Raw genomic sequence first — 46469 nt, forward strand, 5'->3', positions numbered from 1 at the left:
CCGCCGCCGTTGTTGGTGCCTCCGCCGCCGCCGTTGCCGCCGCCGTTGTTGGTGCCGCCGTTGCCGCCGCCGTTGTCGGTACCTCCGCCGTTGCCGCCGCCGTTGTTGGTGCCGCCGTTGCCGCCGCCGTTGCCGGTACCTCCGCCGTTGCCGCCGCCTGTGCCGTTGACATTGAGTTCGAGCGGTATCAGGGCGCCTCCATCCGAGTGGGCGAGCACCGCCTGGTCGGAAGCCGCGATGGCAGGCGCTGTAAGGCTGATAAGGCCGAGCCCTACCACCCCCATTGTTGCTAAGGTGCGTTTCATTTCTTCTCCCCATATGTGTGTGAAACGGACCATGGCGAGGAGAGGCCAGCGATGACGCCGTATGCCCCAGCAGCACGGTCAGCTTGCGTGAGATTTCAGGCTAGGGGGGCCTTCCGCGGCAGTCGCCAGTAGGAGGTACTCGTCTTTTTCCGGTGCGGCGGGCCCACGTTACTTGCCGGTACCCTAACCGCGCTCCAACACACCTGCTTCCCCTCCGGCACCTTGTCCACCCCCACAGGGCGGGCCTACCGTTTTAACTGACCCAAGGAGGGTGCATCATGGAAATCTTCATGTGGTGGCTGGACCTGGACCTCGATAGCAAGGAATGGCTGCGCGGGAACCTGCGCGCCGGGGAACTGCCGCTCCCGGTCCTCCAGGGCATCGCCGAAGCCGGCGGCCCACATCCCGGCAACCCGGCCGCCGTCCTCACCGACGCCGACTGGGACTTCATCGAGACGCAGTCTGAGTTCGTCGACTGACCCCAGGCCGCTTTCCGGGGGAAACCGCAGCAGTGGAAACCATTGCGGCCGGACCCCTGCGGTGGTTGCATGGAGCGCATGGCAACGGCGGCAAAACATCTCCTCGCAATCGGCACCAAGAAAGGCCTGTGGCTGGCCACGAGCCAGGACCGGCAGGAATGGTCCTTCACGGGCCCGCATTTCTTCATGGCGGAGATTCCCAGCATCGGTATCGACACCAGGGAAGGCCGCACCCGGATCCTGGTGGGTGTCCGCAGCCCGCACTGGGGGCCCACGGTGGCCCACTCGGATGACCTGGGGGAGACCTGGACGGAGCCGGAGCAGGGCGCCATCACGTTCCCGGAGGACACGGGTGCGGCCTTGGAACGTGTGTGGCAGATCTACCCGGATGCGGAGTCCCGTCCCGGGGTGGTGTGGGCGGGAGCCGAACCGATATCCGTGTGGAAGTCCACGGACGGAGGGGAGCACTTCGAGCTCAACCGCGGATTGTGGGACCACCCGCACCGCAGTGAATGGGGAGCGGGCTACGGCGGCGCGGCGGCGCATTCGATCGTGGTGGACCCCGCCGGGGAGACCGTGCACGTGGCCATGAGTACCGGTGGCGTCTACCGCTCGCTCGACGGCGGCACCTCCTGGGAAGCGCGCAACAAAGGCATCTCGGCCTACTTCATGCCGGACCCCAACCCGGAGTTTGGCCAGTGCGTGCACAAGATAGCTGCCGATTCCGCGGTGGCAGGGCGCCTGTACGCCCAGAACCACCACGGCGTCTACCGGACGGACGACAACGCAGAGAACTGGAAGTCCATCGCGGAGGGCCTGCCTGCCGACTTTGGGTTTGTGATGTTGACCCACCCCCGCAGGGAGGGCACGGCGTGGGTTGTCCCGCTGAAGGCCGACGGCGAACGGATCCCGCCCGACGGAAAGCTTGCCGTCCACCGCACGGACGACGCCGGCAACAGCTGGAAGCGGCTCAGTACCGGCCTTCCCGAGCGCGAATACAACAGCGTGCTCCGGGACGCGGCCTCGGTGGATACGGCGGAACCGGCCGGCGTCTACTTCGGCACGCGGGGCGGGACGGTGTATGCGAGTGCGGACGAAGGTGAGACGTTCACGGAGGTGGCTTCCCACCTGCCCGATGTCCTGTGCGTCAGGGCGGCCATGGTGGCCGGTGCCTGAGATTTCGATTCTGCTACCCAGCGTCCTGCAGCCCCTGGCCGGCGGGCAGTCCGTACTGACTGCGCCCGCCGACGGACCTGTTACGGTGGCAAGCCTGCTCGATGCCGTCGCCGCGGAGTATGCGGTGCTGGGCCGGCGGCTCCGGGATGAGACGGGTGCGCTGCGGAGGTTCGTCAACGTATATGTCGACGGCGACGAGGTGCGGCGGCTGCAGGGCCTGGACACCTGGGTGTCTCCGGGCCAGGAGGTTTTGGTGATCCAGTCCGTGGCCGGCGGCTAGCGGAGGGGCCAGATGCGGGGCGGCGGGCAGTCCTTACTGACTACGCCCGTGGTTCCCGCGTCCGGTTTCCAGCTTCTATGCAACGCGCCAGACGGTGCACTCGTCCGCATTGATCGCTTTCCGGACCCCCGTGATCCGGTCCAGGATCCACACCACTCCGATGCCGGGCGCCGTTTCCTGCACGCTGCCGCGGCGGATCACCACGTCGTCGTAGGACGGGCCCACGGAGAGGCGGGCTTCGATTTCGTCACCGCGGTGGAGCTGGTCCAGGGCGCGGACTCTGGTTACATGCGGGGTCGCTTTCTTCAACATCGGGGGCCTCCTGGCTGGAGCTGGTGCCGGCTCTTGCCTGCACTACCCAGTGTGGGCGGCAAATGTTGCGTACCGGTTTCCCCGCGGTTAGTTCGCGGTTAGTTCTAGGAGCCGTTGCCGTTTCAGGCGTCGCCGCCGCCGCGGTAGGCAGCCAGGAAGCTGGCGATCCTGTCCACCGCTTCCTCGATCTCCAGCACCGAAGGCAGGATCACGAAGCGGAAGTGGTCCGGCGTGGGCCAGTTGAACGCGGAGCCGTGCGAAATCAGGATTTTCTGGTCCCGGAGCAGGTCCAGGACGAACTGTTCGTCGCTGGTGATGGGGTAGACCTCAGGGTCCAGGCGCGGGAAGAGGTACATGGCGCCCGACGCCGGGACGCAGGTGACGCCGGGAATGGCGGTGAGGAGCCGGTGGGCGAGGTCCCGCTGCTCGCGGAGCCGGCCGCCCGGCTTCACCAGCGCCTCGATGCTCTGGTAGCCGCCCAGGCAGGTCTGGATGGCGTGCTGCGCGGGGACATTGGCGCACAGGCGCAGTGAGGCCAGCAGTTCCAGCGCTTCCCGGAAGCCTTCGGTGGCGGCCCGCGGACCGGTGATGGCCACCCATCCTGCGCGGTAGCCGGGCATCCGGTACGCCTTGGACAGGCCGCTGAAGGTAAGGCAGCACAGGTCTTCAGCCACGGCAGCGGTGTGGATGTGCCGGGCTTCGCCGTACAGCACCTTTTCATAGATTTCGTCAGAGAACAGGACCAGGTTGTGCTTGCGGGCCAGGTCGGCGAACTGCTCCAGGATGTGGCGGGGGTACACCGCGCCCGTGGGATTGTTCGGGTTGATGATCACGATGCCCTTGGTGCGGCTGGTGATCTTCGCCTCGACGTCCGCCATGTCCGGCCACCAGTTCTCCGCTTCGTCGCAGAGGTAGTGCACGGGCTTGCCGCCTGTCAGGGTCACCGCGGCGGTCCAGAGGGGGTAGTCCGGTGCGGGGACCAGGATCTGGTCGCCGTTTTCCATGAACGCCTGCAGGCACATGGAGATGAGTTCGCTGACGCCGTTGCCGATCACGATGTCCTCGACCCCGATGTTCATCAGTCCGCGGGTCTGGTAGTACTGCGAGATGGCGGTCCGGGCCGTGAAAATGCCCTTTGAATCGCTGTAGCCCTGCGCCCCGCGGAGGTGGTGGATCATGTCCACCACCACGGACTCCGGCGCCTCCAGCCCGAACGGTGCGGTGTCCCCGAGGTTCATCTTGAGGATGCGGTGCCCTTCGGCTTCCATGTTCTTGGCGGCCTGGAGGATGGGTCCGCGGAGTTCGTAGCGGACGTCCCGGAGTTTGCTGGAGTGCTGCATGGCGTGCATGGTTGATCTTTTCACAAACGCACGACGTCGGCGCATGGTTCGCGGGGCATTGTCCAGTTTGTCCAACACGTCAGCTTTGTCCGGCCAGGGCCAGCTTGTCCGATAAGTTTGAGGCTTGTAGTACTTGGCTCTGCGGCGGTGCAGGGTGCAGCGGAAGGGAAGGACGTACCCCGCGTGGGAGGTGTGCTGGTCGGACTGGCGGTGATCGGCGTCGTCATTGCCGTCGGATACATTGCTGCGCGCTGCGGACTGGGGGACGAACCCACCATCTCGGCATTGACCCGGACCGCCTTCTTCATCACCAACCCGGTGCTCCTCTTCACCGTAGTACTCAAGTCGGATCTGTCCGTGGTGTTCTCCGCCTATGTTCCACTGGCCATTATTACCGCCGCGGTCACGGCGCTGCTGTACGTGGCCGCCAGCCGCATCTGGTTCCGGAGGCCGATGGCGGAAACCGCCGTCGGCGCCATGGCCGGTTCGTACGTCAACGCCAACAACATCGGCATCCCCATCACGCTGTACGCCCTGGGGGACGCCACCCCCGTGGCCCCCGTCCTGCTGGTGCAGCTGCTCCTGTTCGCCCCGCTGGTCCTGACCCTGCTGGACCTCTCCCAGGCCGGCCGGTTTTCACCCCGGCTGATGCTGACCCAGCCGTTCCGCAACCCGATGATCATCGCCTCGCTGCTGGGCGTGGTCCTGGCCGCGCTTCACGTGCAGCTGCCTGGACCGGTGATGGCACCGCTGACGCTCCTGGGCGGCGCCGCCGTGCCGGTGGTGCTGCTGGCGTTCGGTATGTCGCTGCACGGAACCCGGATGCTCCGGAGCGGCGGCCACACGGCGGAAATTCTTACGGCCACGGCGTTGAAGTCCGCCGTGATGCCCGCGGTGGCGTTCGCCGTCGGACGCTTCCTCTTCAACCTGGACCACCGCATGCTCCTGGGCGTGGTGCTCATGGCGGCGCTTCCGTCCGCCCAGAACGTGTTCCTGTTCGCCAGCAAGTACGGGCGCGGGGTGGCCGTGGCGCGCGAAACGATCCTGCTCTCAACGGCCGCCGCTGCCCCGGTCCTGGTCCTGATTGTCTGGCTCCTGGCCGCCTGACAAGGCCCGGCATCCGCGCCGCCCTACCCTCCGGGGCGTCCGCCGGGCAAGAATGGGCACATGGAACTTCCCGTGATGCCGCCCGTCCCGCCCATGCTCGCCAAGGCCGTCAGCGGCATTGACGGCGTTCCGGGAAGCGGTGGCCTCAGCTACGAACCCAAGTGGGACGGCTTCCGGTCCATCATTTTCCGTGACGGTGATGACCTGGAGATCGGCAGCCGCAACGAAAAACCCATGACCCGCTACTTTCCGGAACTGGTGGCCGCGCTCAAGGAGAACCTGCCCCCGCGCTGCGTTGTGGACGGGGAGATCATCCTGATAGGCGCCTCCGGGGACCGGCTCGACTTCGATGCCCTGCAGCAGCGCATCCATCCGGCGGCCAGCCGGGTGAAGCTCCTCGCCGAGCAGACCCCGGCATCCTTCGTCGCCTTCGACCTGCTGGCCCTGGGCGACGACGACTACACCGGAAGGCCTTTTTCGGAGCGGCGGGCTGCGCTGGAGAAGGCGCTCGCAGCCAGCAAGTCTCCGGTGCACCTGACGGCCGCCACCACGGACAAGGACACCGCAGGGCAGTGGTTCGAGCAGTTCGAGGGGGCCGGGCTGGACGGCATCGTGGCCAAGCGGCTGGACGGCCGGTACGAGCCGGACAAGCGGGTGATGTTCAAGGTCAAGCACGAGCGGACCGCCGATTGCGTCGTGGCCGGCTACCGGCTGCACAAGAGCGGACCGGATGCCATCGGCTCGCTTCTGCTGGGCCTCTACAAGGACGACGGCGGCCTGGCCAGCGTAGGCGTGATTGGCGCCTTCCCCATGAAGCGGCGGCAGGAACTGTTTGAACAGCTCCAGCCGCTGGTGACGGACTTCGACAACCACCCCTGGGCCTGGGCCAAGCAGGAAGAAGGGGAGAGGACGCCGCGGAACGCCGAAGGCAGCCGGTGGAGCGCCGGCAAGGACCTCTCCTTCGTGCCGCTGCGCCCCGAACTGGTGGTGGAGGTCCGCTACGACCACATGGAAGGTGAGCGGTTCCGCCACACCGCGCAGTTCAACCGCTGGCGGCCGGACCGGGAGCCGGAATCCTGCACGTACGCGCAGCTGGAGGAGCCGGTGAACTTCGATCTCGCCTCGGTGCTGGAGACCGGCCGGGGGTAGCGGCAGGCTCTCGGTTGTCACAGACTGGCCCAGTTTTAAAGGGGGAGAGCCCGCCATTTGGGGGAATGGCGGGCTCTCCGGCCTGAATACCGGGCTGGTGTGAACGCTCCGGTGCCTACTTCACGCCCAGCAGCTTGGTGGGGGTCCGGAAGGTCTCCTTGGCGGTCAGGGCCGAAATGGCGGCAATGGCGCAGATGACGGCGGTGAAGATGCTGATCTGGACCCAGCCGCCGGCCTGGACGCCTCCCATGGCCGCCACGATGGCCGGCGCGAACCCTGCCATCAGGAACCCGAGCTGGGTTCCGATGGCCAGGCCGGAGAAGCGAACCTTGGTGCTGAACATCTCCGCGTAGAAGGAGGGCCAGACCGCGTTGGACGCCGCGTAGCCGAAGGAGAAGAAACCAATGGCTGCAACGAACATCAGCGGGATGCTGTGGGATTCGAGGCTGAGCAGGAACAGCGGAGTGAGGATCGCGCTGGCCACCGCCCCATAGACGAAGACCGGTTTGCGGCCGATCCTGTCAGCGAGCTTGCCGAACAGCGGCTGGGTGCCGAGGGCCACCAGGTTCGCACCAACGACGAGCCACAGGGTGGTGGTGCCGTCAACGCCGGCCACGGTCTTGGCGTAGCTGATGGCCAGCGTGCCGAACACGGTGGAGACGGCAGCGATGAAGGCGCAGCAGATCACGCGGAGGACGTCGCGCCAGTGGCCCTTGAGCAGGTCAGCGACCGGCAGTTTGGCGATCTGGGCGCTCTTCTGGGCTTCCTCGAACGCGGGCGGCTCGTGCAGGGTGCGGCGGATCAGGAAGGCAACAACCACGACGGCGGCGCTGAGCCAGAACGGGATGCGCCAGCCGATGCCGTACTTGATCTCATCCGGCAGGGCAAGGACGGGGATGAAGACGAGTGCTGCGAGGATCTGGCCGCCCTGGGTGCCGGTGAGGGTCCAGGAGGTGAAGAAGGAGCGGCGGTTGTCCGGTGCATGCTCCAGGGTCATCGAGGAAGCGCCGGCCTGCTCACCCGCAGCCGAGAGGCCCTGGCACAGGCGGGCCAGCACCAGCAGCGCCGGGGCCCACCAGCCCACGGTGCGGAAGTCAGGCAGGCAGCCGATGACGAACGTGGACGCACCCATGAGCAGCAGGGTGAACATCAGGACCTTGCGGCGGCCCACTCGGTCACCGAAGTGGCCCAGGATGATCGCGCCGATGGGGCGGGCCACGTACGCGAACCCGAAGGTCGCGAACGACATGATGGCAGCGTTGGCGTCGGCGTCCGGGAAGAAGACCTTCGGGAAGATCAGCGCCGCGGCGGAGCCGAAGATGAAGAAGTCGTAGTACTCGACGGCGCTGCCCAGGAAGCTGGCGAGGGCCGCCTTTTTCGGCGTCCCGGCGGGGGTGAGGGCACCCGCCTCTGCGGACGGAAGTGTCTGGCTCATGGTGTTCCTTTGGTGTGACGACATTGTCGCGGATGGATCTGGGGCGTCGCAGCCGCCGCTGCCTTGATGCGGGCGGGGCGCGGTGCGGCTGGAGTCCGGAAGAAGACCCGGCGTGAGTAGCCACATGGTGGGAGCTACTTGTGCGATACAGAAACTATGACTGTGAGGGCAGTCACCTGTCAAGAAAATAATCACGATCTAGAAATAGCTCTCACATTGTGGCAACATCGAGATATGAGTGTGAACCAAACCACAGCGGCCGCTGACGAATCCGCTGTTGCCGCGGGCGCAGAGCCAGTCAATGCCATGCCGCCCGAACCCAAAGCTGCCACCAAGCCTGCAGACCGTACCGACATGGTGGGCAAGGCCCTTGGCCTGCTTGTCCTGCTGGGCGACGAACCCCGGGGCGCCAGTGCCGCGGAAATTTCCCGCCGCGCGGAACTTCCGTTCAGCACCACCTACCGCCTGCTCGGCTCCCTGACCCGCGACGGCTTTGTCGACTACGAGCCGGACGGCCGCCGCTACCACCTTGGCCTGCGCATCTTCCAGTTGGGACAGCGCGTTTCCAACCATCATGGTTTCGCGGGGACGGCCATGCCGATCCTCCGCCGTGTCACCGAGCAGACCGGCGAGGCCACCATCCTCAGCGTCCGCGACGGCCTGCACCACTTGACCGTCAGCAAGGTGGATGGACCGCAGACCTTCCGCGTGACCAGCGATCCCGGCCACTTGGGCTCGCTCTCCACGACCGCCGTAGGCAAAGCCCTGGTGGCGTTCGCCGAGGAGGGTGAGCGGGAGCGCCTGCTTGCGGAACTTCCGCTTGAGCACCTCACCCCACGCTCCATCACGGACCGGGACGCATTCCGTGCAGAGATCGAGGACGTGCGGCGCCGCGGCTACGCCGTCATGGATGAGGAGAATGAAGCCGGTATGCGCGCCGTGGCAGTGCCGCTGCTCAACGGCCAGGGCCACGCCTTCGCCTCCCTGGCCACCGCAGTCCCCGTCTTCCGCCTCAGCCTTGAGGAGCTGGAGGCCCACGTCCCCGTCCTGGAGGAGGCTGCGGCAGAGCTTGCCGCCCGCCTCCCCCAACGGGCCTGACGGTCGAATGCGTTCGTATCTCGAACACTAGTGCGGCCAGTGAACAATTGCTGTACTGTAATCCCTATCACCGGTGTGCCTCTTCGTGGATGCCCCGGTGCCGTTATCAAAGGAGCTGCACGGATGAGTATTCGAACTGAGTCCTACCTTGTGGGACTGGTTGGAGACGGCGTTACGCCGTCGCTCACCCCGCCCATGCACGAACGGGAAGGTGACGTGCAGGGCCTGCGCTACCTGTACCGGCCCATCGACCTGCTGGAACTGGGGCTGACCGGGGAATCGGTGGGCGCCATCCTGCACAGCGCCCGGACCCTGGGCTTCAACGGCTTGAACATCACCCACCCGTGCAAGCAGCTGGTCCTTGAGCATCTGGACGAAGTCTCCCCCGATGCCCGCCGCCTGGGCGCCGTCAACACCGTGGTCATCCGCCACGGCCGCTTCATCGGCCACAACACCGACTTTTCCGGCTTCGCTGCCGCACTGGCCTCAGGCCTGCCCGGGGCAAAGCTGGACCACGTGGTCCAGCTTGGCGCCGGCGGTGCCGGCTCCGCCGTCGCCTACGCCCTGCTGACCGCCGGCGTGCGGACGCTGCACCTGGTGGATGTGGACCCGGGCCGCGCCGCGGAACGCGCCGCCGAACTGCAGGGCTTCTTTCCCAACAGCACGGTAACGGCAGGCGCGACGACGGAGCTGCCGCAGCTGATGCGCCAGGCAGACGGCCTGGTGCACTGCACGCCGGTGGGCATGGCTGCCCACCCCGGCGTGCCGCTGGACCTGGACCTGCTGGACGCGCGCCACTGGGTGGCCGACATCGTCTACCGGCCAATCGAGACCGAGTTGGTCCGCGGCGCCCGCGCCAAGGGCTGCGAGGTCCTGGACGGCGGCCGGATGGCAGTTGGCCAGGCCGCCGACGCGTTTCGGATCTTCACCGGGTTGGATGCCAACCCGGACCGCATGCGGGCCCATTTCCTGGAACTCGTGGCCGCCGAGGAGGTGGCGGCCTGATGCGCACCGGAATCGCCACCGTATGCCTGTCGGGCACCCTGAAGGAGAAGATGCAGGCCTGCGCGATCGCGGGCTTCGACGGCATCGAAATCTTTGAGCAGGACCTGGTCACCTCACCGCTCAGCCCTGGGCAGGTGCGGACCATGGCCGCCGACCTGGGCCTGGGCCTGGACCTCTACCAGCCCTTCCGCGACTTCGACAGCGTCACCCCGGACCTGCTCAAGGCCAACCTCCGCAGGGCGGAGGCCAAGTTCAAGCTCATGGCACGCCTGGGCATGGACACCATCCTGGTCTGCTCCAACGTTGCCACCGCCACCATCGACGACGACGGCCTCCGTGCCGAACAGCTGGCGCAGCTGGCCAACCTGGCCGGCGACCACGGCGTGAAAGTGGCCTACGAAGCGCTGGCCTGGGGCAAATACGTCAACGACTACGAGCATGCCTACCGGCTGGTGGAGATGGTGGACCACCCAAACCTGGGCACCTGCCTGGACTCCTTCCACATCCTCTCCCGGGACTGGGACACCTCCCACATCGAGGCCTTCAACCCGGAAAAGATCTTCTTCGTCCAGGTGGCGGACGCCCCCAAGCTCTCCATGGACGTCCTCTCCTGGAGCCGCCATTACCGCGTGTTCCCCGGCGAGGGCCAGTTCGAACTCGCCAAATTCATGGGCCACGTGGTCCGCGCCGGCTACACCGGGCCGGTCTCGCTTGAGGTCTTCAATGACGTCTTCCGGCAGTCCGACGTCGAGCGGACCGCCGTCGACGCCATGCGCTCCCTGATCTGGCTGGAAGAGCAGAGCGCCAAGTGGCTGGCTGACGCCGAAGGTGCCGCCGGCGCCGGAGCCGCCATCCGCCGTCGTTATCCCATGGAACTGGCCACCCTGCCCAAGGTGAACGAGCCTGCCGGCTTCAACTTCGCCGAGGTGAAGGCGGACGACACCGCGCAGCTGGAGAAGCTCCTGGGCCAGCTGGGCTTCGGGTTCCAGGGCCGGCACCGCACCAAGGATGTCCAGCTGTGGACGATGGGCCAGGCGCGGGTGATCATCAACGAACAGGCCGCACGCCACATGGAGCCGGCCATTGCCGCGTTGGGGTTCGACGTCGATTCCCCCGTGATTGCCTCCGCGCGGGCCCAGCAGCTCAAGGCGCCCGTGGTGGCCCGCAAAGTCCAGGCGGACGAGGAAGTCTTCCAAGGTATCTCCGCCCCGGACTCCACCGAAATCTTCCTGTGCCAGGGCAGCCCCGACGGCACCGCCGCATGGACGCAGGAGTTCGGGGAAGGGCTGGAACACCCTTCCACCGAAGCCACCGCCGTGATCGACCACGTCAACCTCGCCCAGCCGTGGCAGCACTTCGACGAAGCCGTCCTCTTCTACACCAGCGCCCTGGCCCTGGAACCACAGCCCTTCGCGGAGGTGCCCAGCCCCAGCGGCCTGGTCCGCTCGCAGGTCATGCAGACCTCCGACGCGGCGGTCCGGCTCGTCCTCAACCTGGCGCCCATCCAGCAGGCAACGAACGAGGCACGCAAGACCTACCAGGAGCACATCGCTTTCGCCGTGGAGGACTTGGTGGCCACCGCCCGGGCCGCCCGGGACCGTGGCCTGGAATTCCTGCAGATCCCGGCCAACTACTACGAGGACCTGGACGCCCGGTTCGACCTGGAACCCGGGTTCCTGGCCACCCTGCAGGAATTCAACCTGCTCTTCGACCGCGACGCCGACGGGGAGTTCCTGCACTTCTACACGGCCACCGTGGGCAGCGTGTTCTTCGAAATGGTGGAGCGCCGCGGCAACTACGACGGCTACGGCGCCCCCAACGCGCCGGTGCGGCACGCCGTGCAGTACGACTCACTGCACCGGACCCCGTAGACCAGCAAGGCATGACGCAAGACAACCAACAAATCAGAAAGGAGCCAGCCGTGCCGGAAGACATCACAGCAGAGCTGGAGTCGGAGGAACTCGTGCCCCCGGCCGAACCGAAGGCTGCCCACCAACTGGACAAGGCCGTCGAGTCGCAGGCGGATCTCAGTGCAGAGATCACCGCCATCGGCGAGGCTTACCGGCGCGCCCTCAAGGACGGCGGCCAGCCGGAGATCCAGCCGCGCCTGGACTACCCTCCGTACCGCAGCAGCATCCTGCGTCACCCCACCAAGAGCCTGCAGCACGCGGACCCCGAGACCATCGAGCTTTACTCGCCGGCCTTCGGGCACCAGGACGTGCACGCCCTGGAATCGGACCTGACCATCCAGCACAACGGCGAACCGCTGGGCGAACGGATCATCGTCTCCGGCAAGGTCCTGGACGGCGACGGCCGCCCGGTGGCGGGCCAGCTCGTGGAGATCTGGCAGGCCAACTCCTCCGGCCGCTACATCCACAAGCGTGACCAGCACCCGGCCCCGATCGACCCCAACTTCACCGGCATCGGCCGCTGCATCACCGGCCCGGACGGCTCCTACCGCTTCATCACCATCAAGCCCGGCGCCTATCCGTGGAAGAACCACCTGAACGCGTGGCGCCCCGCGCACATCCACTTCTCGCTGTTCGGCACCGAGTTCACGCAGCGCATCATCACGCAGATGTACTTCCCCGGTGACCAGCTCTTCCCGCTGGACCCGATCTACCAGACCATCGTGGACCAGGACGCCCGCGACCGGCTGGTGGCCACCTACGACCACAGCCTCACCGAGCCCGAGTGGGCGCTGGGCTACAACTGGGACATTGTCCTGACCGGGCCCAAGCGGACCTGGACCGAAAACGAGGCGCTGGGCGCAGAAGGTGATGAGGAGTGAGAACAATGGCCACCAAACTTGTTCCCACCCCCGGCCAGACCGTCGGCCCGTTCTACGGTTACGCACTCCCGTTCGAAAAGGACAACGAGCTGCTGCCGCCCGGCTTCCCCGGGTCCATCCGCCTGCAGGGCACCGTCTACGACGGCGCCGGCCACACCATCCCGGACGCCATCCTGGAAATCTGGCAGCCCGACGCCGAGGGCAAGGTTGTCCAGCGCACCGGCTCCCTGGTCCGCGACGGCTACACCTTTACCGGCTGGGGCCGCGGTGCCGTCGGCAACACCGGCGTCTACACCTTCACCACCGTCAACCCCGGGCCCACCAAGCCGGGCGCGGCGCCGTTCATCTCCGTGGCGCTCTTCGCCCGCGGCCTCACCAACCGCCTGTTCACCCGCATCTACCTGCCGGAGGACACCGAGGCACTGGCCAACGATCCGCTGCTCAGTTCGTTGGACCCGGAGCGCCGCAAGACGCTGATCGCCCGCCGCGACGCCGACGGCGGCCTCACCTTTGACATCCGCCTGCAGGGTGAGGGCGAGACGGTCTTCCTGGACTTCCAGTGACGGACGCCGCCTTGGGAGATCTGCGCGCCTTCGCGGAAGAGGCCGACGCCGGCCTGCTCAGTCCCGTCTCCGCGTCACCGCTGGTGGCGGCGCTGACGGGGGACCGGGCAGTGCTGGCCGCCATCCTCGCCGTCGAATCCGGCTGGGCTGCCGTGCTGGAACGGGCAGGTTTGGCACCTGCCGGTTCCGCCGCCGTCGTCGCATCCGCGGCCGACGCTGGGCGCTACGACCTGGCCGACATCGCGCTCCGCGCCCAGGGCGGCGGCAACCCGGTGATTCCGCTGCTGGCGGGCCTCCGGAAGAATGTGGCAGCGCTGGACACTGCCGGGGTGGGCGCTGCGAAGGCCGTCCACACCTCGCTGACCAGCCAGGACGTGCTGGACACGGCCCTGATGCTGCTGGCCCGGAACACCGTTCACGCCGTGCTGGCGGACCTGAAAGGCACCACGACGGCGCTCGCCCACCTGGCGGGGCAGCATGCGGACACGTTGTGCGTGGGCAGGAGCCTGACGCAGCATTCGCTCCCCTACACCTTTGGGCTGCGGGTTTCGCAGTGGTTCCAGGGGCTGGCCGCCGCTGGCCGGCAACTGGAGGGCCTGGAGTTTCCCGTGCAGTTCGGTGGTGCGGCGGGAACGCTTGCGGCGGGGACGGTCCTGACCGGGGGTTCGCAGGCGACGCCGTTCACCCTCGCCGATGCGCTGGCGGCCCAGTTGGGCCTGGCCCCGGCGGCCGCTCCCTGGCACACCAGCCGCCTGGCCATCACATCCCTGGGGCATGCGCTGGCATCCGTGCTGGACGCCTTCGGCAAGATCGCCGCGGACGTCCTGTTCCTGAGCCGGCCCGAGGTCGCGGAACTGGCTGAGCCAAAAGCCGCCGGTCGCGGCGTGTCCTCCGCCATGCCACAGAAGCAGAACCCCGTGCTGTCCGTCCTGGTCCGCAGCGCCGCGCTGCAGGCCCCCAACCTGGCCGCCCAGCTGCACCTGGCTGCCGCCAACTTCAACGACGAACGCCCCGACGGGGCCTGGCACCTCGAGTGGCCGGCCCTGCGCCAGCTGCTGGCCCTGGCCCTCGGGGCCGCGGGCCACATCCGCGAACTTGCCGGGGGGTTGCGGGTTTTCCCGGACGCGATGCGCCGAAACCTGGACCTGGCGGGCCCGCTGCTGCTGGCCGAGGGCGTTAACGTGGCCGTGGCACCCCTGCTGGCGGAGAAGGACGGCCGCTCCGGCAAGCAGCAGCTGCAGGACGTGGTGGACCAGACCTTGCAGGCGCCCCCTCCGGAACAGGCCGCTACCTACCGCAAGCTGCTCCGCGAAGCTGTTCCGGCCGCCGTCGTTCCTGACGGGCGGCTGGTGGAGCTCCTGGATCCTGCCAGCTACCTTGGCCAGGCGGCGGAGATATCCCGGCGCATCCTGGCCGCCTTTCCCGACTTCGTTTCCCCCACTCGCGAACCGAACCCCTCTGATCCGAACGGAGCTTCCCGTGGCTAAACCGGCCTTGAAGGCAGCGCTGCTGTCGCCCCAGCGGCCCCTGGGCGACCATCCCCTGCTGGTGGCGGGCCCGTCCCTGGGCACCTCATCCATCCTGTGGAACCGCGTCGCCACCCTGCTCGGCAAGGACTTTGACGTGGTGGCCTGGGACCTGCCCGGCCACGGCGTCTCGCCCGCCGCCACCGAACCCTTCGATGTCGCGGCCCTCGCGGACGCCGTCGTCGAACTTGTTGACTCCATCGCGCCCGGCGAGGCCTTCCATTACGCCGGCGTTTCGCTGGGCGGGGCGGTCGGCCTGCAGCTCGCCATCACGTTCGGCGAACGGCTCAGGAGCCTCTCCGTGCAGAACAGCGGTGCCAAGATCGGAACTCCCGAAGCCTGGCTGGAGCGCGCCGAAACAGTCCGCACCCAGGGCACCCCGGTGATGATCCAGGGCTCCGCCCAGCGCTGGTTCGCCCCCGGCTTCATGGACCGCGAACCCGAGTTCAGCAGCCGCCTCCTGCACTCCCTGCGTGATGCCGACCGCTTCAGCTATGCCTACTGCTGTGAGGCGCTGGCAGGCTTCGATGTGCGGAGCCAGCTTGGCAGCATCACCGTCCCCACCCAGATCATTGCAGGCGCACTGGACGGCGTGGCCACGCCGGACATGGCCGCGGAGGTGGCCGCCGGCATCACCGCCGGGGGTGGCACTGCGACGGCCGTGACCGTGGAGGGGATCTCCCACCTGGCCCCCGCGGAGGCGCCCGCCCACACCGCGGACCTGATGCGCAGCCTGATGGCCTGGGCCGAATCGCGGGAGGCCGCCAAGTGAGCGGGAACGGCAGGCACGGCGTGGTCCAGCCCGGCGCCACCAGCCAGGAAATCTACGACGGCGGCATGGCGGTCCGGCGCGAGGTGCTGGGCGACGCGCACGTGGACCGGGCCAACGCCAACAAAGATGAATTCACCGACGACTTCCAGGACATGATCACCCGCATCGCATGGGGTGGCATCTGGACCCGGCCCGGACTTTCCCGCCAGATGCGCTCCGCCGTGACCATCACGGCCATGGTGGCGCACGGGCACTGGGAAGAACTCGCCATGCACATCCGCGCTGCCGTCACCAACGGGCTCAGCCGGGACGAGATCAAGGAAATCCTGCTGCAGACCGCCATCTACTGCGGGGTACCCTCCGCCAACACCGCCTTCAAGACCGCCCAGCAGGTCTTTCGAGAAATGGACACCACCCACGAAGACCCAGCGGGCACCAACCCCACCCCCAACCCCACCCCTCCCAACTAGCTCGCAGTTAATGTCGTTTTGAGGCTCCAAAACGACATTAACTGCCAGTCAGTTGGGTCTCCAGAGAACCAAGAGGAACCATGAACCATGCTTTCGTGTACGACGCCGTACGCACCCCCTTCGGCAAGTTCGGCTCCGGCCTCGCCGCAGTCCGCCCGGATGACCTTGCCGCGCACGTGATCAAGGAGTCGGTTAAGCGGGCACCGGGACTCGATGTCGAGCGGATTGATGAGGTGGTGTTCGGCAACGCCAATGGCGCCGGTGAGGAGAACCGCAACATCGCCCGGATGGGCACCCTGCTGGCCGGGCTCCCGGTCTCCATCCCGGGCACTACGGTGAACCGGCTCTGCGGTTCCTCCCTGGATGCGGTGATCATTGCTTCGCGCCAGATCAACGCCGGCGACGCCGACCTGATGCTCGTCGGTGGCGCCGAGTCAATGTCCCGCGCCCCGTGGGTGCTGCCCAAGACGGAGAAGCCGTACCCGGCCGGGGACATGACGCTGGCGTCCACCACGCTGGGCTGGCGCCTGGTGAACAAGTCCATGCCCAAGGAGTGGACCATCTCCCTGGGCGAGGCCACCGAGCGGCTCCGCGAGAAGTACGACGTGACCCGCGAGGCGCAGGACGAGTTCGCCGCCGCCTCCCACAACCTTTCTGCCGCCGCCTGGGATGAGGGCTTTTACGACAACCTCGTCGCCCCGGTGCCGGGTACGGACCTGGTGCGGGACGAGGGCATCCGGGAGGGTTCTTCGGCGGAGAAGCTCGCCGGGCTCAAGACCGTGTTCCGGGTAGAGAACGGTACGGTCACCGCGGGCAACGCGTCACCATTGTCCGACGGCGCCTCCGCGGCGTGGGTGGGCTCCGAGGCTGCCGCGGGGCTGCTGGGGCTGGACCCGCTGGCCCGGATTGCCGGCCGCGGCGCGCACGCGAATGATCCGCAGTATTTCGGCTACGCCCCCGTGGAGGCGGCGAACAAGGCCCTCGCGAAGGCGGGCATCGGCTGGGACCAGGTGGGCGCCGTCGAACTTAACGAGGCGTTCGCCGCGCAGTCCCTGGCGTGCATCAACGCCTGGGGCATCGATCCGGCCATCGTGAACCGGCACGGCGGGGCGATTGCCATGGGGCACCCGCTCGGTGCTTCCGGGACCCGCATCCTGGGCACCCTGGCCCGGTCCCTGCAGGCCTCCGGTGAGCGCTGGGGTGTCGCTGCCATCTGCATCGGCGTGGGCCAGGGCCTGGCCGTCGTGCTCGAAAACATGACCACCGCCGGAACCAACACTGGAAAGGACCAGTAATGCTGAACTTCGTAGATTCGGTTCAGGATGCCGTGGCCGGCATCAAGGACGGCTCCACCGTGATGATCGGCGGGTTCGGCAACGCCGGCCAGCCGTTCGAACTGATCGACGCGCTGCTCGAGTGCGGCGCCACGGACCTGACCGTGGTGAACAACAACGCCGGCCAGGGCGACCAGGGCCTGGCCCTGCTGATCAAGGAGGGCCGGGTGAAGAAGATGATCTGCTCCTTCCCGCGGCAGTCCGACTCCTGGCACTTCGACGCCAAGTACAAGGCCGGGCAGATCGAACTCGAGCTCGTCCCGCAGGGGAACCTGGCCGAGCGGATCCGCGCCGCCGGGGCCGGGATCGGCGGGTTCTTCACCCCCACCGGCTACGGCACCATGCTCGCCGAAGGCAAGGAAACCCGGTTCCTGGACGGCAAATGGCAGGTCTTCGAAACCCCCATCCACGCCGACGTCGCCCTCATCAAGGCCCTCAAAGCGGACGGCAAGGGCAACCTGGTCTACCGCAAGACCGCCCGGAACTTCGGCCCTATCATGGCCGCGGCAGCGAGACACACCATTGTCCAGGTCTCCGACATCGTCCCCACCGGCGGACTGGACCCGGAGAACATCGTGACCCCGGGGATCTACGTCAACAGCATCGTCAAGGTTGCCGGCAGCGGCAATCCGGCAGAAAAGGCGGCTTGAGATGAGCCTCACCGAAACGTCCCTCCAGACCTCGGCGACGCCGCTGGGCCGCGACGACCTGGCCCGGCTGGTTGCCCGGGACATCGCACCCGGGTCCTTCGTGAACCTGGGCATCGGCCAGCCCACGCTGGTGTCCAACTACCTCACCGACGAACAGAACATCACCCTCCACACGGAGAACGGCATGCTCGGCATGGGCCCGGAAGCCAAGGGCGACCAGATCGACGAGGACCTCATCAACGCCGGCAAGATCCCCGTCACCGAACTACCGGGTGCCTCCTACTTCCACCACGCCGACTCGTTCGCCATCATGCGCGGCGGCCACCTGGACATCTGCGTCCTGGGCGCCTTCCAGGTCTCTGCCACCGGTGACCTGGCGAACTGGCACACCGGGGCACCCGGGGCGATTCCCGCCGTCGGCGGCGCCATGGACCTGGCCACCGGCGCCAAGGACGTCTTCGTCATGATGACGCTCCTCACCCGCGAGGGCGTCTCGAAGATCGTGGACGCCTGCACCTACCCGATCACCGGCGTCGGCTGCGTCACCCGCGTCTACACAGACAAGGCCGTCTTCCTCATCGGCCCGGACGGCGTCACCGTCCGCGAAACCTTCGGCTGCACCTTCGAGGAACTCCAGGACCTGGTGCCCGTCCCCCTGAAGGCCACGCCCGCCGGCGGATGAGCCTGCGCCCGTCACCGCACCTAGGATTGGTAACCATGATTGACGCCGCAGGCACAGATACCCAGGCCGCCCCGCAGGCCAGCGACCAGTACGTCCAGTCGCTGGCCCGGGGCCTGGCGGTGATCCGCGCCTTCGACGCCGAGCGCCCGGTCATGACGCTCACCGAGGTGGCCTCGCGCACCAACCTGACCCGGGCCACGGCCCGGCGGTTCCTGCACACCCTGGTGGAACTGGGCTACGTGCGCACCGACGGCAAGACGTTCGCCCTCACGGCCAAGGTCCTCCAGCTGGGCTACGCCTACCTTTCGGGGCTGTCCCTGCCGCAGCTGGCGCAGCCGCATCTGGAGGAGTTGTCCTTGAAACTGGGCGAGTCCACCTCCGCCGCCGTGCTGGACGGCACCGACATCGCCTACATTGCCCGGGTCACCACCCGCCGCATCATGACCATCGGCATCACGGTGGGAACCCGGTTCCCCGCCTATGCCACGTCCATGGGCAGGGTCCTGCTGGCGCACCTTTCGGCCCCGGACCTCAAGGCCTACCTGGCAGCCGCTGACATCAAGCCGCTCACACCCCGCGCCCTGGGCACCGTCCCGGAACTGCTGAAGGTGCTGGACACCATCCGGGCCCAGGGCTGGTGCCTGCTGGACCAGGAGCTGGAGCTGGGGCTCATGTCCGTTGCCGCGCCCGTATATGACGGCCCCAAGGTGGTGGCGGCCGTTAACGTGTCCCTGCAGGCCCAGTCCGTGGAGGCCAAGCCGGACCGGGAGGCGTACCTGGCGTCGGTGGCGCAGGAAATCGTGGCCACCTCCCGGCACATCTCCGCGGACCTTACCGCCCGCGGCTAGGGGTACCGGGCCGGAAACCCAGCCGCTCCTGTCTAGCTGATCCTGGTTTGGGCGAACAGCCGGCGGAGGGTGACGAAACAGCCCAGGGCGCTGAACAGCAGGGTCACCAGGAAGTCGCCCGCGTACCCGTCCACTATGTCCCGGTTGGTCGCGAGGTTGTAAAGGAGCAGGTCCCATGTCCCGGCGTCGGCCAGCATGGTCAGCGGAGAACCGCCGCCCAGGTACTTGGCCGCATCCACCAGCATGCCGCCCCAGAAGGACAGCAGGACGGTCCCGAGCGTTACGGCGGTCACCACCCACGCGCCGCGGCGGCTGATCATCCCTCCGGTCCCCAGGACATACAACCGGGCCGCCGCGGCAGCGGCGATGAAGGCAACAATGGACGCCATCCACCCCATGCTCCACAACACCAGCCAGGCGGCGACACCGACGGGAACAGCAGCGAGGGCGAAGATTGCACCACGGACCACATCCTCCCTGGCTGCGCTGACCGGCGCTGCCGCTTGGAACTGGTCGAATGGCGGGGGAGCCCATGCCCCGGGTGCCCGCAGCCCGAACTGGGGTTCGGCGGGAGCACCGCCTTCACGTTCCCCGGGCTGTGATGCATCGAATTCTGCGCGCTCTGGCATGGTTCCCCCAATATGTGAGATGTGTGAATGCGCTTATTGTCACACGCCAGCCAGCCAAAGGCGCGGGGCACTGAAAGGGGGCGGACGACGGNCCGCCCCGCTTTGTCCGTGGCTGCTGTGCCCCTACCGGACAGGGTTGCCGAGTTGCCGCAGGGGAGTCCTGGCGGTTTCACGCGCCCACCATGCACCCGCCACGGCGAGGATCGACGAGCCCGCAACAATCCAGGCTGCGGGGCCCCAGTTGGCCTTGTCCGCACCCACCAGGGCGGTGCCGAGCAGCGGTGTGAAGCCTGCGCAGAGGATCCCGATTTGAAGCCCAATCGCCATGCCGGAGTAGCGGACCTTCACGTTGAAGAGTTCAGCGAACCAAGCGGGGTAGATTGCGTTGGACATGGCGTAGGTGCCCGCGGTGATGAGGGTGCTGGTCAGGAAGATCATCGGTACGTTACCGGTGGCGATCACCGAGAAGTAGACAAAGATCATGATGCCGGAGCCCAGGACCCCGATGATGAAGACCGGGCGGCGGCCAAACGTGTCGGACAACCGCGCGGTCAGCGGCTGGGTAACGACGGCCAGGACATTGCCCACGATGCTGACCCAGAGCATGGTGGAGGCCGGGACGCCGACAGACACCGCGTAGGCCAGGCCGAATGACTGCATGAACGTGTTGGTGACCGTTTCGAAGGACATCAGCGCCACCTGGAAGAACTGCGCCGGGTGCGTCTGGAACATCCTGGCAAAGGGGAGCTTCACCAGTTCGCCGTGCTCCTGCTTTTCCTCGAAGACCTCCGGCTCTGCCAGCGACCGGCGGACCAGGTAGGCGACGATCAGCACGATGAGGGACAGCCAGAACGGGATCCGCCAGCCCCAGGCGATGCGGTCCGCGTCAGACATGGCAGCCACGGGCAGGAACGCCAGGGACGCCAGGACGATCCCGAAGGAAATGCCGCTCATGGCAAAGCTGGCGAAGAAGCCGCGCCGGCCTTCAGGCGCCTCTTCGGTGGAGAGGGCCGAGGCTCCGGCGGTCTCGGCTCCTGCAGAGAGGCCCTGCAGCAGGCGGAGCAGGACCAGCAGCGCCGGGGCAAAGTAGCCTGCCGTCTCGAAGTTCGGCAGGGCGCCGATGAGGAACGTGGCACTGCCCATGAGCACCAGGGTGAGCACAAGGGTGTTCTTCCGGCCGATCTTGTCACCCAGGTGGCCGAACACCACGGCGCCGAAGGGGCGGGCGACGTAGGCCACACCGAAGGTGGCGAAGGATGCCAGGAGGGCAACCGTGGGGTCGCCGGCCGGGAAGAAGATCTTGGAGAAGACCAGGGAGGCGGCTGTTGCATAGATGAAGAAGTCGTAATACTCCAGGGCGCCGCCGAGGAATGCGGCCAGCGCCGCCTTCCTGGCGCGCTTAAGCCGGCGCTGTCCCTCAGGCGTGGAGGGGGCCTGGGCTCCTGCTGCGATGTCGGTCATTTCCGGTTTTCCTTCCACGCTGAAGGCGGTGGATCCAATAATTTGTACGCATACCGAACAACTGTGCGAAATGCGCCTAGATCGAGGATACTAGCTGGTGACGCCAATCACAACGCCGCTGTCCGCGAAAGGTGGAAAACGAATGGAACCGAGCACGCAGCCTTCCCGCCTGGCCCTGATCGGGTCGGTGGCGTCGCAGGCCATGTCCCCCCGACTGTGGAATCCCGTCCTGCGTGAACTCGGCAGGGGCTGGACCTATGAGGCCTGGGATGTGGCGCCGGATGGTGACCTGGCGGCCGTCCGCGTGCGGCTTCTGGCGCCGGACGTGATGGCCGCCAACGTCACCATGCCGCACAAGCACTGGGCGGCCGAAACCGCAGACGCTGCCGCGGAGCCGGTCCGGCTGAGTGGGGCGTGCAACCTCCTGGTGCGGCAGGCCCAAAGACTGGTGGCGTACAACACCGATATCACCGCGGCCCAAGTGCTGCTCGGCGGCACGTACCAGCGCCATGCCCTGTTGCTCGGCGCCGGCGGGGCGGCGCGGGCCGCCCTGATCGCCATCAGGGGCAACGTGGGGTCCGTGTCCATCAGCGACCGGGACCGCCACGCCTCGCACGAGCTGCTGGACCTCGCCCGGAAACTGGGCATCAACGCCCGGGACGTCACATGGCAGCAGGCGCAGGACCTGGCCCCGGAAGCGTCCCTGATCGTCAATGCCACCCCCATTGGCAAGGGCACCTCCGACGGTCCCGCCTGGGGCGGCTCGGCGCTGGCACCCGACGCCGTCCTCTACGACTTCGTCTACGCCCGGCACAGCACGTCCAGTGTTTCCTGCGCCCAAAGGATGGGGATCCGATGCATCGACGGGTGGGACCACCTCCGCGAACAGGCGGTGGCCATGGTGCCCCTGCTCGGGCTGGACGCCCGGGCCCGCGCCCTGCTGCAGGAAACACTGGTCCGGCTTCGGGCCGGGCACTAGCGGGCAGCACCTTCCGGCGGACCTTTGACGGCGCAGCTGCCCGATATGATCGGACAGGCGCGAAAAGCCCGGCAACACAGTGCCGTGCACGCTCATCGGTCCGGGGAGGAACAAGAGTGGAGGAGCAGGCAGGCTACTTCGTTAAGTCGGTTGAAAAGGCCTTTGACGTCCTGCTCGCCTTCACTCCGGACCAGCCCCGGCTCACCGTCTCCCAGGTCGCCGCGCTGACGGACATGACCCGCGCTTCCGCCCGCCGCTTCCTTCTCACCCTGGCCGACCTTGGCTACCTGCGCGCCGCCGGGCCTGCCTTCGAGCTGACCGCGCGGTCCCTGGACATTGGCCGGTCCTACCTTGCCGCGCTGACATTGCCCAGAGTGGCGGCGCCGCACCTGAGGGACCTCGCAGCAGAGCTTAACGAGACCACGTCCCTCTGCATCCTCGAGGGCGGTGACGTGGTCTACGTTGCCTGCGTCCCCTCACCACGCCTGTTGAGCGTGTCCATCACCGTCGGTACCCGCTTCCCCGCATGGGCCACCTCCATGGGCCGGGTCCTCCTGGCTGGGCTGCCCGCGCCGCAGCTTGAGGAGTATTTCCACTCGGTCCGGCTGCACCGCTTCACCGACCACTCCATCGGCAGCGTCGAGGACCTGCGGACGGAAGTGGAGGCGGCCAGGACCAGGGGATGGTCCATGGTCTCGCAGGAACTGGAAGAAGGCCTGCGCGGCGTGGCGGTTCCGGTCCGGCGGGGACACGAGGTGGTGGCCGCGGCCAACGTTTCGCTGCAGACGCACCGCGCCGCCGCCCAGGATATCGAAGCGTCGGTCCTGCCGCAGCTGATGGAAACCGCACGCCGCATAGCGCTTGACTACGGCGGGCCGCTTCAGGGCGCAGCGGCATCAGGGTAACGCTTTGCCACTGAAGCCGGCAACGCCACTCCCGCAGCGGGAGCGCTGGCCCTAGACTCTAGCCAACTGCGTGCAGCAGTTCCGCTGCAGCGCTCGTCAGGAAGAGGAGTCAGCGGGTGAAGCTGGGGATTCCGCGGGAACGCCGGGAGGGCGAGCGGCGTGTGGCCGCCACTCCCGACACTGTGAAGCAGTTGGCCGGGATGGGCCTGGAGGTCCTGGTGGAAGCCGGGGCAGGGGACGGCGCCGGTCATCCGGACTCCGCCTACCACCAGGCGGGCGCCACTATCGTCCCCGACCTGGATAACGCCGCGCTGGACCTCCTGGCCCATGTCCGCCCGCTGGACCCGCAGACCGCCGCGTCCCTCAAAAGGGGAGCCGTGACGGTGGGGCTCGCGTCGCCGTCGTCCGAACTGCCCTCGGTGCAGGCGCTCGCGGACGGCGGGGTGACTTCCTTCGCGCTGGAACTGGTGCCGCGCATCTCCCGGGCGCAGTCGATGGACGCCCTCACCTCCCAGGCGCTGGTGGCCGGGTACCGGTGTGTCCTCGAGGCCGCCATCCGGCTGCCGCGCTTCTTCCCGCTGTATATGACCGCGGCAGGAACCGTCCCGCCGGCCCGCGTCCTGGTTCTGGGCGCCGGCGTGGCCGGGCTGCAGGCCATCGGCACCGCGAAGCGGCTGGGTGCCCGTGTCTTCGCCAACGACATCCGGCCCGCCTCCGCTGACGAGGTGGCATCGATGGGCGGCACCTTCATCCGGCTGGACCTTGAGACGGCCGAAGCGGCCGGCGGCTACGCACGGCAGTTGAGTACCGACGCCGGCACCCGGCAGCGGCAGCTGCTGGCACCGCATGTCGCGCAGTCGGATGTACTGATTACGACGGCGGCGGTCCCCGGGCGGCCGGCTCCCCTTTTGGTGACCCGGGAGATGGTGCAGGGCATGCGCCCGGGATCGGTCGTCGTCGACCTCGCCGCGGAGTCCGGCGGCAACGTGGAGGGCTCCGCGCCGGGCCAGGACATTCCGATCCCCACCGCCGACGGCACCGGCCACATCACCCTGGTGGGCCTGAAGGATGCCGCCTCCGCAATGGCTTCCGACGCCTCCCGCCTCTACGCCAAGAACGTGGCCAACCTGCTGGCCCTGCTGGTCCGCGACGGTGGGCTCAACCTGGATTTCGACGACGAAGTGGTGGCCGGCGCCTGCCTCACGCACGCAGGCGCGGTCCGGCACCAGCCCACGGCGGAACTGCTCACGGCGCGGACCGCGGCCGGGACGGGTGCCGCAGCGGCAGCCCGGCAGGAAGGAAGGCTCTGATGGACGGAACAGCCCTGCTGACCATCACGGTCCTGGCAGTGTTCGTTGGCTTCGAAGTGGTGTCCAAGGTTTCCAGCACCCTGCACACCCCGCTCATGTCCGGCGCCAACGCCATCCACGGGATCATCCTGGTGGGTGCCATCATCGTGGCCGGCCAGGCCGCCGACCCGTGGGTCCTGGCGGTGGCGCTGCTCGCCGTCGTCCTCGCCACCGCCAACCTGGTGGGCGGGTTCGTGGTGACCGACCGGATGCTGCACATGTTCCACGCCAAGCGGGACGTCGCCAAGACCGGGCCCGGGCCGGGGGCGGGCCGCAAATGAGCCTCCTGGATCCGGTCTGGACGTCCCTGCTCTACCTCGCCGCGGCCGTCTGCTTCATCCTGGCACTGCGCGGGCTAAGCTCCCCGCGGACCGCCCGCCGCGGAAACCTGGTCGGCGCACTCGGCGCGCTGATCGCCGTCGCCACCGTGTTCCTGTCCGCCCGGCTGGAGAACGTTGCCTGGATCCTGGTCGCCATCGCCGCCGGATCCGTAGTGGCGGCACCCGTGGCACGCCGGGTGAAAATGACCCAGATGCCGCAGCTGGTGGCCCTGTTCAACGGCGTGGGCGGTGGCGCCGCAGCCCTGGTTGCCCTGCTGGAACTGGGCCACGCGGACAACCCGTGGGTGCGCCTGGCCATCGTCTTCACGCTCTTGGTCGGTGCCGTCTCCTTCGCCGGCTCAGGCATCACCTTCGCCAAGCTGCAGGAACTCATGACCACCCGCCCGGTGGTGTTTCCCGGGCTGCCGGTGGTGATGGCCGTGGTCCTGCTCGCCGCGGTGGCCGCCGGCGTGGCCGTGGTCCTGACCGGTTCGCTGCCGCTGGCCGTCCTGCTGCTTGCACTGGGCCTGGCCGCCGGTGTCCTGCTGGTGCTGCCCGTGGGCGGCGCCGACGTGCCCATCGTCATCTCGCTGCTGAACGCCTTCACCGGCCTGGCTGTTGCGGCGTCCGGCCTGGTGCTGGGCAACGTCCTGCTGGTGGTGGCCGGCACCCTGGTGGGCGCCTCGGGCACCATCCTTACCCGGGCCATGGCGGCGGCCATGGGCCGGAGTGTCGCGGGCATCCTGTTCGGGGCGTTCCGGGGAGGTTCGACGGCGGGATCCACCGCGGTGAGCGAGCGTCCGGTGCGCTCGTCGTCGGCGGAGGACGTGGCAGTCCTGCTGGGCTATGCCCAGCGGGTGATCATCGTCCCGGGGTACGGGCTCGCCGTGGCGCAGGGCCAGCATACGGCCGCGGAACTGGCGCTGGCTTTGGAAGCCCGGGGGATTGAGGTGGATTTCGCCATCCATCCCGTGGCTGGGCGGATGCCGGGACACATGAACGTCCTCCTGGCGGAGGCCAACGTGCCGTACGAGTCGCTGAAGGAGATGGGCGAGATCAATCCGGAGTTCAAGACCGCGGATGTGGCCCTGGTGGTGGGTGCCAACGACGTAGTGAATCCGGCCGCGAAAACCTCCTCCGGCTCCCCGATTTTCGGGATGCCCATCCTGGAAGTGGCGGAGGCGCGGCAGGTGGTGTTCCTGAAGCGGTCCATGCGCCCGGGTTTCGCCGGTATCGAAAACGACCTGCTGTATGAACCGCAGACCTCGCTGTTGTTTGGCGATGCCAAGGAATCCCTGGCCCAGGTGCTGGGCGCGGTTAAGGCCCTTTAGGCGTGGAGCGCCCCCTGCGCCGGGTTACCCTTCTTTCAGAAGCTTGCTTTCCATCCGCCATCAGAGGACGCCATGACTGACATCAGCTCCACTTCACCCAAGCGCGCCGCCATCATCGTCAACCCCGCCAAACCGGTGGATATCGACGTGCGCGGCCTGGTGGCCAAGCACTGCGTGGAAAACGGCTGGGGCGAGGCCATCTGGCTGGAAACCACCAAGGAGGATCCCGGTGTCGGCCAGGCGAAGGAGGCGCTGGCCCAGGGTGCGGACATCGTGATCGCTGCCGGTGGTGACGGCACCGTGCGGTGCGTCGCCGAGGTCCTGGCCGGCGGCGACACCCCCATGGGACTGCTGCCCCTGGGAACCGGAAACCTGCTGGCACGCAACCTCGGGATGGACGTGACCGACTACGACGGCGCCATGGCCGGGGCCCTGATCGGCGCCGAGCGGAAGATCGACGTTGTCCGTGCCCGGCGCAGCGATCCGGACCAGGAGCAGCTCTTCCTGGTCATGGCCGGCATGGGATACGACGCCACCATCATGGCGGACACCAACGAGGACCTGAAGGACAAGGTGGGCTGGCTGGCCTATGTGGACGCGGGCATCCGGAACCTGCCGGGCAAACCGGTCAAGGCAACCGTGGTGATCGACGGGAAGTCCGTGGTGCATCGTGGTGTCCGCAGCGTGATGGTGGGCAACTGCGGAAAGGTCCAGGGGGGCCTGGAGATCTTCCCCGACGCCAAGGTGGATGACGGGCTGCTGGACATCGCAGTCCTGGCACCGCACCACGGCAAGCTGGGCTGGCTCTCTGTGGTGGCAGGGATGATCGGCAAGGGCCGGGGGAAAGACACCGCGGTGGAGTATTTCCAGGGCAAGTCCGTGGAGATCACCCTGGAGCACAAGGACGACTACCAGCTGGACGGCGACCACGAAGGCGAGGGCAAGCACGTGCTCATGACTATGGAGCCCGGTGCCCTGACCCTGCGGATGTAACAGCCCCAGATGTAGTTGCGCTAAGCCAGCAGCCGCCCCCACCGCGGTTCCAGCAGTGGCGCGCTTGCCAGTTTCAGCGCGTGCCACAGGGTGACCGCTACGGAATCCAGGACCGGAACACCTGTCCCTTCCTCGATCTCCGCCGTGATATTGGCCCCGTACAGGTTGGTGCACAGGTAGACCAGGGCGTCCGGGGCCGCGGCCGCGAGTTCCAGGGAGCCCGGCCGCATCTCGTCGTCCGTGACCCGGGCAAAGGACTCGTTGTCGCTCAGGCCCAGGGCCCGGTGGTCCACGGTCTTGATCCCTTCCCTCTCGTAGGAAGCGATGACCTGGCGGTTCACGTCCTCCGTATACGGCGTGAACAGGCCGATCCGTTCGGTGCCGAAGGTTCGGAAAGCTTCAAGGTAGGCAAGGGTGGACGTGGTGGCGGGGATCCCGGTGGCCCCGGTGATCCCATCGGCCAGCTCCTGGTCATGGGCCGAACCGAGCCACGAACCGGACGTCCCATTCCAGGCAATGACGTCAACATCCGCCGTCGCCAGCAGCTGTGCGGCGGCATGCATGACAGCTGGATCGAACTGCCGGTCCGAGGAGTCGTCCAGTGCGATGCGGGTGACCGGGATCCGGGTGAAGTGCACCGTGACGTCGGTGCGGCCGCCGAGGATGCGGTACGTCTGGGGTTCCAGGCAGGTGTTGGAGGACGGCACGATCATGCCGATCCGGCGGGGGCGTGAAGTGGCGGGCATGGTCGGCTCCTAGGCGATGGCGGCGGGCAGGTTGGAGGCTTCCAGTCCGGCGGTCTGGTGCTGCCGGAAGCCGTTGCGGTTGATGAAGCGGCCCACTGCGCCTGGGTCGTGGAAGCCGTCGGCATCCAGGACCACCCGCCCGTTGGAAACCACGACGGCGGGCCAGCCCGTGAGTGCCTGCCCATCGAATGGTGAGAAATCAGTTCCCATGTGCAGGGCTGTGCCGTCCACCGTCCGTTCCTCGGCCGGATCGAAGACCACGAGGTCGGCGTCAAACCCTTCCTCAATCCGGCCCTTGCCGGGGACGGCGTTGATTCGGGCGGGTTCGGCAGCAAAGGCGCTGACGAACTGCTCAACGGTGGCGCCTGCGGACGTCATTGCCGTGAAGGTGACCGGCATGCGGGTCTCCACGCCCGGCAAACCATGCGGCATGGCGCGGACGTCATCGGTGCGTTCGCGCTTCTGGGACAGGTCGTAGCAGGAGTGGTCGGAGGACATGGTGTGGATGGCTCCGGAGACCAGCCGTTCCTTGAGGGCGGCCACGGTCTCGGCACTGCGCATGGGCGGGCAGCAGGCAAACCACTCCGGGAAGGTGGAGGCGTACACGGAGTCATCCAGGGTGACGTAGTGCGGGCAGGTTTCCGAGTACGCCCGGACGCCCCGGTCGCGGGCCTGCGACACCATGTCCACGGCGCCCGGGGTGGACTGGTGGACGAAATAGACCGGCGCGCCCGTGTATTCGGCCATGGCCAGGGTCTCTTTCACGGAGATCTCCTCGGCCAGCTCGGGCCGGGTCCGGTGCAGGTGCTCGATGCCGATCCGGCCGTCCTGGGCATGCTGTTCGGTGCAGTCGGCAATGATGGGATCGTGCTCGGCGTGGATGTATGTGAGCCCGTCCAGCCGGACCATTTCCCGCATCACCTTCAGGATGGTGCCGCCGTCTGCCATGGTGGTGCCGCGGTTCGTGGTGTACATCTTCACCGAGCGGACGCCTTCCGCGGCCAGCTGCTCCAGCTGCCACGGCACCGTTTCGTCCCAGCTGATGACGGCACCGTGGAGGGCGACATCGCAGCGGGACTCCGTTGCCAGTTCCTTCTTGTGCAGGACGGCGGCGAGCGGGGATTCCTGGGCGTCGCGGGGGATGCCGAAGTCGATGATGGTGGTGGTGCCGCCCCACAGGGCCGCGGTGGACGTGGTCCGGTAGTCGTCGAGGGTGCGGAAGCGGCCGGTCACCTGCGCGACGTGGCAGTGGCCGTCCACACCGCCGGGGATGACGAGTTTGCCTGTGGCGTCGATGGTGTGGTCCGCGGCGGGGGCTGGCTGGGCGGCGTCGACAAGGGCTATGATCCGTCCGCCGGAAACCACGATGTGGGCTTCCTGGCGGCCGGTGCTGTTGACGATCGTGGCGTTGGCAATGACCAGGTCTGCTGGGTGGGACATCGGTGTCCTCCTGGGTCGGGGGAAGTCTGGCTTAGGCTGTGGGCTGCGGGGTTCCGGCATGCTCCTGGCGGGCGGCAAGGGCCGCGTCCAGGCTGGCGGACAAGCCCATGCGGTCCTTGGCCGGGGGCGGGGCAAAGGCGCCGGCGCGGTGTGTTCCGGACTGCAGTGCGGCCACGGCCTCCGCCATGCGGATGCCGGCGGAAATGCCGTCAACCACCGGGACGGGAATTTCTCTCTTGAGTTCCCGGGCCAGCCCGGCCAGCGGGGCACCCGCGAGGATGACGACGTCGGCTCCGTCCTCTGCCACGGCCTGCCGGCTGAGTGCCAGCAGGGTTTCGCGGAAGTCCTGCTGGACGGAGGCGATGCCGGTGAGGGTGTCATTGATGGATCGGATGGAGGCGAGCCTTCCGGCCAGGCCGAACTGCTCAACGCCCTCGCGGTACCAGGGTTTGATCCGGTCCGAGATGGCGATGATGGAAAACCGGTGGCCTTGCAGGGCTGCTGCGCACAGTGCGGCCTCGGTGATGCCGATGACAGGGACGTCGGCCAGTTCCTTGAGGGCCGGCATGCCGGGATCGCCGAAGGCCGCCACCACTACCGCATCCACCGGCTCTGCTCCGGGGCGCGTGTGCTCGGCGATGATCTCGGCCACAGCGCCGGCGGCGACCAGGGACTCGAAGCGGGTCTCGATGTATTCCACGCCGTGGCCCGCGGTCCTGACCAGCAGGTCGGTGCCGGGGGAGGCGGAGCGGAGCGCCTCGGATTCGATCAGTGCTGTGACATCGGCGCTGATGTTGGGGTTGATGACCAGGAGTTTCATTTTCTCTTCCGGTGGAATTCTGGTTCGGTCTTCTGGAAGTCCTCGGGGAACTGGTCCCGGTATTTTCCAATGTGTGATGCGGACTGGGCTGCTGCCCGGTCCGGGTCGCCGCTGGCGATGGCGGCGTAGAGCTCGCGGTGTTCTTGAATGAGTTCGGGCAGGTCGCTGACGTGCCGGAAAAGCCAGTGCATCCGGCCCTGAAGGGGTTCCAGCGCGGACTTGAGGAAGTTGTTGTCCGCGATGGCCGTGATGGCGTCGTGGAATTCACTGTTGGCCCGGTGCGCCTCCATGACCGAACCCTTGGCCAGGAAGGCCCCGGCGTTGTCCAGCAACCCTTTGAGGTAGGCCAGGTCCTCCTTGGTGGCCCGCCGGGCGGCGAGGCGGCAGGCCAGGACTTCCAGGGACTGTCGGACGTCGAAGAGGTCCTCCACGTCCTTGGGGCTGAGGCTGCTGACTTCGGCACCGCGGGCACCGCGGTCACTGATAAGGCCTTCCTGGCGGAGCATCCGCAGGGCCTCGCGCACCGGCAGCCTGGAGACAGAGAATTCTGCGGCCAGGTCGCGTTCCACCAGCCGCGTGCCGGGAGCGTAGTGTCCTTCGAATATCCGGGTGCGGAGGGTGTCCCGGACAGTTTCGCGGAGGGGGCGTTCCTTGTCCTGGGTCTCTTCTGCGGTCAGCATGATGCTCCATTCGGATTTTGTGCGGGCACCGCTCCCGGCTGCGGGGGCGTTGGTTGCAGGTTTCCCTGCGAGGGTCAGCTTAGACAGGAAGCCGCTTGTTGTAGTTCAAGGTAAGGACGGAGGCGCCCATGATGACGGCGGAACCCACGAAGTACAGCAGCGCCCAGGTGTAAGAGCCGGTAGCGCCTACGATCAGGCCCACCACGATGGGGGTAACGAAGCCGGAGATGTTGCCGCTGAGGTTCATGGCGCCGCCCAGGACGCCGGCATTGGTGCGGCCGCCCAGGATGGCGGGGATGCTCCAGAACAGGCCCACCCAGCGCAGGAAGAACAGGACCATCGAGAGCAGGACCACAGCGGTGGTGGCATCCGGGACCACAGTGACACCCACGAGGCCGCCGATCACCACGGCGCTGGAGATTCCCAGGAGGGTGCGCATGACCAGGTTTGCGGAAGCGCCGGATGCGCGCCACTTGTCGGCGATGGTGCCGCCGATGATTTCGCCGACGAACCCGGCACCGAAGATGACCAGCGTGGACCAGCCGATGGTCTTCAGGTCGAAGCCCTTGGCCTGGGCCAGGTACAGCGGGCCCCAGGTCAGCAGGCCGTAGAAGACGCCGTTGAAGCCCAGCCAGCCCAGGCACATGGCCCAGAAGGAGCGGAATTTGAGGTAGGGGAGCAGGCCGCGCTTGCCCTTGCTGCCGTCCACGGCTGCTTCTGCGTCCTCGGCAGCGTGTGACGCTTCGATGTAGGAGGCTTCGGCCTCGTTGACCCCGCGGTGCTGGCGGGGATTGTCCCGGACGTACCACCATACGGCGAGTCCCATGAGGACCGTGGCGGCGCCGGCGATGACGAAGGACCAGCGCCAGCTGCCGGTGGACGCGATGAGGCCCGCGATGATGATGCCGCCCAGGCCTGCGCCCAAGGGTGCGCCGGCGTCAAGGATGGTGGCGCCGCGGCCGCGTTCGGACTTGTGCATCCAGATGGCATTGAGCTTGCCGCCTGCCGGCATCACCCCCGGCCTCGGTCACGCCGATTCCCAGGCGGGCAATGAACATGCTCAGGAAGCCGCCCGCCATGCCGGATGCTGCCGTGGCCGCGCCCCAGCCGAGGCAGGAGGCGGTCATGACCTTGCGCGGACCGAACTTGTCGATCAGCCAGCCGACGGGTACCTGCATCAGGGCGTACGTCCAGAAAAACGCGGAGAGCAGCAGGCCGACGAGTTCGGGCGGCAGGTTGAATTCCTTTTGGATGATGGGGAGCGCGACGGAGATGGATCCGCGGTCGATGTAGTTGACGGACACCAGGACCAGGAGCAGCAGGAAGAGCTTCCAGCGGACGGCAGTGCGCCGTTGCGTGCCGCCCTTTCCGGATTGTTCGGTGGTCAGGGGTGTGGCCTCGTCGGACGTGGCCGTTGTTTCAGTGTTTGGGATGGACACAGCTTCTCCTTCACGGGGAAGTTTACGGATGGGGAGGGTTCGAAAAGATGCGTGGTGCGTGGCGGGCATGATTGGGCCTGCCTGCGGAGAGAGGAGCCGCTGGACGATCCGGAGCGTGGAGCAGACCCTCATTTTTGGGATCCCAAATTGGGATCCCAAAATCAAAGCTAGAAGTGACTCCCGCCACTGTCAAGGGTTTTTCCCAAAGGACCCGCAGGGGGGCGCTTCCAACCGATTGTGACCGCCGCGGCTAGCTCGGCCGGGAATCTTCGGGCCGGTAGGCCAGGATCTCGGCAAGCTCCGCCAGGCGGTGTGCCCGGGCCGATTCGGCCGGAGTGAACGGCTCGCCCGGACGGGAAAAAGTGATGGGACCATGCCATGCCGTGGGGATCTTAAGGCGGGTCCCGTCGTCGGGCCCTTCTGCCCCGGCGTCCGACGGGGGCACGATCCGTGCCTGCAGCAGCTCCGCCACAGCCAGGGGCAGTTCGTCCGGGGTGGCAGCGATGCGCGCTGCCAGGCTGAGTGCCCTGGTCTGTCCGTCAGCCATGGCGAGGGCGGTGGTGGGCCAAACGTGGGATCCGGCGCCCCCGCCGTCGCGAAGGGCTGCCAGCAACTCCCGCTCGCCCACCTCCCCAGGCACCGAGAGGACAAACTCATCCAGGACGCCGTCCGCCACAGGGTGGACGTGAATGCTCAGGATGTTGGTGTCCAACCGCGCCAGCGCTGCTGTGATCCGCTGCAACGAACCGGGCTGGTCACGGAGCAGCGTCCGCGCCCGCCACAGCGACGGAGCCGACGCCAGCTGCCGCCGGTGCCGCAGGGCCGGGGCGTGCAGCCAGCGCAGCAGGATCCGGGCTGCCGACGGCTCGGCCACCCAGATCACCAGGACGGTCGCGGTCAGGGCCAGCACCACCACCTTGGCCACATAGGGAAGATGGGTCTCCACCACCAGGGCGTGGACCAGCAACTCGATGGGCAGCATCACAGCAACGTTCGCCAGGGTCAGCCGCGCCTTGGGCGGCTCCGGCATCAGGCCGCAGACCTCACAGCGCAGTTCCGCGGCGGGCGTGTTCTGGGGAGGAGGCTTCATAAGACCAGCATCGTGCCGCGCTGTTTCCTCCGCGTTGCCCCTGCATTCCATTCATGGGAACGCGCCGCGGGCCTTCCGGGGGCCGCCCCGTAGGATTTACCGGGAACGTCAGCGCGGCCGCCCGTCAGAATCGACCCCAGGAAGGCGCTGCCCGTGAAGATGTTTGCTGAGATGTTCAGCATTGGCCCCGGCAACAAGGACCACCACCCCGCATTCAGGTGTGCCGTGGGCGTCTTCGTGCCCCTGATCACGCTGGTGCTGCTCGGCCGGCTGGATCTGGCCATCTTCGCTTCCTTCGGCGCCTTCACCGGGATCTACGGCCGCGGCGAACCGCACGCCGTCCGTTTTGCCCTGCAGCTGCGGGCCGGGCTGCTGATGCTGCTGGTCATGCTCCTGGCAGCGCTCGCGGCCCGCATGGGTCCGGCGTGGGGCCTGGACGCCGCCATCCATACCTGGTTTCTGGTCCTCGCCACCACACTGGTGGCAGGCGCGTGTTCCGTGGCCATCTCCTGGCTCCGGCTGCGCCCTGCCGGTTCGCTCTTCCACATCTTCGCCTTCGCCGCCATCGCCTCCATTCCCAACCAGCCTCCGCTGTGGCAGGGCATGCTGGTGGCGGTCCTCACCACGGTGTTCGCCCTGCTCATCGGCTTCTCGTCCCGGATCCTTCCCAGCCACCGCACGCCCTGGGCCCGGCCGCCACGCATCCGGCGCACCCCGGCTGAAAAGCGTGCAGCCTGGCTGGAGGGCCTCGGCTACCTGGTGGCCGCCGGCCTCGCCGGCACCCTTGCCACGTGGGCGGGGGAGCGCCTGGGATTCGGGCACAACTACTGGGCCATGGTGGCCGCCGTGGTCCCCTTGGTGGGCCACACCACCCGGCACCGGGTGCGCCGCGGCCTCCAAAGAATCATCGGCACCGTGCTGGGCCTGCTGGTCCTGGCTGCGGTCCTGCTGGTAGGCCTCCAGCCGTGGCAGACGGTGCTGGTGATGGCGCTCTGCCAGTTCGGCGCCGAGATGTTCATCATCCGCCAGTACCTGCTGGCCCAGGTTTTCGTGACGCCCCTTGCCTTGGTGTCGACGCTCCTGGTGGTCCCTGCCTCGCCGTCCATCCTGCTGCGGGACCGCATCATCGAAACGGTGATCGGCGCCGTCGTCGGCATTGCCGTGGTGCTGGCCCCGCGCGCATGGCGCCGCATCAGGCGGGGGACGACGCCGGCCTGACCGCCCTAAGCGGGCCCGCGCGCGGTACGCTGGACTTCCCATTCAATGGAAGGTGCGGCGGTGGCCAACTCACAATCCGGGGACTCGGTGGTGGACAGGATCGTCCGCCTGATTTCGGCGTTCCCACACGACGTCAATGCACTCCAGCTCAGTGAACTTGCGCAGCGGGCCGGCCTGCCGCTGACTACCACGCACCGACTGGTGGGCCAACTTGCCGCCCACGGCCTGCTGGAGGCAGCGCCGGGAGGCATGGTCCGGCCCGGACTCCGGTTGTGGGAGCTGGTGAACCGGGCGTCGCCCGCGCTTGCCCTGCGCCAGGCGGCCATGCCGTTCATGGAGGACATCCAGCAGGTCCTGCACCAGAACGTGAACCTGGCCGTGCTGGACGGCTGGGAGGCGCTCTTCGTGGAGCGGCTGTCCAGGCGCGGCTCGGTGGCCAACCGTGCGCAGGTGGCGGGCAGGATGCCCGTGCACATTTCCTCGGCCGGGCTAGCCCTGATGGCCCATCAAGACAGGCAGGTGCAGGAGGAATACCTTCGCGGGTTCACCGATCCGGACGGGAAGCTCACCGCCGGTGAGGTCCGGAAGTTGCTGGCCGAAACCTCCCAGCAGGGTTTCGCCCAGCTCAAGGGCGTGGTGGATCCGGACACCTGGGGCATAGCCGTGCCCGTCCTTAGCCGCCGCCAGCGGGCGGTGGCGTCTCTCGGCGTCGTTGTTCCCCTTCGGGAGATGCGCCTGCAGGCGCTCGTCCCCGCGCTGCAAACGGCCGCCCGCGGCATCGCCCGGCAACTGGTCCCCGATCCATTCAACGGAATCACTGTAAGGGCGGACACGTCCTTTCCCACACACTGATGGGCAGACGAACCGTTCCGGTAGCGTCCTGGCGGAACCCGCAACGAAGCGAGAACAGATCATGGCACGAAAAATCATCAGCACCCGGGTGGCCATCATGGGCGGCGGCCCCGCCGGGCTCATGCTTTCCCATCTGTTGGCCAAGGCGGGCATTGAATCCACGGTGATCGAGATCCGCAGCCACGAGGAGATTGCCCACACCGTGCGCGCAGGGATCCTCGAGCACGGCACGGTCAACCTGCTGGTGGACAGCGGCGTGTCGGACCGGGTGCTGCGCGACGGGGACCGGCACGACGGTATCGAACTCCGGTTCAACGGCGAAAGCCACCGGATCGATTTCAAGGACCTGGTGGGGGAGTCCGTATGGCTGTACCCGCAGACGGACGTCTTCCTGGACCTCGCCGCACGCAGGAAGGACGACGGCGGCGACGTCCGGTACAGCGTCACCGATACCTCCGTCCACGATCTCGAAGGCCGGCCCAAGGTCTGGTTCACGGACGCCGAGGGTGTGGAATTTGAGATTCAGGCCGACTTCCTCGTGGGCGCCGACGGTTCCCGGAGCCACTGCCGGGCACAGATTCCCGAGGCACGCCGCAAGCGGTACTTCCACGAATACCCCTTCGCCTGGTTCGGCATCCTGGCCGAGGCGCCGCGCAGCTCCGACGAGCTGATCTACGCCAACTCGGCCAACGGCTTCGCCCTGATCAGCCAGCGCACCGAGACGGTGCAGCGGATGTACTTCCAGTGCGACCCCAAGGAAAACGTGACCGAATGGGACGATGACAGGATATGGGCCGAATTCCGCCGCCGGGTCAACGGCAACGGGTTCGAACTCAAGGAAGGACCCGTCCTGGAGAAGATGGTGCTGCCGTTCCGTAGCTTCGTCCAAGCCCCCATGCGCCATGGCAACCTGTTCCTGGCCGGCGATGCGGCGCACACGGTGCCGCCCACCGGCGCCAAGGGCCTGAACCTGGCGATCAACGACGTCAAGGTGCTCTTCGAGGGCCTGGACAGCCACTACAACTCCGGCTCGGACCGGCTCCTCGAGTCCTACAGCGACCGCGCCCTGGCACGGGTGTGGAAGGCCCAGCAGTTCTCTTACTGGATGACCAGCATGCTGCACACGCCCGCTGACGCCGACGACTTCTCCCGGGCGCGCCAGCTCGGGGAACTGGACTCCGTGGTTTCGTCCCGGCACGGCAGGGCCTACCTGGCAGAGGCTTACACGGGCTGGCCCGCCGCCTCCTAAAGGACGGGAGCACGACGGCGGGTGGCCCCCCGGGTTCAGGGGCCCAGCAGGCGCCGGATCGCCGCAGCGATGGCGGCCGGGTCGGGGTCTTCGTCCCGCCGGACGGTGAGCAGGTGCAGCAGGATGCCGTCGCCGTAGTCCGCGACATCCCTGGCCCGCGCTGCTGCGTCGGCCACTCCCAGACCTGCCAGCGCCTGTTCCAGGCCGCCCACCAGGAGGTGATGCCCGGCAGTCACTGCCTCCGGGTGGTCCAGGGACAGGGCCAGCCGGGCCCGGGTCAAGCCGGAATGTTGCCGGGCAAGCGCGAGCACCATCGCGGCCAGTTGTCCGGCCAGCTGATCGGCGTCCTGTGGTGGGCCGGCAGGGCCGACGTGCTGCAGAAGCTCCGCGTCCAGCTGCAGCACGCGGTCCAGGACGGCTCCGACCAGTGCTGACCGGCTGCGGTAGTAGTTGGACGTCGTGCCCTCGGATACCCGGGCGGTTACGTCGACGGCACGGTGGGTAAGGCCCTTCAGCCCTTTCTCCGCCACGATGGACAGGGCGGCGTCCATCAGCTGAATGCGTCGATCAGGCATGGCCACAGTCTACGGGTACTCCCTTTCAATCCACTACAAAAGTAGTAGACTCGTGCGCATGGAAACGATCTCGATCGTTGGCGGCGGCATAGCCGGACTTGCCCTCGCGGCCTGCCTGGAGCCCGGCCGCTTCGAGGTGACGGTCTACGAGAAACGGCCGGAGCTGCCGACGGTGGGCACTGTGCTGGCCATGTGGCCCAATGCCCAGCGGGCGTTGGCACGGATCGGAATCCTTGGCCAGGCCAGGGCCGTCAGCCCCATCCTTGGCAGTGGATCCGTCCGCAATGCCGCAGGGGAAGCGTGGCTTACCGTCAACGGCGGGGAGCTGATCGGAATGTCCCGGGTGGACCTGCTGCGGCTCCTCGATTCGGCCGTGCCCGCAACCGTCCGGCGGGTGACCAGCGAGGTGCAGGAGCTGCCGGCCGGCGAAGGGCTGGTGGTGGGCGCCGATGGGGTTCACAGCGTGGTCCGTCGGCGGGCGTGGGGCCCCGCTGCAGATGCCCGGGTGACGTCCTGCCTGGCACTGCGGGGCACCATTCCGGCGCCCGTGGATCCTGATGCGGTGGGGGAGTACTGGGGGCGGGGTGACCTTTTCGGGATTGCGGCCTCCCCGGGAGGAACCAACTGGTACGCCAGCTGGCGTTCAGCCCTGGGTCCCACCGGCATAGACGTTGAACAGGCCCTGAAGCAGGCGCGGGAGCGTTTCGCGGGCCATGCGCCGGCCATCCGGCAGGTCCTTGCCGCCGCGGTTCCGGAGCTGTCGCTCGCGCAGCGGATTTGGACGACGCCGCCGCTGCGGTCCTACGTCCGTGGCGCCGCAGTGTTGGTGGGCGATGCAGCCCACGCCATGACACCGAACCTGGGCCGCGGGGCCTGTGAATCCCTTGTTGATGCCGTGACCCTGGCGGACCTGTTGAACAGTCTTCCGCAGGAGCGGGCGCTGGCCGCCTACAACCGGCAGCGCCGGCTGCGGACACGGGCACTGAGCCGGGCTTCGGCGGCCATGATGCGGGTGGCGATGGCCGAACGGGCTCAGCCGCTGCGCGACCGGCTGCTTGACCTGGCCCGGCGGCGGGACGAAAGGGCCGCCGCCGGCAAGAGCGCCGGAAACTAGTCAGCGGACGGCAGCTGCCGGGCGCGTTGCGTCGTCCTCACCTGGGGCCACGGCGCCGGGAAGTCCCGGGTCCGGTGCCTGCGAACCGGGAGGAGCTGCAGGCAGTTGCTTCCTGTTCCTCCGCCGCCCGGACCTGCCGTACACGAGATACATCGTCACTCCGGTGATGACCATGAGGAGCACCGTGTAGACGAAGGTGTTCGCGATGCCCTCAGTGCCTTCGGCACCGTCGGTGTTCGCCTTGATCACCAGGCCCAGCGGCTGCACCAGCGGATGGGCCAGGAAAATGGCGGTGTCGTAATCGTCCAGCAGGCTGTTGAAGTTCAGGGCCGTGATGGCTGCCGCCGCCGGAAGCACCAGGGGCAGGAGGATGCGGCGGAAGACATACAGCGTCTTGGCGCCCATAATGGCCGCAGCCTCCTCCAGGGAAGAGTTCACGGCGGCAAAGGACGCCTTGAGCATCCGCAGGGTGAATGGGATCTTCACCGTGACGAAGGCGATGAGCAGGATCACCGTTGTTCCGGTGAGGACGGCACCGCCCACCAGCGGATTGGGGTGGTCGTAGCTGACAATTAGGCCCAGGGCCAGCAGCGCTGACGGCAGGATCCACGGGATGTGCAGCAGGTACTCAAACGTTGAGGCCACCCAGTTCTTGTACTTCTGCAGCAGCCGCGCCACAAAGAGCAGGCCGCCCACGGCGATGACCGCCGCCAGGGCGCTGTACACCACACTGACGATGAACGGCCGCAGCCCGGACTGCTGGGTGAGGACACGGACATAGTTGTCCAGTGTCAGGTTGGAAAACGAGAGCTGTCCGGTCTGGATGGCGGCGCCGTCGGCAAATGAGTAAAGCACGATCAACACCACGGGAAGCGTGTAGACGGCAAAGAGGAGATAGGCCACGGCGTGCACGGCCACGTTGGCCACGGGGTTGGCAATGTCCTGCTTCTGCAGCTCGGAGGACACCTTTGACACCGAAAAGTAGGTGCCGCCCTTCTCCAGCCGGGACATCACGGCGAGCATCGCCATGGTGGCCAGGCCAAGGATCACGGCCAGCAGCGCCGCCAGGTCACGTGAAGTGGGGCTATTGGTGAACGTCAGGATCATCGGTGTGATGGTCTGGAAATCGCGGCCGCCCAGCACCTGCGGGGCGCTGAGGGCGCCCAGGCCGGTGAGGAAGGACAGGATGGTGACGGCGAACAGCGTGGGCTTGAGCATGGGCAGGACGATGCGCCGCAGGATGGTCCACGTGGAGGCGCCAAGGTTCCGCGCGGCCTCGATGGTCTGGTAGTCGAGGCCTTTGAGGGCGTTGGCAACGAACAGCATGTGGTTGGTGGTGGTGGCAAAGGTCATGACCGCCAGCACGGCAAAGAACCCGGAAAACCAGCCGGGGTCCATTCCGGGGAAAACCCGGACCAGCAGCGTCGTGACGATGCCCTTGTCCCCGTAGATGAATTTGTACCCCGCTGCCAGCACGATGCCCCCATAGATGAACGTGGAGGCATAGCCCAGGAACAGGATCCTGGAGCCGCGGATCCTGAAGTAATGCGTCACCAGGACGATGAAGACGCCCACCAGGTTCACGGTGACGGGCAGCGCCACGGCCAGCAGGAAGCTGTTGCCCAGTGCCTTCATGGCCCGCTGGGAGGAGAACAGTTTCTCCGCGGCGCGGCCCGAAAAGCTGCCGTCCGGGAAGAACGTGGCCATCAGGATGTTGACGTTGGGCCACACAAGGAACGCAGCGATGAACCAGGTGAGAATGGCCCCCACCACCAGGACGAACGGGGAGCGGGCCATGCTGCGCACCGGGTTGCTGACGCTCATGGCAGGGCGACCGCCCGGTCCTGTGCCAGTGCGGCACCGGATCCCGGATGGTACTGGAGGATGTGCCTGGGCTGGACGTAGACCGTTGTGGCCGTGCCGGCCTCAGGGTGCGCGGCGCCGTCTTCGCGGACCAGGAGGCGGATGTCGGCGCCATGGCTGCGGACCACATATCGGCTGTGCAGGCCGTGGTAGGTCCGGGACACCGCGGTGCCGGGAAGCCCGACGGCGGTCCCTCCGTCCGCGGGCCGGTCCAGGGAGGCCTTTTCCACGCGCAGGTAGGACCTGGCATCCGTGCTGAGGCCGGCCCCGGAGAGTCGGTTGACCTCCGCCACGAAGTCCGGCGTCAGGGCTGAGCTGTCACCAATGAAATTGCAGACGAACTCCGTGGCGGCCTGGTCGTAGATGTCCTGGGGCGTCCCGACCTGTTCCACCACCCCCTTGTTGAAGACCGCCACCCGGTCGCTCATGGCCAGGGCCTCATCCTGGTCGTGGGTAACGTAGACGGTGGTGATGCCGAACTCGCTCTGCAGGTCCTTGAGCTGCTGGCGCAGCTGGTGGCGGAGCTTGGCATCGAGGTTGGACAGCGGCTCGTCCAGCAGCAGGATCTTGGGCCGCAGCACCAGGGCGCGGGCAACGGCCACGCGCTGCTGCTGGCCGCCGGACAGCTCGGCCACGTTCTTCGCCAGCTGCTCGTCGCTGAGTTCCACGCGCCGTGCAATGTCCCGCACCAGGCGGTCACTGTCGGCAGGCTTTTCCTTCCGGACCTTGAGCCCGAAGGCGATGTTCTCCCATACGCTCATGCTTGGGAACAGGGCGTAGTTCTGGAACACCATGCCCACCTGCCGCTTGTCGCTGGGAAGGCGGGTCACATCCTTCCCGTCCACCCGGACCGTACCCCTGGCCGGCTGGATGAAGCCGGCCAGGGTGCGCAGCGCCGTCGTCTTTCCACAGCCGGAGGGCCCCAGGAGGGTGAAGAACTCGCCCGGCAGGACATGCATGTCCAGGTGCGGAATGGCGGTGAAATCGCCAAAGGTAACTTCGATGTTTTCCAAGCGGATCATGGCAAACCTGTCTGATGGAACGCGGAAACGGCGGCTGGCGGGACGGGTTACGTCATGTATTCGAGTTCGATCTTCTCCACCCACGCGCCCATGTTCTTCTGCACGAAGTTCCAGTCGATGTCCTGCTGCTTCAGGCCGGCAAAGAAGTCCACCACCTCGGGGTTGGCCTTCGCCTGGGCGCTCTTGTTGACGGGCATGGAGTTGAACTTCTGCGCGAACTCGCCCTGCACATCCGCGCTGCCGAACCAGTCAATGAACTTCTGCGCCTGCTCCTTCTTCTTGGTGCCCTTCACCAGGGCTATCTGCTCCACGGCAAGCGGGACCCCCACGGAGGGAATGACCGTGTCCACGTTCACTTTGAAGGACTTTTCGCGGTCCGCAATGATGGAGGACGGCATCTGGCCCATGTCCACGTCGCCGGCGGCGATCCGGGCGAACAGGTCGGTCTTGGCTACTGCGGGGCTGCCATTCTTGAAGTACTGCTCAACCTGCTTCCAGCCGTCGTCGGATATCCCCAGATCCCCGGAGTCGTCCCGGTACCGGGAGAGGATGCCGGCGAAAACCAGCTGCGCCGTTGCGGTGCCCAGGCCGGTGACCCGCTCGTAGCGGCTCTTGAACTCGTCCTTGGTCCACAGGTCCGTCCAGTCCTTCGGTGCGGCATCCTTGCTGATCTTGTCCGAGTTGTAGCCCAGGAGGATGGCCTGCTTCACCAGGGGCCAGTACGTCTCCCCGTCGCCCAGGCCCTTGTCCACCTCGCCCGCCCACGCGGGCTGGTACGCCTCCAGCGCGCCCTCGTTCTTGACCTGGGAGAAGTACATGTTGTTCAGGCCGAACGCGACGTCCGCGATGGGATTGTTCTTCTCGGCAATGAGCTTGTTGGTGGCATCGGCGCCGCCGGCCCCTACGATCTCGATCTTGAATCCGGCCTCGGCCGCCTTGGCGGCCAGCCAGTCGCCCCGGCCCTCGCCGTTGGAGTTGGTGTAGATCACCAGGGTGTCCCCGGAGGCTCCCGCGGGAGCCCCGGAGGCTTCACCGGTTGAAGCCGGCTGGGTAGCGCCCCCGCCGCAGCCGGCGAGGAGGGTGGCAGCAACGGCGGCGGCAACCAAAGTCTGGAATTTACGCACGATCAGGACTCATTTCTGGACTGGAATCAGAGCATGTCCGCACAGCCTATAGCCGGGCATGACGAAAACCGGGCTGTTATAGCTATCGATTCGATAAACAGCCCGGCTTCCCACTTTGGACCTGTCGGGAAAACGGTTGGGGACCTCGGCGTAAACCGGAAGGAAACGTTGGTCGCGGACCGACGTCAGTCCTTGATGGCGGTCCCGCTGAGGTGGTGGGTGGGAATCCGGTCGCGGTCGTAGGTGATTTCCGTATAGCCGTGGGGCTCGGGCGTGCCGTCCTGGTTCAGGTTCACGAAGACGATCTCCTCGATGGTGAGGATGCTCTGCCTGGTGATCATGTTGCGGACCTCAGCCCGCATGGTCAGCGAGGTCCGGCCGAACCGGGTGGCCGTCAGGCCCATCTCGATCAAGTCGCCCTGGACCGCTGAGCTGACAAAGTTGATCTCCGAAATGTACTTGGTGACGGCACGGCCGTTTCCCAGCTGGAGGATGGCGTAAATTGCCGCTTCCTCGTCGATCCACTTCAGCAGGCTGCCGCCGAAGAGTGTCCCGTTGGCGTTGAGGTCCTCGGGCCTGACCCATTTGCGGGTCCGGAAGGTGATGTCTGCTGTTTCCATACGGCGAGATTAGCTGACGGCACTCCGGGGTCCGGAGTATGACGGTCCGCCGGCGCTAAGCCATGGCGGTCTGGGCGGCGCTGTGCGCGTTAATGCTTTTGGCGTAGCAGTGCGAGTGCTCCACTCCCGCGTAGGGCCCGAAGTTCGGGATGGCCTCAAACCCTGAGTTCTCGTAGAAGTTTCGGCCGTCCGGCTGGGCTGATCCGGCTTCTGCCTTGATGCGGGTGATGCCCTGGCGGAATGCCTCTGCTTCCAGGGCCGCAAGAATGGAGCTGGCCACCCCTGAGCCGCGGGTGTACGGCAGCACGTAGAGGCGCTTGATTTCGGCGGTCGATGAGTCGAGGAGCCGCAGGCCCCCGCAGCCCACGGGCTGCCCCGACCCCTTGTCGTATGCCACGAGGAACACGGCACAGTCGGCGGCCGACGGCGGCGGACCGGGTTCGTGGTCAGGCCTGCCAAAGCGGGCGTCGAGTTCGGCCTGCTGGGCACGGCGGAGGTCCTCGCCAACCGGGTTCGACCAGGAGACCTGCCGGATGTTCAGCCTGGGATTGGTCTGCATATCTGCCTCGATTCGCCGGAGGGGTATGCCTTACAAGGCTAAGAGTGGCCGGTTACGTGGGTGTTTCCCCGCGGTTAGCACCCGGATAACGCTGGGGCGCGGCTCCCATCAGGTTACTTGGCGGCCTAGTTATCAGGTGGTCTAAAATAAACGCATGGTTTCTATGGGCAACGAGGGATCCGGCTACTGGTACGGACCCGACGGGCAGCTGGACTACAGTGCAGCGGTGCTGAAGTCACTCAGGGACTACCGGGCGGCTGAGACGGAGATCCGCCGCAGCACCAGGGATTCCATGGGTATGGGTGAAACGGACATTCTTGCCCTGCGCTATCTGCTGCGGGTCCAGGCGTCCGGCAAGCAGGTTGTGCCCAAGGACCTCAGCCAATTCCTCAACATTACTAGCGCTTCCACCACCTCACTGATTGACCGTTTGGTGGCCAGCGGGCACGTTCGTCGCGAACCGCACCCCACCGATCGGCGTTCGATCGTGATTGTTCCCACTGGTGAATCGGACAAAGAGGTCCGCGAGACCTTGGGTGCCATGCATCGCAGAATGATGGCAGTGGCGGAGGGCCTCTCTGCCGACGAAGCCAGGGTGGTCGTGGAGTTCCTGCAGCGAATGGCCGAGGCGCTGCAGGTTTCCGACAAGGAAGACCACCAAATTCACTAGGCTGACTAGCTAGCTCAACTAGTTATATGTATGCTTACGATTGTCCCGAAGTTGCTTCCCAACGGAGTCGTGAGTGTGTTGGTTACTTTTACCGAAGTTTCACCGCCGGATCCCGGCACGGCTGGCGAAGTCCCAACGAGCAGCCTGCAATCCACCCTGGACGGCACCACAGCGCCGCAGGGAAATCATGCGGTCCATTGCGGCGCCGCCATGCAGCTCGTTACACCGGCTGTTGGAGGCGGAAGCGCCAGCTACACCTTTGCGCCGAGTGACGCCTGCGGCATCGAACTTCCTCCCGTTTGGCGCTGCGCCTGCGGATTCCAGCTCGACGCCTGGACGCCATGGGAGGTCCGTTCCGGACATCTTCCGGCCGTCCTCGCCGCATGAGCACCGGAACGGCGGCGCGCGCCCTGCCGGTTCAGGAACCGGACGCCGGCGGGGACGCCTTGGTGGCCGGACAATACCAGTTGCGGGAACGCCTGGGCAGGGGATCTGCTGCTGAGGTCTTTCGTGCGGTGGACCTGGCAGGTGGCCCTGACGTTGCGGTAAAGATCGCCGCAGCGGACGGACGGAAGCAGCATCAGCGGATCAATACCGAGGCAGCCGTTTTGTCGGGACTGAACCATCCCTCCATCGTGAGGCTCGTGTCCCAGGGCGCCATGCCTCATCGCGGGCCCTACTCCGGGCGCCCCTTCCTCGTGGAGGAACTGGCCCTCGGCGCTAGCCTGGCGGAGACCATCCGGTTGCAGAGTCCGCGGCCCGTTGACGTTGCCTTCTGGGCGCGGAGCCTTTTCGATGCCCTGGCGCACCTCCACGCCAACGGTCTTGTCCACCGCGACATCAAACCGGCCAACCTGATGTTGAGTGGTCTCCGGAGAAGTCCGGTCAGGATCATAGATTTTGGGATCGCGGCCGCGGCGGGATCTGCCCCCGAACCCGGCATCTCATCCGGAACAGTCCATTACATGAGTCCGGAGCAAGCCTCTGGCGGGGTGGCGCACCCATGCTGGGATGTGTACTCCATGGGCCTGGTCCTGCTGGAGCTCCTCACGGGCACCAAAGCGTTTCCCGGCACCGCCATCGAATCCCTCGTGGCCCGGACCCTGAGGTCCCCGGACATCCCCGCCCACCTTGGCGCCTGGGTTCCCCTGCTGCGGTCCGTTACAGCCATGGATCCCCGGGAACGGCCCACTGCTGAACAAGCCGCGGCGATGGCGGCGCTGCTTATCCCTGCCGCGCCTGCACCCAGCCTGGTCGCACCGGCGAGCCGGAACCCAGATGCACCGTGCCAGTCCCTGCGGGTATTCCCGCCGCGGCGCCACCGTCAGAAAATCTAAGGCGACGCCACGTCCCGCCCCATGGGGTCCTGGGCAGTGGGGTCAGCCAAGGCGAGGCCGCCTACGGGGCTTCCATCCCAGTGGAGCAGGTTCCAGCCCGTGTCCGGGTTGCCCTCCACCGCCACAATCCCCGTGTTGGCCAGGGCATGGCGGGCAGCAAATTCGTGGTCTGCCCCTTCGGCCCGGAGTCCGGTCCAGGTGCGGATGGCGGCGCCATGACTGACTACCGCCACCGTCCCATGCTGGTGCCGGGCAGACCGCTGGGCAACACGGGCTATCGCGGCGTCAAACCGCTCAAAGAAGGCATGGCCGTCAGGGCCCGCAGGCATGCGGCGGTCCAGGTCGCCGGCAGCCCAGGAGATCACGGTACCCATGTAGCGCTTATGGGATTCGTGGTCTGTGAGCTTCTCCAGTGATCCGGCCTCGATTTCATGCAGCCCCTCAAGCACCTCAACGTCAAGGGTGTGCAGCCGTGCCAACGGTGCGGCCGTTATCTGCGTCCTGATCAACGTTGACGCGTACAACGCTCCGATGTGTTCGTTGGCAAGCGCCCGCGCCATGGCTTCTGCCTGCCGTTCGCCCAGTTCGGTCAACCCGGGGCCGGGATGGTCAGTGTCCAGTTGGCCCAGCACGTTGCCGGGGGTTTCGCCGTGGCGGATCAGGAGCAGCTTCATGTTCCCAGTTTCCCACCCCTCGCTGGTTGCGGGCGCAAAGCGGAACTGTGCGTGACGCTGCCGCTCCAAAACGAAGGCGCCGGGCCCC

At 67.1% G+C, this 46469-nt stretch carries 48 protein-coding genes and 1 pseudogene; 29 read left to right on the forward strand and 20 right to left on the reverse strand.

The features are described from left to right. Window positions 1-305, reverse strand: a pseudogene (locus ACTJK0_RS06600) (hypothetical protein); the annotation flags it as partial. Between the two features lie 278 nt (window positions 306-583). On the opposite strand from ACTJK0_RS06600, the gene ACTJK0_RS06605 reads away from it, so the two are divergent. The 3 genes from ACTJK0_RS06605 (at window position 584) to ACTJK0_RS06615 (ending at window position 2240) form a co-directional block, all read left to right on the forward strand. After that, complete coding sequence (locus tag ACTJK0_RS06605) at window positions 584-784, forward strand: hypothetical protein (RefSeq protein WP_440744681.1); 201 nt, start codon at window positions 584-586, stop codon at window positions 782-784. Window positions 785-853: 69 nt separating this feature from the next. Continuing rightward, window positions 854-1960 (forward strand): WD40/YVTN/BNR-like repeat-containing protein, encoded by a 1107-nt coding sequence (locus ACTJK0_RS06610; protein WP_440744682.1) that lies wholly within the window; start codon window positions 854-856, stop codon window positions 1958-1960. Next, the gene (locus tag ACTJK0_RS06615) at window positions 1920-2240 is read left to right on the forward strand and encodes a MoaD/ThiS family protein (RefSeq protein ID WP_440744683.1); all 321 of its coding nucleotides are present in this window, start codon (window positions 1920-1922) and stop codon (window positions 2238-2240) included. Before ACTJK0_RS06610 ends, ACTJK0_RS06615 begins: the two co-directional genes overlap by 41 nt. 75 nt (window positions 2241-2315) lie before the next feature. Here the strand turns inward: ACTJK0_RS06615 and ACTJK0_RS06620 are convergent, their stop codons facing one another. Continuing rightward, window positions 2316-2552, reverse strand: coding sequence for a hypothetical protein (locus ACTJK0_RS06620; RefSeq protein ID WP_110545548.1), 237 nt, complete (start codon window positions 2550-2552; stop codon window positions 2316-2318). A 122-nt stretch (window positions 2553-2674) separates the two neighbouring features. Further along, window positions 2675-3901: a pyridoxal phosphate-dependent aminotransferase gene (locus ACTJK0_RS06625; protein ID WP_440744684.1), complete on the reverse strand. Its 1227-nt coding sequence runs from the start codon at window positions 3899-3901 to the stop codon at window positions 2675-2677. 174 nt (window positions 3902-4075) lie between these two features. Between ACTJK0_RS06625 and ACTJK0_RS06630 the strand changes: the two genes are divergently transcribed. Both ACTJK0_RS06630 and ACTJK0_RS06635 read left to right on the forward strand, forming a co-directional pair. Further along, entirely contained in the window at window positions 4076-4999 is a 924-nt protein-coding gene (locus tag ACTJK0_RS06630; RefSeq protein WP_110545544.1) for an AEC family transporter, read from the forward strand. A 60-nt stretch (window positions 5000-5059) separates the two neighbouring features. Then, complete coding sequence (locus tag ACTJK0_RS06635) at window positions 5060-6148, forward strand: ATP-dependent DNA ligase (RefSeq protein ID WP_110545542.1); 1089 nt, start codon at window positions 5060-5062, stop codon at window positions 6146-6148. 115 nt (window positions 6149-6263) lie between these two features. On the opposite strand, the gene ACTJK0_RS06640 is transcribed toward ACTJK0_RS06635, so the two are convergent. Continuing rightward, window positions 6264-7583, reverse strand: coding sequence for an MFS transporter (locus tag ACTJK0_RS06640; protein ID WP_440744685.1), 1320 nt, complete (start codon window positions 7581-7583; stop codon window positions 6264-6266). A gap of 234 nt (window positions 7584-7817) precedes the next feature. Between ACTJK0_RS06640 and ACTJK0_RS06645 the strand changes: the two genes are divergently transcribed. The 12 genes from ACTJK0_RS06645 (at window position 7818) to ACTJK0_RS06700 (ending at window position 19322) form a co-directional block, all read left to right on the forward strand. Beyond that, window positions 7818-8681, forward strand: a complete 864-nt coding sequence (locus ACTJK0_RS06645) for an IclR family transcriptional regulator (protein ID WP_440744686.1) — start codon at window positions 7818-7820, stop codon at window positions 8679-8681. A gap of 123 nt (window positions 8682-8804) precedes the next feature. Further along, window positions 8805-9686 carry a shikimate dehydrogenase gene (locus tag ACTJK0_RS06650; RefSeq protein ID WP_440744687.1) on the forward strand — a complete coding sequence of 294 codons (882 nt, stop codon included), beginning with the start codon at window positions 8805-8807 and terminating at the stop codon, window positions 9684-9686. Further along, a complete protein-coding gene (locus tag ACTJK0_RS06655; protein WP_440744688.1) occupies window positions 9686-11557 on the forward strand; it encodes a bifunctional sugar phosphate isomerase/epimerase/4-hydroxyphenylpyruvate dioxygenase family protein in 1872 nt (623 codons plus the stop codon). The genes ACTJK0_RS06650 and ACTJK0_RS06655 overlap by 1 nt, the downstream gene beginning before the upstream one ends. Before the next feature lie 50 nt (window positions 11558-11607). Beyond that, complete coding sequence (gene pcaH, locus ACTJK0_RS06660; RefSeq protein ID WP_440744689.1) at window positions 11608-12477, forward strand: protocatechuate 3,4-dioxygenase subunit beta; 870 nt, start codon at window positions 11608-11610, stop codon at window positions 12475-12477. Between the two features lie 5 nt (window positions 12478-12482). Then, complete coding sequence (gene pcaG / locus ACTJK0_RS06665; protein ID WP_110545535.1) at window positions 12483-13040, forward strand: protocatechuate 3,4-dioxygenase subunit alpha; 558 nt, start codon at window positions 12483-12485, stop codon at window positions 13038-13040. Continuing rightward, window positions 13037-14527 (forward strand): lyase family protein, encoded by a 1491-nt coding sequence (locus ACTJK0_RS06670; RefSeq protein ID WP_110545533.1) that lies wholly within the window; start codon window positions 13037-13039, stop codon window positions 14525-14527. The genes pcaG and ACTJK0_RS06670 overlap by 4 nt, the downstream gene beginning before the upstream one ends. Further along, window positions 14520-15338 carry an alpha/beta fold hydrolase gene (locus tag ACTJK0_RS06675; protein WP_440744690.1) on the forward strand — a complete coding sequence of 273 codons (819 nt, stop codon included), beginning with the start codon at window positions 14520-14522 and terminating at the stop codon, window positions 15336-15338. The genes ACTJK0_RS06670 and ACTJK0_RS06675 overlap by 8 nt, the downstream gene beginning before the upstream one ends. Then, window positions 15335-15808, forward strand: coding sequence for a 4-carboxymuconolactone decarboxylase (gene pcaC, locus ACTJK0_RS06680; RefSeq protein WP_110545529.1), 474 nt, complete (start codon window positions 15335-15337; stop codon window positions 15806-15808). Before ACTJK0_RS06675 ends, pcaC begins: the two co-directional genes overlap by 4 nt. 80 nt (window positions 15809-15888) lie before the next feature. Then, window positions 15889-17103, forward strand: a complete 1215-nt coding sequence (locus ACTJK0_RS06685; protein ID WP_440744691.1) for a thiolase family protein — start codon at window positions 15889-15891, stop codon at window positions 17101-17103. Next, entirely contained in the window at window positions 17103-17792 is a 690-nt protein-coding gene (locus tag ACTJK0_RS06690) for a 3-oxoacid CoA-transferase subunit A (protein WP_440744692.1), read from the forward strand. The genes ACTJK0_RS06685 and ACTJK0_RS06690 overlap by 1 nt, the downstream gene beginning before the upstream one ends. 1 nt (window position 17793) lies before the next feature. After that, the gene (locus tag ACTJK0_RS06695) at window positions 17794-18474 is read left to right on the forward strand and encodes a 3-oxoacid CoA-transferase subunit B (RefSeq protein WP_440744693.1); all 681 of its coding nucleotides are present in this window, start codon (window positions 17794-17796) and stop codon (window positions 18472-18474) included. 35 nt (window positions 18475-18509) lie between these two features. Beyond that, entirely contained in the window at window positions 18510-19322 is an 813-nt protein-coding gene (locus ACTJK0_RS06700) for an IclR family transcriptional regulator domain-containing protein (RefSeq protein ID WP_440744694.1), read from the forward strand. Between the two features lie 32 nt (window positions 19323-19354). Here the strand turns inward: ACTJK0_RS06700 and ACTJK0_RS06705 are convergent, their stop codons facing one another. Both ACTJK0_RS06705 and ACTJK0_RS06710 read right to left on the reverse strand, forming a co-directional pair. Further along, a complete protein-coding gene (locus ACTJK0_RS06705) occupies window positions 19355-19951 on the reverse strand; it encodes a hypothetical protein (protein ID WP_440744695.1) in 597 nt (198 codons plus the stop codon). Between the two features lie 123 nt (window positions 19952-20074). Then, window positions 20075-21412 carry an MFS transporter gene (locus tag ACTJK0_RS06710; protein ID WP_440744696.1) on the reverse strand — a complete coding sequence of 446 codons (1338 nt, stop codon included), beginning with the start codon at window positions 21410-21412 and terminating at the stop codon, window positions 20075-20077. Window positions 21413-21554: 142 nt separating this feature from the next. Here ACTJK0_RS06710 and ACTJK0_RS06715 point away from each other — a divergent pair, with 142 nt between their 5' ends. The 6 genes from ACTJK0_RS06715 (at window position 21555) to ACTJK0_RS06740 (ending at window position 27289) form a co-directional block, all read left to right on the forward strand. Beyond that, window positions 21555-22391, forward strand: a complete 837-nt coding sequence (locus tag ACTJK0_RS06715) for a shikimate dehydrogenase family protein (RefSeq protein ID WP_440744697.1) — start codon at window positions 21555-21557, stop codon at window positions 22389-22391. Window positions 22392-22507: 116 nt separating this feature from the next. Further along, window positions 22508-23296 carry an IclR family transcriptional regulator domain-containing protein gene (locus ACTJK0_RS06720; protein ID WP_440744698.1) on the forward strand — a complete coding sequence of 263 codons (789 nt, stop codon included), beginning with the start codon at window positions 22508-22510 and terminating at the stop codon, window positions 23294-23296. Between the two features lie 116 nt (window positions 23297-23412). After that, window positions 23413-24606, forward strand: coding sequence for a Re/Si-specific NAD(P)(+) transhydrogenase subunit alpha (locus tag ACTJK0_RS06725; protein ID WP_110545514.1), 1194 nt, complete (start codon window positions 23413-23415; stop codon window positions 24604-24606). Further along, window positions 24606-24926 carry an NAD(P) transhydrogenase subunit alpha gene (locus ACTJK0_RS06730; protein WP_110545513.1) on the forward strand — a complete coding sequence of 107 codons (321 nt, stop codon included), beginning with the start codon at window positions 24606-24608 and terminating at the stop codon, window positions 24924-24926. Before ACTJK0_RS06725 ends, ACTJK0_RS06730 begins: the two co-directional genes overlap by 1 nt. Beyond that, window positions 24923-26296, forward strand: coding sequence for an NAD(P)(+) transhydrogenase (Re/Si-specific) subunit beta (locus ACTJK0_RS06735; protein ID WP_440744699.1), 1374 nt, complete (start codon window positions 24923-24925; stop codon window positions 26294-26296). Before ACTJK0_RS06730 ends, ACTJK0_RS06735 begins: the two co-directional genes overlap by 4 nt. Before the next feature lie 72 nt (window positions 26297-26368). Next, entirely contained in the window at window positions 26369-27289 is a 921-nt protein-coding gene (locus ACTJK0_RS06740; protein ID WP_110545509.1) for a diacylglycerol kinase family protein, read from the forward strand. A gap of 20 nt (window positions 27290-27309) precedes the next feature. Here ACTJK0_RS06740 and ACTJK0_RS06745 read toward each other — a convergent pair whose 3' ends face one another. The 7 genes from ACTJK0_RS06745 to ACTJK0_RS06775 form a co-directional block, all read right to left on the reverse strand. Next, window positions 27310-28035, reverse strand: coding sequence for an aspartate/glutamate racemase family protein (locus ACTJK0_RS06745; RefSeq protein ID WP_110545508.1), 726 nt, complete (start codon window positions 28033-28035; stop codon window positions 27310-27312). Between the two features lie 9 nt (window positions 28036-28044). Continuing rightward, window positions 28045-29475: an amidohydrolase family protein gene (locus ACTJK0_RS06750; protein ID WP_440744700.1), complete on the reverse strand. Its 1431-nt coding sequence runs from the start codon at window positions 29473-29475 to the stop codon at window positions 28045-28047. Window positions 29476-29506: 31 nt separating this feature from the next. Further along, window positions 29507-30295, reverse strand: a complete 789-nt coding sequence (locus tag ACTJK0_RS06755; RefSeq protein ID WP_440744701.1) for an aspartate/glutamate racemase family protein — start codon at window positions 30293-30295, stop codon at window positions 29507-29509. Continuing rightward, on the reverse strand, window positions 30292-30975 hold the full coding sequence (locus ACTJK0_RS06760; protein ID WP_110545503.1) for a GntR family transcriptional regulator: 684 nt from the start codon (window positions 30973-30975) through the stop codon (window positions 30292-30294). The genes ACTJK0_RS06755 and ACTJK0_RS06760 overlap by 4 nt, the downstream gene beginning before the upstream one ends. A 79-nt stretch (window positions 30976-31054) precedes the next feature. Beyond that, window positions 31055-31987, reverse strand: a complete 933-nt coding sequence (locus ACTJK0_RS06765) for an MFS transporter (protein ID WP_440744702.1) — start codon at window positions 31985-31987, stop codon at window positions 31055-31057. Beyond that, window positions 31914-32414: an MFS transporter gene (locus tag ACTJK0_RS06770; protein WP_440744703.1), complete on the reverse strand. Its 501-nt coding sequence runs from the start codon at window positions 32412-32414 to the stop codon at window positions 31914-31916. The genes ACTJK0_RS06765 and ACTJK0_RS06770 overlap by 74 nt, the downstream gene beginning before the upstream one ends. A gap of 250 nt (window positions 32415-32664) precedes the next feature. Continuing rightward, window positions 32665-33504, reverse strand: a complete 840-nt coding sequence (locus tag ACTJK0_RS06775; protein WP_440744704.1) for an ACT domain-containing protein — start codon at window positions 33502-33504, stop codon at window positions 32665-32667. A 153-nt stretch (window positions 33505-33657) separates the two neighbouring features. Here ACTJK0_RS06775 and ACTJK0_RS06780 point away from each other — a divergent pair, with 153 nt between their 5' ends. From ACTJK0_RS06780 to ACTJK0_RS06790, 3 genes are all read left to right on the forward strand, one after another. Further along, complete coding sequence (locus tag ACTJK0_RS06780) at window positions 33658-34722, forward strand: FUSC family protein (protein ID WP_440744705.1); 1065 nt, start codon at window positions 33658-33660, stop codon at window positions 34720-34722. Window positions 34723-34782: 60 nt separating this feature from the next. Further along, complete coding sequence (locus ACTJK0_RS06785; protein ID WP_440744706.1) at window positions 34783-35574, forward strand: IclR family transcriptional regulator; 792 nt, start codon at window positions 34783-34785, stop codon at window positions 35572-35574. 61 nt (window positions 35575-35635) lie between these two features. Further along, window positions 35636-36823, forward strand: a complete 1188-nt coding sequence (locus tag ACTJK0_RS06790; protein ID WP_110545497.1) for a 4-hydroxybenzoate 3-monooxygenase — start codon at window positions 35636-35638, stop codon at window positions 36821-36823. A 35-nt stretch (window positions 36824-36858) separates the two neighbouring features. Here the strand turns inward: ACTJK0_RS06790 and ACTJK0_RS06795 are convergent, their stop codons facing one another. Beyond that, window positions 36859-37398 carry a TetR family transcriptional regulator gene (locus ACTJK0_RS06795; RefSeq protein ID WP_110545495.1) on the reverse strand — a complete coding sequence of 180 codons (540 nt, stop codon included), beginning with the start codon at window positions 37396-37398 and terminating at the stop codon, window positions 36859-36861. Window positions 37399-37456: 58 nt separating this feature from the next. Between ACTJK0_RS06795 and ACTJK0_RS06800 the strand changes: the two genes are divergently transcribed. Continuing rightward, window positions 37457-38512 (forward strand): FAD-dependent monooxygenase, encoded by a 1056-nt coding sequence (locus ACTJK0_RS06800; RefSeq protein ID WP_440744707.1) that lies wholly within the window; start codon window positions 37457-37459, stop codon window positions 38510-38512. On the opposite strand, the gene ACTJK0_RS06805 is transcribed toward ACTJK0_RS06800, so the two are convergent. From ACTJK0_RS06805 to ACTJK0_RS06825, 5 genes are all read right to left on the reverse strand, one after another. Continuing rightward, entirely contained in the window at window positions 38513-40336 is a 1824-nt protein-coding gene (locus tag ACTJK0_RS06805) for an ABC transporter permease (protein WP_440744708.1), read from the reverse strand. Further along, window positions 40333-41397, reverse strand: coding sequence for an ABC transporter ATP-binding protein (locus ACTJK0_RS06810; protein ID WP_440744709.1), 1065 nt, complete (start codon window positions 41395-41397; stop codon window positions 40333-40335). Before ACTJK0_RS06810 ends, ACTJK0_RS06805 begins: the two co-directional genes overlap by 4 nt. Window positions 41398-41444: 47 nt before the next feature. Continuing rightward, complete coding sequence (locus ACTJK0_RS06815; RefSeq protein ID WP_440744710.1) at window positions 41445-42521, reverse strand: extracellular solute-binding protein; 1077 nt, start codon at window positions 42519-42521, stop codon at window positions 41445-41447. Window positions 42522-42706: 185 nt separating this feature from the next. Then, window positions 42707-43141 (reverse strand): hotdog domain-containing protein, encoded by a 435-nt coding sequence (locus ACTJK0_RS06820; protein ID WP_110545492.1) that lies wholly within the window; start codon window positions 43139-43141, stop codon window positions 42707-42709. Between the two features lie 55 nt (window positions 43142-43196). Beyond that, entirely contained in the window at window positions 43197-43700 is a 504-nt protein-coding gene (locus ACTJK0_RS06825) for a GNAT family N-acetyltransferase (RefSeq protein WP_110545490.1), read from the reverse strand. 154 nt (window positions 43701-43854) lie between these two features. On the opposite strand from ACTJK0_RS06825, the gene ACTJK0_RS06830 reads away from it, so the two are divergent. Both ACTJK0_RS06830 and ACTJK0_RS06835 read left to right on the forward strand, forming a co-directional pair. Beyond that, window positions 43855-44370 carry a MarR family transcriptional regulator gene (locus ACTJK0_RS06830; RefSeq protein WP_110545489.1) on the forward strand — a complete coding sequence of 172 codons (516 nt, stop codon included), beginning with the start codon at window positions 43855-43857 and terminating at the stop codon, window positions 44368-44370. Window positions 44371-44753: 383 nt separating this feature from the next. After that, window positions 44754-45707 carry a serine/threonine-protein kinase gene (locus ACTJK0_RS06835; RefSeq protein ID WP_440744711.1) on the forward strand — a complete coding sequence of 318 codons (954 nt, stop codon included), beginning with the start codon at window positions 44754-44756 and terminating at the stop codon, window positions 45705-45707. On the opposite strand, the gene ACTJK0_RS06840 is transcribed toward ACTJK0_RS06835, so the two are convergent. After that, window positions 45704-46381, reverse strand: a complete 678-nt coding sequence (locus ACTJK0_RS06840; RefSeq protein ID WP_440744746.1) for a histidine phosphatase family protein — start codon at window positions 46379-46381, stop codon at window positions 45704-45706. The genes ACTJK0_RS06835 and ACTJK0_RS06840 overlap by 4 nt on opposite strands. Window positions 46382-46469 lie beyond the last annotated feature (88 nt).

This window comes from Paenarthrobacter sp. 22069 (genome assembly GCF_052046035.1).
In the GTDB taxonomy this organism is placed as follows: domain Bacteria; phylum Actinomycetota; class Actinomycetes; order Actinomycetales; family Micrococcaceae; genus Arthrobacter.

Excerpts from the sequence above, each read along its gene's own strand:
- ACTJK0_RS06620 (WP_110545548.1), bottom strand. The coding sequence starts at position 2,552 with ATGTTGAAGAAAGCGACCCCGCATGTAACCAGAGTCCGCGCCCTGGAC.
- ACTJK0_RS06775 (WP_440744704.1), bottom strand. The coding sequence starts at position 33,504 with ATGAAGCCTCCTCCCCAGAACACGCCCGCCGCGGAACTGCGCTGTGAG.
- pcaG (WP_110545535.1), top strand. The coding sequence starts at position 12,483 with ATGGCCACCAAACTTGTTCCCACCCCCGGCCAGACCGTCGGCCCGTTC.
- ACTJK0_RS06690 (WP_440744692.1), top strand. The coding sequence starts at position 17,103 with ATGCTGAACTTCGTAGATTCGGTTCAGGATGCCGTGGCCGGCATCAAG.
- ACTJK0_RS06640 (WP_440744685.1), bottom strand. The coding sequence starts at position 7,583 with ATGAGCCAGACACTTCCGTCCGCAGAGGCGGGTGCCCTCACCCCCGCC.
- ACTJK0_RS06800 (WP_440744707.1), top strand. The coding sequence starts at position 37,457 with ATGGAAACGATCTCGATCGTTGGCGGCGGCATAGCCGGACTTGCCCTC.
- ACTJK0_RS06745 (WP_110545508.1), bottom strand. The coding sequence starts at position 28,035 with ATGCCCGCCACTTCACGCCCCCGCCGGATCGGCATGATCGTGCCGTCC.
- ACTJK0_RS06830 (WP_110545489.1), top strand. The coding sequence starts at position 43,855 with ATGGTTTCTATGGGCAACGAGGGATCCGGCTACTGGTACGGACCCGAC.
- ACTJK0_RS06755 (WP_440744701.1), bottom strand. The coding sequence starts at position 30,295 with ATGAAACTCCTGGTCATCAACCCCAACATCAGCGCCGATGTCACAGCA.
- ACTJK0_RS06795 (WP_110545495.1), bottom strand. The coding sequence starts at position 37,398 with ATGCCTGATCGACGCATTCAGCTGATGGACGCCGCCCTGTCCATCGTG.
- ACTJK0_RS06730 (WP_110545513.1), top strand. The coding sequence starts at position 24,606 with ATGGACGGAACAGCCCTGCTGACCATCACGGTCCTGGCAGTGTTCGTT.
- ACTJK0_RS06605 (WP_440744681.1), top strand. The coding sequence starts at position 584 with ATGGAAATCTTCATGTGGTGGCTGGACCTGGACCTCGATAGCAAGGAA.
- ACTJK0_RS06610 (WP_440744682.1), top strand. The coding sequence starts at position 854 with ATGGAGCGCATGGCAACGGCGGCAAAACATCTCCTCGCAATCGGCACC.
- ACTJK0_RS06735 (WP_440744699.1), top strand. The coding sequence starts at position 24,923 with ATGAGCCTCCTGGATCCGGTCTGGACGTCCCTGCTCTACCTCGCCGCG.
- ACTJK0_RS06825 (WP_110545490.1), bottom strand. The coding sequence starts at position 43,700 with ATGCAGACCAATCCCAGGCTGAACATCCGGCAGGTCTCCTGGTCGAAC.
- ACTJK0_RS06685 (WP_440744691.1), top strand. The coding sequence starts at position 15,889 with ATGAACCATGCTTTCGTGTACGACGCCGTACGCACCCCCTTCGGCAAG.
- ACTJK0_RS06820 (WP_110545492.1), bottom strand. The coding sequence starts at position 43,141 with ATGGAAACAGCAGACATCACCTTCCGGACCCGCAAATGGGTCAGGCCC.
- ACTJK0_RS06810 (WP_440744709.1), bottom strand. The coding sequence starts at position 41,397 with ATGATCCGCTTGGAAAACATCGAAGTTACCTTTGGCGATTTCACCGCC.
- ACTJK0_RS06740 (WP_110545509.1), top strand. The coding sequence starts at position 26,369 with ATGACTGACATCAGCTCCACTTCACCCAAGCGCGCCGCCATCATCGTC.
- ACTJK0_RS06760 (WP_110545503.1), bottom strand. The coding sequence starts at position 30,975 with ATGCTGACCGCAGAAGAGACCCAGGACAAGGAACGCCCCCTCCGCGAA.
- ACTJK0_RS06700 (WP_440744694.1), top strand. The coding sequence starts at position 18,510 with ATGATTGACGCCGCAGGCACAGATACCCAGGCCGCCCCGCAGGCCAGC.
- ACTJK0_RS06835 (WP_440744711.1), top strand. The coding sequence starts at position 44,754 with ATGAGCACCGGAACGGCGGCGCGCGCCCTGCCGGTTCAGGAACCGGAC.
- ACTJK0_RS06715 (WP_440744697.1), top strand. The coding sequence starts at position 21,555 with ATGGAACCGAGCACGCAGCCTTCCCGCCTGGCCCTGATCGGGTCGGTG.
- ACTJK0_RS06650 (WP_440744687.1), top strand. The coding sequence starts at position 8,805 with ATGAGTATTCGAACTGAGTCCTACCTTGTGGGACTGGTTGGAGACGGC.
- ACTJK0_RS06655 (WP_440744688.1), top strand. The coding sequence starts at position 9,686 with ATGCGCACCGGAATCGCCACCGTATGCCTGTCGGGCACCCTGAAGGAG.
- ACTJK0_RS06695 (WP_440744693.1), top strand. The coding sequence starts at position 17,794 with ATGAGCCTCACCGAAACGTCCCTCCAGACCTCGGCGACGCCGCTGGGC.
- ACTJK0_RS06840 (WP_440744746.1), bottom strand. The coding sequence starts at position 46,381 with ATGAAGCTGCTCCTGATCCGCCACGGCGAAACCCCCGGCAACGTGCTG.
- ACTJK0_RS06805 (WP_440744708.1), bottom strand. The coding sequence starts at position 40,336 with ATGAGCGTCAGCAACCCGGTGCGCAGCATGGCCCGCTCCCCGTTCGTC.
- ACTJK0_RS06705 (WP_440744695.1), bottom strand. The coding sequence starts at position 19,951 with ATGCCAGAGCGCGCAGAATTCGATGCATCACAGCCCGGGGAACGTGAA.
- ACTJK0_RS06625 (WP_440744684.1), bottom strand. The coding sequence starts at position 3,901 with ATGCACGCCATGCAGCACTCCAGCAAACTCCGGGACGTCCGCTACGAA.
- ACTJK0_RS06750 (WP_440744700.1), bottom strand. The coding sequence starts at position 29,475 with ATGTCCCACCCAGCAGACCTGGTCATTGCCAACGCCACGATCGTCAAC.
- ACTJK0_RS06615 (WP_440744683.1), top strand. The coding sequence starts at position 1,920 with ATGTCCTGTGCGTCAGGGCGGCCATGGTGGCCGGTGCCTGAGATTTCG.
- ACTJK0_RS06645 (WP_440744686.1), top strand. The coding sequence starts at position 7,818 with ATGAGTGTGAACCAAACCACAGCGGCCGCTGACGAATCCGCTGTTGCC.
- ACTJK0_RS06710 (WP_440744696.1), bottom strand. The coding sequence starts at position 21,412 with ATGACCGACATCGCAGCAGGAGCCCAGGCCCCCTCCACGCCTGAGGGA.
- ACTJK0_RS06790 (WP_110545497.1), top strand. The coding sequence starts at position 35,636 with ATGGCACGAAAAATCATCAGCACCCGGGTGGCCATCATGGGCGGCGGC.
- ACTJK0_RS06635 (WP_110545542.1), top strand. The coding sequence starts at position 5,060 with ATGGAACTTCCCGTGATGCCGCCCGTCCCGCCCATGCTCGCCAAGGCC.
- ACTJK0_RS06765 (WP_440744702.1), bottom strand. The coding sequence starts at position 31,987 with ATGCCGGCAGGCGGCAAGCTCAATGCCATCTGGATGCACAAGTCCGAA.